Genomic DNA, 56639 nt, shown 5'->3' with positions numbered 1-56639 from the left:
TGACTGCCGCTCGCATGTGAAATCCGTTTGCTGTAGCCCTTGTGACCTGCGGAAACACCCATCTGAGCAAGGGGACAACGACGAAGCCCCGGTCGCTTGGACCGGGGCTTCGGTGATCTTGCGCGGAGGCGGAGGGATTTGAACCCTCGATGGGATTTAAGTCCCAAACCGCATTAGCAGTGCGGCGCCATAGACCGGACTAGGCGACGCCTCCCGCACAGCCGCCCGCGCGAGCGCGAGTGGTGCGTGCAGATGATGACACAGTCGAAGGTCGTGCCACCAATCGGTTCCCACGGTACTAGGCGGGCGGGGCGCAGGGCAAAGTGCTTCCGCGCAACGTACGGCACCGTCCGGCGTTAGTCAGGGCATGTCATACGTCACCCGGCTCGGCCGGCTCGCCCGGTTGAGCCCTCTCCCCCTGTTCCTCGCCGCCCTGGCCCCCACCCCCGCGTCGGCCTACACCGACGGCGGAGACCATCTCACCGTCACCGTCCGGGACGCGGGAAACGGCGCCGACGGGACCTTCGAGGTCGACTGTCACCCCACCCGCGGCACCCACCCCGACCCCGCCGGCGCCTGCGCCGTCCTGGAGCGGAACACACGGTGGGGGAAGGACACCTTCGCTCCCGTCCCCGAGGGCAGCTTCTGCACCATGCTCTACGGCGGTCCCGCCACCGCCCACGTCACGGGAACCTGGGCGGGGCGTCCCGTGGACACCCGGTTCGACCGGAGCGACGGGTGCGACATCGCGCGCTGGGACCGGTTCGTGCCGCTCCTCCCCAGCATGGACACCTAGCCACCGAGAGGCGGTCACACGTTCTACTTCACTTCGTCGTGCGACCTCCCTCTCATCCAGCACCCTCCGCACAACGGCTGCGCTTAGACTCCCTCGCGTGACACGTCGCGGGCCCCTTGGCAAGATGGCCCGAGCGGTCGGCAAGGTGCGGTAACAGGGAGGAAGCGTCTCGTGAGCAGCAGGCCATCCCGAGGCGCTGCTCGCCTCGCAGCCATACTCGATGCGCTTCCCGATGCGTTGGTGCTGGTCAACGCCAATGGGACCGTCGTCAACGCCAACACCATCGCGCTGGAGGCGTTCGAGGCGCCGGGCACCGCGCTGGTCGGGCGCGGGCTGCTCGATCTGCTGCCGCACTTCGACTCACGGCTCATCCCGGGCTCCATGCGGCGGCCCGACCACATGGACCCGCGCGGGCGCACCAAGCCGACCCGGATGGTCGCCCGGCGGACCGACGGCACCGAGTTCCCGGTCGAGGTCACCAGCGCCAATCTGGAGAACGGCCAGCAGGCCTACGACGGTTACGGCTACAGCGGCGACGAGCTGCTCATGCTCGTCGTACGCGATCTCACCGGGACCGTGGACACCGAGGCCGAGCTGGCACGGTCGCAGCGGCAGACCGAGATGATCCTGCGGGCCGCCTCGGAGGGCGTCGTAGGGACCGACACCGACGGACGGATCGTCCTCGTCAACCCGGCCGCCGCCCAGATACTGGGTTACCGGGCCAGTGACCTCGGTGGCCGCGAGCTCCACGACCTCATCCTGCACTCCCGCGCCGACGGCACCCCCTTCCCGTACGAGGAGTCCCCGCTCGCCGACACCCTGCGCTCCGGGCGCAAGCACCGGGTGCGCGGGCAGGTGCTGTGGTCGAAGAAGGACGAGAAGGTCCCGGTGGACCTGACGACCGCGCCGGTGCGCGACGGCGACCAGCTCGTCGGTGCCGTGCTCACCTTCACCGACCGGCGGCCCTACGACTCGCTCGCCGACGAGAAGACCGCCGCCGAGAAGGCCCACGCGGCGGAGCTGGAACGGCTCGAGGAGGAGCACGCCTCCGAACTCACCGCGCTGCGGCAGAAGCACATCACCGAACTGGAGGAGCTCCAGGAGCAGCACGACGAGGAAATCGCCTCCGGTGAGGAGCGGTACGCCGCACTCGGAGAGCGCGAGAAGGACCGCTACGAGGCGCTCGCCGGGCGCCACGACCAGCTCCTCACCCTGCTCGGCCGCTCCCTGCGGGGCCCCCTCGACGAACTGCGCCGCGAACTGTCCGCGCTCGCCGCCGACGACGCCGGCCAGCTGTGGCCCGAGGCCAACCAGGTCCTGCACCACCTCTCGGCCGGCTACTCCCGCATCACCAACCTCATCGACAACGTCCTCGGCTACCAGCGACTCGACGCCGGCACCGACGACATCGTCCGTACGAACGTCATGCTCGACGCGGTCGTCGCCGCCGGTGTGGACGGCGCGGTCGAACTCATCGGGCCGGGGCGCGTCCAGTTCGCCGTGCACGCGCCGCCCATCGAGGCCGAAGTGGACGCCCAGCGCCTCGCGACCGCGCTCGCGCATCTCATCGCGGACGTGGCCGGGGTCGACGCGACCGGGAACTCTCCCGTGTCCGCGGGCGGTTACATGGACAACACGGTCGTGGTGGCGGCCGCACAGCGCGGCGAGGGCGTACGGATCGAGGTGCGCGGGCCGTACGCCGGGGGAGACCCGGTGCACGAGCCGATCGTGCGCGGGATCGTGCGCGCCCACGGCGGTGTGCTGCAGACGCACGAGGTGCCGGGCATGAGCGGCAGTGCGTACGTCCTCGAAGTGCCCATCGGCGGCGGGGCGGGGGCCGTCGCTGCTCCCGGTCCGGCCGCGCTGGAGGCCGCCCCCGTGGAGACCGCTCCCGTGGAGACCGCCCCTGCCGAGAGCGGCGGGCGGCGGCGGGCCCGGCGCTCCTCCACCGACTCCTTCCTGGACGCCGACGTCCCGGCCGGCACCGACGAATCCGTGGCGCCCACCGGGCGGCGCAGGCGGCGGGCGGCGGCCGAGCAGGAACAGCCCGTGTCCGTACCGGCGCAGGCCTCCGGCGACGACGGGGACGGCTCCGGCGGTACGGGGCGGCGCCGTGCTCGGCCCGCCGAAGGCGCCGAGGCCGCCGAAGCCGGTGTGTCCGAGGGTGCCGTGATGATGGCCGCCGAGCATGGCGCCGGGTCCGCCGCCGCGGGTACCGGTCTCGGCGGGACCGTGCCGCCGCAGGGCGTGCCCGTGCCGACCGGGCGCCGGGCCCTGCACGACGGCGGCGAACAGCACGCGCTGCCGGCGGCATTGCCCGCGGGCGGCTCCGCCGAACCGGGCCAGTCGCAGGGGCAGCTCCAGGTCGCCGGGCCGGGTTCGTCCGGCACGGGCGTGCCGCAGCAGGACGGGCGCCGACGGCGCGCCCTCGCCGCCGCGTCGGAGCGCGCGGCCGCGCAGGAGGCGGCCCCCCGCGCGGTGTTCGCGCTCCCGCCCGCAGAGGCGGACCGACCGTCCGACGACGCGGCCGCGGCGGGACTGACCCCGGTGCCGGGGCAGATCCCTGGGCAGATTCCGGGCCAGGCTCAGGTCCCGGGGCAAGCTCAGGTCCACGGCCAGGGTCAGGTGCCGAATCAGGGCGCAGGGCCGGCTCAGGTCGCAGCCCCGGCTCACGTCCCGGGCCAAGGCCTCGGGCAGCTCCCGGGCCAGATGCAGGTACCCGGCCAGATCCAGGTGCCAGAGCAGGCACAGGCCCCGAGCCAAGGTCAGGTGCCGAACCAGGTCGCGGGCCCGGCTCAGGTCGCAGGCCCGGCTCAGATCCCTAGCCAAGGCCTCGGGCAGCTCCCGGGCCAGATGCAGGTCCCTGGGCAAGGCCAGGTACCCGGCCAGGTCCAGGCACCGGGTCAGGCACAGGTCCCCGGCCAAGGTCAGGCCCCGGGCTCGCCGCAACTCCCGGGTGAGGTACAGGTACCCGGTCAGATCCAGACACCGGGGCAGGCACAGGTCCCGGGTCAGGTTCAGCCGAACGGCCAGGCCCCGGCCCCCGTTCCGACGGCCGCTCCCACCCCCGCCCCCGTTCCGGCCAACGGCCTCGCCCAAATCCCCGGCGACGGTCACGGTCACGGTCACGACGGTCGGCACGACGCCGTGCCGCACGACCAGGCAGACGACCACACCCCTCCGCAGCCGCACCCCACCAACGCGCCGACAGGTCGCCGCCGACGGGCCGTGGCCCAGCCCGCCGAGGCGCCCGGACAGGGTGTCCAAGCGATCGCCCCCGGCGCGGTGCCGTCCGCCCAGTTCCCGGGTGTCCCCGTGCAGAACGCGACCGGACAGGTCGGCCTGGTGCCGCAGACCGCACCCGCCCCGGCCTCGCCCCTCCAGGCGGCCCCGGTCCAGCCCGGCCTCGCCCCCAACCAGCCCCTCCCCGCCGAGACGCCCCAGCCGCAGGCACCGGCACCGGCGCAGGACCAGTCGCAGGCCACGCCCGCTCCCCAGCCGTGGCCCACCAGCCACGACGCCTCCGGCGCCGCCACACCCGTACCGGCGAACGGCGCCGCCACCGCCGTACCCCCGAACCAGCCCGCCCCCCAGCTCGCGCAGGCCCCCGAAGCCGGTCAGCCCACTCCGCCGCCCGGCACGCCCCTGCAGGCCCGGGTCGCGCAGCCGCTGCCCGCCGAAGCCGCGGCCGCGCCCGTCGACCCGAACTCCACCCAGGGCCGGGCGATCAGCGTGCGCACCCTCGGTCAGGGGGTCCCGTTCACCCGGCAGGCGGCCCAGGTGCAGCAGCCGGGGACGGCCACGCCTCCCCCGCAGCAGTCCGGTGGTTCCGGGCGGCGGCGCAAGCTCGGCACCCGGCCCGACCCCGCTGCCACCGCGGCCCCGGAGCCGGGGGCACGTCCGCATCCGGCGGCCGAGCAGGCCGTAGCGGCACCGGCGCAGACACCGCAGCCGTCGCTGGCCGGGCAGTCGCGGCTCGCGCACGCCACGGAGGCGGCCGGACGGTCGTACGCCATAGGGGCGCCCGACGAGAACGCCGCCGAGGGGCCCGAGCCGCTGGACGGTCCCGGCGGGGCCGTCGAGATCCCGCACACCCCGCGGCCGCAGCCGATGGACGACGAACTGCCCCCGGAGCCGTTGGACAACCCGCGGCGGCTGCTGGTGTGGCCCGCGCCGGACGTGACGACCCAGCAGGCGCTCAGCGACCGTGGGTACCGGCCGGTGATCGTGCAGTCGCGCGAGGAGGTCGACGCGCAGATCGCGGCGTTCCCCGCCGCCCTGTTCGTGGACCCTCTGACCGGGCCGATCACGCGGACCGCGCTCCAGTCGCTGCGGCAGGCGGCGGTGGCGTCCGAGGTGCCGATCATGGTGACCGCCGGGCTCGGGCAGGCCTCGCGGGAGGCGGCGTACGGCGCCGATCCCGCCGTACTGCTGAAGGCACTGGCGCCGCGGGACAGCGAGCAGCACCCGCCGCGCGTGCTGCTGATCGAGGAGCACGCGGAGATCGCGCTGGCGCTGACCGCGACGCTGGAGCGGCGGGGGATGCAGGTGGCGCGGGCCGCGAGTGACACGGATGCCGTGACGCTCGCGGGGCAGCTCAGGCCGAACCTCGTGGTGATGGACCTCATGCAGGTGCACCGGCGGCGGGCCGGGATCGTGGACTGGCTGCGGGCGAACGGGCAGCTGAATCGCACCCCGTTGGTCGTGTACACCGCGGCCGTGGATCAGGCCGATCTGCCTCGGCTGGCCTCCGGTGAGACGGTCCTGTTCCTCGCCGAGCGGTCGACCAGCGCCGAGGTGCAGTCGCGGATCGTGGACCTGCTGGCGCGGATCGGCACCAACTAGGACCGGCCGCGGTCGTCGACCCGGCCGCGGTGCGGGTACAACCACTTTCCGTCGCACGCCGACCGCCATCGGACGGTCACGTGGCCGACGGCCTCCGCGTGCGGCGGTTCGCCCGGCTCGGCGCACGGCTTCGCGATCTCGGCCGCCGTCGGCAGCCCCTCCGCGAGCGACACCGCGTCGGTCGCGTTGCCGACGGCCGCCCCACCATCGCGGGCAGCGGTTCCGCCGGCTCGGCGCCGGGCTTCGCGATCTCGGCCGCCGTCGGGAGCTCCTCCACGAGCGACACCGCGTCGGACGCGTTGCCGACGGCCGCCCCTCCACCGCGGGCGGCGGTTCCGCCGGCTCGGCGCACGGCTTCGCGATCTCGGCCGCCGTCGGGAGCTCCTCCACGAGCGACACCGCGTCGGACGCGTTGCCGACGGCCGCCCCACCATCGCGGGCAGCGGTTCCGCCGGCTCGGCGCCGGGCTTCGCGATCTCGGCCGTCGTCGGCAGCTCCTCCGCGAGCGACCCCTCGTGGATCCACAGGTTGACCTGGTCGGCCGCGCCCGGGTCGGCCGAGTAGACCGGCTTGACGTCGTCCCGTCCCGCTCCGCGCGTCCCGGCCGACCGGCCGTCATCCCCTCCGACCCGCCGCCCTCGCGGCATGGCCCGCGGGACCCGCGTACGGCCTGAGGACATGGCCGGGCAGTCGTTCCGGTGCCGCGCACACCCACCGCCCGGCCCCCTACTTCGTGACCAGCCTCCGCGCCGCCTCCCGCACCGAGGCCCGCAGCCGCTCGTGGTCGCTCTCCTCGGCGCCCACCACGATCCGCCTCATCTGGGGGACGACCACGGCCCAGTTGGCGAGGGCGATCAGCAGAAACAGCAGGTCGCGGGCCGGGATCGCGTCGCTGAGGATGCCCCGGTCCTGGGCGTCCTGGAGGGCGGCGATCTTGTGCCGGTAGTGCTCCTGGCGCCCGGTCTCGTCGGGCAGCTCGCCGGCGCCGTACTCCATTCCCTCCCAGAAGAGGAGGCGCAGCACCTCGGGGTGGGCGGCGTGGTAGTCCATCAGTCGGTCGATCCAGCCCTCGATGTCGTCCGGGTCGACGGGGACGGAGACCGCCAGGTCGAGCATGACCTTCTCCAGGACCTTCGTGAACAGCTCCGCCTTGTTGCCGAAGTAGGCGTAGATCAGCTGCTTGTTGGCCTTGGCCTCGGTCGCGATGCGGTCGATGCGGGCGCCCGCGATGCCGTAGCGGGCGAACTCGGCGACCGCCGCCTCGAAGATCCTGGCCCGGGTGGCCTCGGGGTCCCTTGCTGCTGCCATGGGGCCAGAGTAGAGGGGGCGGGTCAAGTAACCAACTATTTGGTTGACAGGGAATCGACAGGCACCCCAGACTGTTGGACTGTTCCAACCAACCAGTTAGTTGTTAGACCTGGCTCGAAGGAGTCCCCCGGTCATGCCGACAGCAACCGTCACCCGAGGACGGTCCACGCAGGCCCCCGCCCGGCGCGCGGGCTCGCTCCTCCTCGTCCTCATCGCCGTCTGCACCGCCGTCACGGCCGCCAACATCTACCTCGCGGCCCCGCTGCTTCCCCTCATCGCCCGCGACTACGGCTCCACGCCCTCCGCGGTGGCCTGGATCGCCTCGGTCGCGCAGTTCGGCTACGCCTTCGGGCTGCTCGTCTTCGCCCCGCTCGGCGACAGCGTGAACCGACGGCGTCTGGTCGCCGTCCTCTCACTCGTCACCACCGCGGCCCTGACCGCCGCCGCGCTCGCCACCGGCACCACCGCCCTCGCGGCCGCCGTCCTCATCGCCTCCGCGGCGACCGTCGTCCCCCAGCTGCTGGTCCCGCTGGTCGCCCAGCGGGCCCCCGCCGACCGCCGGGCCCGCCATGTCGCGGCCGTCATCGCGGGCCTGTTCACCGGCATCGTCGCGGCCCGTGTGCTCGGCGGCCTGATAGGTCAGGCCTACGGCTGGCGGGTGGTCTTCGTGGGCGCGGCCGCCCTGACGGCCGTCCTCGGCCTCGCGACGGCCTACGTCCTGCCGGTCGAACGAGTCCGCCGCTCCGGTCCGCTCTTCTCGGGTCTCACCGCCCTGCCTTCCGTCGTCCGCCGTTCGCCCGACCTGTGGCGCGCGTGCGTGCGGCAGGCGGGGATGTACGGCGCCTGGAGCGCGCTGTGGACCTCGCTGGCCCTTCTGCTGACCGGCCCGTCCTACGGCCTGTCGACCGCGACCGCCGGGCTCTTCGGCCTCTTCGGGCTGGCGGCCAGCGTCGTCGCACCCCTGGCCGGGGGGTTCGTGGACCGCTTCGGCGCCGCCAAGGTCGTACGGTCGGCGTATCTGCTCGCCGCTGTGTCCGTGCCGTTGTTCTGGCTCGGCGGGCACGTCATGTGGGCCCTGTTCGTCGCGGGGATCGCCGTCCACGCGGCCCTGGTCGCCTCCCACGTGGCCAACCAGACCGTCGCCCTGACGACGACCTCGACCCCGGCCACCGCCAACACGGCGTATGTCGTGGCCGGTTTCGCCGGCGGTGCGACGGCGTCCGCGCTCGCCGGGTCGGCCTTCGGATGGTGGGGCTGGGGCGGGGTGTGCGCCGTGGCGGGAGTGTGGCTGGGGTTGGGATGGCTCGCCACTTCGGTACGGCGGTGACGGTTGCTGAGCCACCTGTCGGGTGACGGCAACCAGCTGTGTACGGGGAGCAGGACCCCTGGTCCGGCTGCGGCGTCCTGCTCCCCGTACCCCTCGCTGTCTCAGAGCTGGGTGACGTCCAGCTCCCCCTGCGCGTACTGCTTGCGGAGCACCTTCTTGTCGAACTTTCCGACGCTCGTCTTCGGGACCGCCTCGATGATCGACCAGCGCTCCGGGAGCTGCCACTTGGCGATCTTGCAGACGTCGCTCGCGAGGAAGGCGCGCAGGGACTCGAAGTCGGCGGTGGAGCCCTCCTTGAGGACGACCGTGGCCAGCGGGCGCTCGCCCCACTTGTCGTCGGGGACGGCGACGACGGCGGCCTCGGTGACGTCCGGGTGGGACATCAGGGCGTTCTCCAGCTCGACCGAGGAGATCCACTCGCCGCCGGACTTGATGACGTCCTTGGCGCGGTCGGTGAGGGTGAGGAAGCCGTCGGCCGAGATGGTGCCGACGTCACCGGTCTTCAGCCAGCCGTCCTCGCTGAACTTGTCGGCGGGGCGCAGCGGTTCGGCGTCCGGGCCGTTGTAGTAGGCGCCCGCGATCCAGGGGCCGCGGACCTCCAGCTCGCCCGCGGACTCGCCGTCCCAGGGGAGGCGCTCGCCGCCGGGGCCGCTGAGGCGGGCCTCGACGCCGGCCGGGAAGCGGCCCTGGGTGAGGCGGTAGGCGAACTCCTCGGGCGTGCCTGCCACATGGGCCGGCGGGCGCGCGATGGTGCCGAGCGGGGAGGTCTCCGTCATGCCCCAGGCGTGGCAGACCCGCATGCCCAGCTTGTCGAAGGCCTCCATCAGGGAGGGCGGACAGGCCGAGCCGCCGATGGTGACCTGGGTGAGGGAGGAGACGTCACGGGGCTTGGCGGTGAGCTCGCCGAGCAGACCCTGCCAGATGGTGGGGACCGCGGCCGCGTGGGTCGGCCGCTCGCGCTCGATCATCTCGGCGAGGGGCGCGGGCTGCAGGAAGCGGTCCGGCATCAGCATGTTGACGCCGGTCATGAAGGTGGCGTGCGGCAGGCCCCAGGCGTTGACATGGAACTGGGGGACGACCACGAGTGAGGTGTCCTGGTCGGTCAGGCCCATCGACTGGGCCATGTTGACCTGCATGGAGTGCAGATAGATCGAACGGTGGCTGTAGACCACGCCCTTGGGGTCCCCCGTGGTGCCGGAGGTGTAGCACATGGCGGCGGCCTGGCGCTCGTCCAACTCTGGCCAGTCGTAGGTGGTGGGCTTGCCGGCGATCAGCTCTTCGTACTCGTGCACGCGCGCGTGGGAGCCTTCGAGGGCCGTGCGGTCGCCGGGGCCGGAGACCACCACGTGCTCGACCGTCTTGAGGTGCGGGAGCAGCGGGGCGAGCAGGGGGAGCAGCGAGCCGTTGGCGATGACGACCCGGTCGGCCGCGTGGCCCACGATGAAGGTCAGCTGGTCGGCCGGGAGGCGGAGGTTGAGGGTGTGCAGGACCGCGCCCATGGAGGGGATCGCGAAGTAGGCCTCGACATGCTCGGCGTTGTTCCACATCAGGGTCGCCACCCGCTCGTCCGCGGCGACTCCGAGGTCCTCGCGCAGAGCGTGCGCGAGCTGGGCGGCGCGGGCGCCGACCTCGGCGAAGGAGCGGCGGTGCGGCTCCGGTTCGCCGGTCCAGGTGGTCACCTGTGAGGTGCCGTGGATCGACGACCCGTGGGTCAGGATCCTGGAGATCAGCAGCGGTACGTCCTGCATGGTGCTCAGCACGGCGTCCTCCCGGGGCGACATTGCCTACGCGGTAGTAAGGGTTGCGCCGATTCTGCGCACATACCGCGCGGTATGTCACTAGAGCCGGGCGATCGATCACATCACGATGCCCTCACAACGGCCGGCCGTCACCGACGGTTCCCTACCGGGCGAGCACCAGCTCGGGGTCCTCGCGGAGCTTGCCCAGCGCCCTGGACACCGCCGATTTCACGGTCCCGACCGAGACCCCGAGCACCTCGGCCGTCTGCACCTCGCTGAGGTCCTCGTAATACCTGAGGACGACCATCGCCCGCTGCCGCGCGGGCAGCTTCATGATCGCCCGCCACATCGCGTCGTGCAGCGCCTGCTGCTCGGCGGGGTCGTCGTCGCCGGGCACGGGATCGGGCTCGGGAATCTCGTCGGTCGCGAACTCGTCGACCTTGCGCTTGCGCCACTGCGAGGTGCGCGTGTTCAGCAGGGCGCGGCGGACATAGCCGTCGAGGGCACGGTGGTCCTCGATGCGCTCCCAGGCGACGTAGGTCTTGGTCAGGGCGGTCTGCAGCAGGTCCTCCGCGTCGCTCGGGTTCGCGGTCAGCGACCGGGCGGTACGCAGCAGCACCGGCTGGCGTGCCTTCACGTACGAGGCGAACGAGGGGTACGCGAGGGTCTGCGTCGCCGGTACGGCGGCCTTCGAAGCGCTGGTGCAGACGGGTGTGGTCATGGCTCCACGCTAGATTCGCGACCACCCCCCGCTCATCGGCCACAGGTCCCGAAGAAGACTCCCCCTCAGGTTGTAGAGGTGGGGCTGACTGCACCTCCTGAAGGTGGACGAGGAGGGCGCATCTACTGCGGGATTACCCCTGGGGGCTACTCGTCCACGGCGAGCACCAGCCCGGACGTGGGTACCCCTGTCCCGGCCGTCACGAGCACGCGCTCCGCCTCCGGCACCTGGTTCACGGCCGTCCCCCGCAGTTGGCGTACGGCTTCCGCGATGCCGTTCATGCCATGGAGGTAGGCCTCGCCCAGTTGGCCGCCGTGGGTGTTGAGGGGGAGTCCGGCCCGGCGTACGAAGTCCGCGGCCTCGCCCCGGGCGCAGAAGCCGAACTCCTCCAGCTGCATCAGGACGAACGGGGTGAAATGGTCGTACAGGATTGCCACGTCGATGTCCTGGGGGGTCAGGCCGGAGGTGCGCCACAGCTGGCGGGCGACGACGTTCATCTCGGGGAGGCCGGTGAGATCGTCGCGGTAGAAGCTGGTCATCTGTTCCTGGGCGCGGCCCGCGCCCTGGGCGGCGGCCGTGACGACGGCGGGCCGGTGGGGGAGGGCACGCGCGCGTGCGAGGGATGTGACGACGATCGCCTGGCCGCCGTCGGTCTCCTGGCAGCAGTCCAGGAGCCTGAGCGGCTCGACGACCCAGCGGGAGGCCGCGTGGTCGGCGAGGGTGATCGGGCGACCGTGGAACCAGGCGGCCGGATTCGTGGCCGCGTACGCGCGGTCCGTCACCGCCACATGACCGAAGGCCTCCGGACCGAGGCCGTAGGTGTGCAGATAGCGCTGGGCGGCCATCGCCACCCAGGAGGCCGGGGTGAGCAGGCCGAAGGGGAGGGACCAGCCGAGGGCGACTCCCTCGGCGGAGGGTTCGCGGTGCTGGACGCCGGAGCCGAAGCGGCGGCCGGAGCGTTCGTTGAAGGCGCGGTAGCAGACCACGACCTCGGCCACGCCCGCGGCGATCGCGAGCGCCGCCTGCTGGACGGTCGCACAGGCCGCGCCGCCGCCGTAGTGGACGCGGGAGAAGAAGGACAGCTCACCGATCCCGCAGGCCTGGGCGACGGTGATCTCCGGGCTGGTGTCCATCGTGAACGTCACCATGCCGTCCACGTCGGCCGCCGTGAGCCCCGCGTCGTCGAGCGCCGCGCGGACCGCCTCGGCGGCCAGGCGCAGTTCGCTGCGGCCGGAGTCCTTGGAGAACTCGGTGGCCCCGATGCCGACGATCGCGGCCCGGCCCCCGAGCGCGTCACGCGCGCGTGCGCTCATTCGGCGTCCCTCATCGAGAAGGTGACCGTCCCGGTCACATGCTTGCCGATGCCGTTGGTCCCCACGATCCGGACGGTCGCCGTGGTGTCTTCGACGGTCTCCACGATTCCGGTCAACACCATCGTGTCCCCCGGATAGTTGGGCGCCCCCAGCCTGATGGCCACCTTCCTGAGCACGGTCCGTGGTCCGAAGTGGTCGGTGATGTAGCGGCCCACCAGGCCGTTCGTCGTGAGGATGTTCATGAAGATGTCCGGGGAGCCCTTCTGCCGGGCCAGTTCCGGGTCGTGGTGCACGTCCTGGTAGTCCCGGGAGGCGATAGCGCCCGCGACGATCAGCGTGCGGGTGATCGGGATCTCGAGGGGTGGCAGCTCGTCGCCCGTTCTCATACGGCGGCCTCCTCGGGGTCGGCGCGGAAGACGGGAAGGGTGAGATCACCGTCGTACGTCCGGAAGACGAGCCGCACCGGCATCCCGATCCGCACCTTGTCGTACGGCGTCCCGACCACGTTGCTGATCATCCGTACGCCCTCCGCGAGTTCGACGAGCACGACGGCGTAGGGAGGGTCGAAGGCCGGGAAGGGCGGGTGGTGCATGACGACGTACGAGTGGACGGTCCCCTCGCCGCTCGCCTCGACCGTGTCCCAGTCGGGGCCGCCGCAGTGGGCGCAGCCCGGGAGCCAGGGGAAGCGGAGGGTCGCGCAGGCGGTGCAGCGCTGGATGAGGAGTCGGTGCTGTTCGACGCCTTCCCAGAACCCCGCGTTGTCACGGTTGACGACGGGGCGGGGGCGCCGGGGCCGGGGGGAGGTCTTCTTCGGTTGTGCGGGCGCGTACTTGAGGATGCGGAAGCGGTGGGTGCCGACTAGGGTCTCGCCCACGCGGACGTCGGTGCGGGTCGTGACGAAGTGGCCGGCGCCGAGCTTGGTGCTCTTGCGGTCCGAGACCGACTCGATGACGGTGTCGAAGGTGATCCGGTCGCCGGGGCGCAGGGGCTGGAGATACTCCTGCTCGCAGTCGGTGGCGACGACCGAGGTGCAGCCCGACTCGTCGAGGAGGGTGAGGAGTTCGTCGTACGCCGATGACCTGCCCGTGTGCCCGGTCAGACCGCCCATCGTCCAGGCCTGGAGCATGGTGGGCGGGGCGACGGCGTCGGGGCCGGCGTAGGCCGGGTTGGCATCGCCGAGAGCCTCGCACCAGTGCCGGATCATGGGGAGGTTGACGGGGTCCTTGCCGGCTCCGGCGACGGCGGCGGGGTGCCCTTCGTAGGCCTTGAGCCGGGTCAGCAGGTTGTCTGCAGGGGGGTGGGGGTTGGGCCGGGGCGTCAGGTCGTGGGCGCGGGGCTGGGCTGCGGAGGCGTCCGGGTGGCGGGGCACTGGCAGGCGCGCCGGGTCGTCCGGACCGTAGCCCTCCGACTGCGCTGCGGAGGCGTCCGGGTGGCGGGGCCGCGACCAGGGCGTCAGGTTGTCCGCGTCACGGGCCTGCGGCCGAACTGCCAGGCCGTCCCCGTCACCGGCCCGCGGCCGACCTGCAGAGGTGTCTGGATGGCGCGTCTCCGGCTCGGGCGTCAGGTGGTCCGTGTTGCCGGTCTGCGGCCGGACTCCGGTGGTTTCCGCATGGCGCGTCTCTGGCGGCCGAGGCCTCAGACCGTCCGCGTCACGGGCCGATGGCCGAGCTGCGGAGGCGTCCGGGCCACGCGTCTCCGACCGGGCCCTCAGGCCGTCCGCACCACGGGCCGACGGCCGAGCTGCCGGGCCGTCCGTGTCGCCGGACTGCGGCCGTGCCGCCACGGCATTCGGGTCCCGGGGGCCCGGCGTTGCCGTCGAGTCGTTCGCACCGTAAGGCTTCGGCCGGGCCGCCGAGTCGTCCGGATCGCAGGCCTCCGGCCGAGGCGGCGGGGTGTCCGGATCGTCGCCCATGACGGCAACCTCCTTGTCCGCAAGATTTCCTGACTGTCCGTCAGATGCAGCGCGGTGTCAAGGCCGTCGCCGCGCACGCGAACACGCCTGCGCGGCGGCGCCGAAGCACCGCCGCGCGGACGTGTCCCACCCCATGAAGCCCCCCATGAATCCCACCCCGCCGAGGGCCGGTCAGCCCTCGCGCATCACCACCACAGCGGGCTGAAGTTGACGGATGTGTTGTTGTTCCCCTGGTTTACCGCCGTGAACGCGGAGCCCTTGACCTGCGCCGTGTTGCTCTGTGCCGAGGCACCGGAGCCGACGGCGTTCTGCTGCGTGGTGGACGAGTTGCCGTTGTTGTCGCGCCCGACACCGCTGCCCACGATGCTCGCGACACCCGCGTTCGATCCGTTGTCCGCGAAGCCGCCGTTGTCCGCCGCCGCGACGCCGGTGAAGAGTGCGGCGGCGAGCGGGAGGGCGGAGACGGCGGCGATGACGCGGGCGGTACGGATGCTTGCCATGGTGTTTCCTCCAGAACCCGGCCTGTTGCCGGTAGTACGTCAAGTGAGGCTGTTTCCAGGGCAGTTGGCCGACCACCCCGGTGCTGTGCACGACGTCGCGAGATCAGAATTGCCCACCGAATCCCCGGCGAACCAGAGCGGAAGCGGTTATTCCCCCTGAAGCGTGAGGACAAGTCGATAAACCCCTTTCGCGACTTCAGGCGACAGATCTGGACGATAGGGATGGTCAATCGCCAAGCGGGACAACAGGGGAAGCGTTACGGCACTTTTCCAGCCAATCCCTCGACCTCGGCGCGTCGCACCCGCCACCCCTTCCCTTTTTCGAACGTACGTACGAACATGGAGACATGGCCACCACAGACCGGCAGGCCACGACGCTGGCCCTCGCACACGCCCTGTCCGCCGCCGAGCGCGGGCTGGCCGTCATCCCCCTGTCCCGCACCAAGCTCCCGGCCCTGCGCTCCCCCCACCGCGACGACGGCTCCTTGACCGCGCCCTGCCACGGCGAGTGCGGCGCGTTCGGCCACGGGGTCTACGACGCCTCGACCGACCCCGTCCGCATCCGCGAACTCTTCGCGGCGGCCCCCTGGGCGACCGGCTACGGCATCGCGTGCGGTCTCCCGCCCCACCATCTGATCGGCCTGGACCTGGACACCAAGTCGGGCACGGACTCCTCGGCGGCCCTGCGCGAACTGGCGCTGCGCCACCTCTTCACGATCCCCGACACGGTCGTCGTCCTGACCCCGAGCGGCGGCCGCCACCTCTGGCTGACCGGCCCGCCCGACGCCGCCGTCCCCAACTCGGCCGGCCGCCTCGCCCCCGGCATCGACATCCGGGGCGCCGGCGGCTACCTCGTCGGCCCCGGCTCCCGCACCGACCACGGCGTCTACGGCACGGCCCCCGGCACCGCCCACCTCGCCCCCGCGGCCTGCCCACCGGCCCTGCTCCGCCTGCTCCTGCCACCACCGCGCCCCACCCACCCCGCGACCCACCCCTCGGCCGGCGACCAGGGCCAGGGGCTGGTCCAGTTCGTCCTCGCCGCCCACGAGGGCCAGCGCAACACCCGCCTCTTCTGGGCCGCCTGCCGCGCCTACGAGAACGGCATCGGCCCCGCGCTGGTCGCGCCCCTGGTGGACGCGGCCCTCAACACGGGACTCACGGAACGGGAGGCACGGGCGACGATCGCGTCGGCGGCGCGGATGACGGCGCATCGGCCATAGAACGGAACAGCATCACCAGCACCATGGGAGCGCCACAGAGTGCCGATCATGACCCTGTCCCGGCTCGTCCTGACCTCCGGCCGCAGGGTCGACCTCGGGGAGCTGCGCCTGACGTCGACGTACGGCGGGATGCTGGACGGCTACCCGTGCAGACCGGTCAACGAGCTGAGGATCAAAGGCCTGCTGCGGTCGGCCGAACAGGACTACCCGACCGCCCCTGTGCACCTGGTACCGCCCCCGCACGAGTACCCGGACCACTACCCGGGCGCCTTCGGCCCGGTAGAGATGCTGCCGGCGGTGGCCTGCGTCGGCGTCTTCCGCTCCACGGCGCTGACACCCTCCCGCGATCCCATCCTCTACGGCTCCCACCTCACGATCATCTGGTTCCAGCCCCACGCCCGCGTGCCGTCGGGGTGCGACGCGCAGGAGGAGCTCCGGGAGATCGCCTGGGAGGAACTGGCGCGGGACTACGAGCTATAGACCGCAACGGGGAAAGGGTGCCCCTCGCCGAGGGACACCCTTCCTCCAGCACCGTTCTCCCCATGCCCCCTGCGCCCCTCGCTCGCTGCCGCGCCCTCCCGCGACGAGCCGTCTCTGCCCACGCTTCCTCGAAGGGAGCCTCAGCCCATTGCCACGGTGGCAACCACGGCGGCGATGGCCGACAGGAGCCCGCCGAGCCCCAGGAAAGCGTTGAACTTCTCCTTAGCCGTTGGGAACACGGCGCGACTGAAGTCACCGGCCTTGCTCCGTGTGACGATCAACTTGATCTTCTGCCACCGATGCTGCCGCCTGCGGCACCCCATCAGCACGCCGTAGGCGTTCTCGCGGCAGTACGTCTTCTTGTCACGGTTCACCGCCCCGCACCAGACCGGCACTTGGAAGCCCGCGTAGGCCGAGACAGCGACCGACAGGGCCGCGATAATCGGCAGCGCCCACTGCTGGCTCCATCCGACGATGAGAGCCGCAGTCACCATGTATCCCCAGTACAAACGCACCACTTTGCCCATGGCAACGCACAGTAGCGATCGAAGCTTGGGGTCAACAGAAAGTAACAAGTCACTTTCTGTAGCTGGTTTATCCCCCTGATCAGTCCGCGATCAGAGGAACTTCGCGTGCGATAGCGCTCGCGTTCGAGTGGCCCAGGCGGTGAGCTGCGGTCATCGTGCGGGGTCCCGTCGGTCAGCCCGGCCGCCGACACTGCCGGATCGAAGTACGCCTTGCGCCACTGGTTGTAGAGCAGCGCAGCCCCATCGTCCGGCAGGGTCTCCACGTGCTTTCCGAGTCGCTTCGCGAGGGTCGGTGCCGCTCGAAGTAGCCGGTCTGATGGGACTTCGGGGGCGCCGTTCGCGGCCGCAGGTACGTAGTGGCGTGCGCGGGGTGCTCCGGGGAGAGTGGTGGGTGAGGAAGTGGGCGGCTGATTAGTCGCGCTTGGGCCAGATCGGGCCCTGGTCGGTCCAGATGACGCCCTTGTTGCGGCACAGGCAGAAGGGGTGGCCTATCGGGTCGGTGTAGACCTGCCAGCCGTAGCCGTTGGGGCCGATGAAGTCCTGCCTCAGCGTCGCGCCGAGGTCGAGGACGCGGCGCTGCTCGGACTCGATCTCGTCCACTTCGAAGTCGAGGTGGAACTGCTTGGGGTGCTCGCTGTCGGGCCACTGCGGAGCGCGGTAGTCGTCCACCCGGATGAATGCCAGCTCGATCTCGCCGAACTGGATGCCAGCCCAGTCCTCGGAGCTACCTTCCTTGATCGGACGGCCCGTCACCTGGGAGTAGAAAGCCGCCAGCTTCATCGTGTCCGGGCAGTCGATAATGAAATCGGTGAGTCGCAGCATCTCGCGATCTTGGCACAAGCTCACCCCCGACCCCGGTGCTCGCAGGGATCTGATCCTGTGAATGACCCGCCTGTTGAGCCGGGGCCCGCTAATCATCGGGGTAGGTCCACTCCTCAATGACCCAGGCATCACCGGCTGTTGAGCGCCAGGCGACGTATCCAGGCGGCATGGTGGCCAGCCCGGCAAGCGATGGGTCCGAGTCCACAACGTGCTGGAGGTGGAGCATTGAGGAGGCCCCGCCGTTGGGATCGTGTACGCCGTCGCTCACGAGCCAGTCATCCTCGTCATCATGGATCACAGTCAGGGCCGGGAACTCCCCTGCCGAGACGGTTCTTTGGATGATGGCCAGTAGGCCTTGAGGGAAGACCTCACCGTCATACGGCCAGCTCAGCTCAGGCTGCATAGATCCCATGCGGGCGATTCTGTGTACAGCAGCGAAGTACAGCAACCGCCGCCGCTCGGCGGTGGTCGCCACGACCTCAACTTCGCTCGGTATGACCGTGGCCGACCGTTCTGCGTAGATCTACGGATCAGATGCTGCACTCAGCACGGGCAACGCGTAACTGGCGCAAGTCCCGAGCGACGCTGCTGCAGAGCTCATATGGGCACGGGGACGCGTTGGCCGATGCAATCGGCTCGCTCCGGTTGCTCGGAGTGCCTGGGAGGCTCACCGCCGTGGATCCGTACGGGGATGCTTCGCTGCCTTGGACGACCTCACAAGGTTGCTGGAGCAGTGCGCCGCCACTCCAGGCAGCTATCTGTGGTTCCAGGGCGATTGAAGCACCAGCAGGCACCGTGCATGGTGAAGGCCCCTGACCGGTCTACCCGGTCAGGGGCCGTTCACCTGCGGTGGGTGTGGGATTTGAACCCACGGTGACTCGCGCCACGACGGTTTTCAAGACCGTTCCCTTAGGCCGCTCGGGCAACCCACCCCGCGCCGCCGGTGACCGTGGCGCGGGGACCAGAGTAACGGGTCAGGACGGGCGCGTGCCGGTCAGCTGTCCCCTGTGCGGGCGCCCAGGGTGAGATCCACCGTGTTGGTCTTGCCGCCGCGCTCGTAGGTGATCTTGACCTTGTCGCCGGGCTTGTGGGTCCAGATCTCGCCGATCAGGGTGGGGCCGGAGTCGATCACGTGGTCGTCCAGCTTGGTGATGACGTCGCCGGGCTTGAGGCCGGCCTTGGCGGCGGGGCCGCCCGCCTCGACCGGGTCGGAGCCGCCGGCGCCCTCGGTGGTGATCTTCGCGCCGCCCGTGGAGTCCTCCAGGGAGACGGACGCGCCGATCTTGGCGTAGACCGGCTTGCCGGTCTTGATCAGCTGCTGGGCGACGTACTTGGCCTGGTTGATCGGGATGGCGAAGCCGAGGCCGATCGAGCCGGACTGGCTGGTGCCGCCGAGGCCGCCGCCGCTGGTGGACTGGATCGCGGAGTTGATGCCGATCACGTTGCCCTGCGCGTCGAGGAGGGGGCCTCCCGAGTTGCCCGGGTTGATGGACGCGTCCGTCTGCAACGCGCTCATGTACGAGGCGTTGCTGCCGCTGCCGTCGCTCGACGCCACCGGGCGGTCCTTCGCACTGATGATGCCCGTCGTCACGGTGTTCGACAGGCCGAAGGGGGCGCCGATCGCGATCGTGGAGTCGCCGACCGCCACCTGGTCGGAGTTGCCCAGGGTGAGCGGCTTGAGGTCATTCGGCGCGTTCTTGAGCTTGATGACGGCCACGTCGTAGCCCTGCGCGTGGCCGACCACCTCGGCGTCGTACTTCTTGCCGTTCGGGAATGTGGCGGTCAGTTTGCCGCCGTCGACCGCGTCGGCCACCACGTGGTTGTTGGTGACGATGTGGCCCTGGGTGTCGAAGACGAATCCGGTGCCGGTGCCGCCCTCGCCGCTGGTGGACTCCGCCTCGATGGTGACCGTGCTGGGCAGGGCCTTCTGCGCCACGCCCGCGACGGTGCCGGCGTCACGCTTGACGCTGCCGCCGCTGTCGGAGGCGGAGAGGGTCGTCGAGGAGCCGTTGTCGTTGTCCTTGGCCAGGGTGTAGCCGAGACCGCCGCCCACGCCACCGGCGACGAGCGCCGCCACCAGGACCGCGGCGACGAGACCACCACGGCCGTTCTTCGGCTTCGGTGCGGGCTGCTGGTAACCCGAACCCCAGGCTCCGCCCGCCCCGCCCGCGCCGCCGTCGGCGTACAACGGGGTGCCCGGCGCCTGCGGCGGCGGCCAGGCGCCCTCGGGGCCCGGACCGGGGTACTGCGGCGCGCCGCTCGCGCCCTGCTGAGCATCACCCTCCGCCGAGGCGTACGCCCGCGCCGGTCCCGCATGCACGAGTTCCGGCCCCTGCGCGCCGCCGGAGACGTGCGGCGGCACCGGTGGGATCGGGGTGGTGGGGGCGCCCGCCTCGGAGGCCTGGGGCGTCGAAGCCGCGGGAGCGTCCACCGGCACGGGGGGTGCAGACGGGGCCGGGGGTACCGCGGTGCCCTCGTTCTCGGTGCTCACAGCTTCTCTCCTCGGTCACGGCTGTCGGTTGTCGGTCGCACTCGGTCACGCTCGGCCAGTGCCGTTCGGTGTCCGGCGTGCGTCAGCTGTGCATGTCCTTTTGTATGCCGTCAGCTTTTCCCACGGGCCGTCAGGGCACCATAAGCGGTCCCTGTGGGTTCGTGGCTGCTCTTTATATAGGCCATGTAAGACAAATGAGGCGCAATCCATATGCCTCCGTTCGCACGCGTACCCCATAGCGGTGGCACCATGACGCAGTGACCCACGCACGGCAGCAGCTGACTCAAGTCGTCGCCCACCGCGGAGCCTCGGAAGACGCTCCCGAGCACACTCTCGCCGCGTACCGGAAGGCGATCGAGGACGGTGCGGACGCCCTCGAATGCGATGTACGTCTCACGGCCGACGGTCATCTCGTGTGCGTCCACGACCGACGGGTCAACCGTACGTCCAACGGCCGCGGAGCGGTCTCGGCCCTTGAGCTCGCCGATCTCGCCACCCTGGACTTCGGCTCCCGCAAGACGCGGGAGTTCTGGCGCACCCGCGACGAGGAGCCGGACTGGGTGTACCGGCCCGAGGACCGGGAGGACACCTCCGTCCTCACCCTGGAGCGGCTGCTCGAACTCGTCGCCGACGCGGGGCGACGGGTGGAGATGGCCATCGAGACCAAGCACCCGACGCGCTGGGCCGGCCAGGTCGAGGAGCGGCTGCTGGTGCTCCTGAAGCGGTTCGGCCTGGACGCCCCCGCCTCGGCCGCCGAGTCGCCGATCAGGGTCATGAGCTTCTCGGCCCGGTCGCTGCATCGCGTGCGTGCCGCCTCGCCGACCCTTCCGACGGTCTACCTGCTGCAGTTCGTCTCACCGCGGCTGCGGGACGGCCGGCTGCCCGCGGGAGTGCGGATCGCGGGTCCCTCGATCCGCATCGTGCGCAACCACCCCGGCTACATCGAGCGCCTGAAGCGGGCAGGGCACCAGGTGCACGTGTGGACCGTGAACGAGCCCGAGGACGTGGACCTCTGCGTCGAGCTGGGCGTCGACGCCATCATCACCAACCGCCCGCGCGCGGTGCTCGACCGACTGGGCCGCTGACGTCCCCTCCGTCACAGGGTGTGCCCCGGCGCGTTCGGTGCGTGTTCGAACGTTACGAATGCGTCGGCGGAACGTGATTGGCCGGTTTCCGGTACAGGCCAATGGGGCATCCACACCGTGGCGTGGGGCGAAGGAGGTCTCGGGGGTGGCGTTGGTGGTGGCACAGGAGGTGCCCACGTCGTCGAGCATGGCCATACCCCATGGCCCTGCGGGCGTGGGGGAAGCGAGACACCGTATGCGCGTGCAACTGCGCAGGGGTGGCGTGGCGGAATCGGTCATCGACGACGCCGTACTGATTCTTTCCGAACTGTTGAGCAACGCTTGCAAACACGGCCGGCCGCTGGGCGACGCCCTGGCCGGGGACGGTGACGTCCGCGCCGCGTGGCGGGTGGACCCGGGCGGCAGACTCACGGTCGAGGTGACGGACGGCGGCGGGCCCACCCGCCCGGCTCCGGCCACGCCCTCGGTCACCGCGCACGGCGGCCGCGGGCTGAACATCATCACCGCGCTGGCCGACGACTGGGGCGTCAGGGACGACGCCCGAGGTGAGATCACGGTCTGGGTGATCGTCCACTCGGACGTTCACGATCCGGACGCCGGCCGCCGCCGGGACGACTTCGCCACACGTGTCGTGGCCCCGTCGGTCGCGATACCCGACCTGGACTTCTCGGACGCGTTCGACAATCTCGACTGAGGCGACCCGGGACCGAGCGTCCGTGAAGGACACTCCGTGGTTGTCCACAGGCTCCCGTCGGCCAAGTCGCAAGCGGCTAGGCTCGCGCCCGTACGAGACGAGCCGTAACCGGGAGACAGCCACGATGGCCAAGAAGCGACCCCAGACGAAGGCCAAGCGCCCGCAGCTCACGGATGGGGAGGTCCCGGTCGTCGGCGCCCGCGAACCCTGCCCGTGCGGAAGTGGCCGCCGCTACAAGGCCTGCCACGGCCGGGCCGCCGCACAGGCCGCGACCGAGCTGGTGCACCGCCCGTTCGAGGACCTCGCGGGCGAGGGCGACTGGGTGGCCCTGCGCGAGCTGGTCCCCGCCGCCACGGTCGAGCTGACCCTCAAGAGCGGCCTCCCCGAAGGCGTCCCGTCGGTCACGCTGGCCACGGTCCTGCCGATGGCCTGGCCCGCCCTGCGCCGCGACGACGGCTCGGTGCTGCTCGGCCTGCAGAACGACACCGCGTCGGGCGACATCAGCCGCGACCTCGCCGACACCCTCCAGCGCGCGCTCACCGCCGCTCCGGGCACCCCGGTGGAAGGCCGGCGCGCTCCCGCCGACGGCCCGCGGCTGCAGGATCTGCTCGATCCCGAAGGCGCGTTCGAGCCAGTTGTGCACGAGGGCTTCGAGTTCTGGGTGCCGGACGCGGAGAACGCCACCCCCGAGGTGACCGCCTCGCTGGAGCGGGCCAACGCCGCGGCCATCCCGACCGTCCGGCTGTCCGGTGTCGACGCCGCCTACTGGTGCGAAACGCCGGACAAGAACCACCTGCGCTGGGTCATGCCGCACCCCGAGGAGCAACTTCTGGACGCGCTCGCGCGACTGCACGCGGCCGGTAGGTCGAGCCTCGGCGAGGGCACCCGGCTCGTCGGTTCCTTCCGCGCCCACGGCCTCACCGTGCCGGTCTGGGACCTGCCGAGCGGGGTCACCGCGGACGATGTCGAGAAGCCGGCCGCCGAGTTCGCCGAGCGGCTCGCAGGTGCTCTGGCCACGGACGCACCGCTGACCGCCGACGAGCGCCGCGCCCGTGGCGGCCTCACCAACCGGCAGGTCACGCTGAGTTGACGGAGCCGGTGCGGCTGACCCGTCGGTCAGTCGCACCGCATCTTCACAGGACGACCGGCTCTGCTCACAACTCCCCCCAGGAGAAGGTGAATCGGTGTCCGAATAAGCCAGGAAGCGTCACGGTCGAATTTGCGAACGGGCGATCTCTTGTTACGGTTCCAATAGCCCGGTTGCTGGTGCATCCCCCGTCGCCAGCAACCGGGTCTTTCCGTGTCCGGGCAGCTTTACGGAACGCCGCCGCGCGTCAACTGCCCGTAGTTTCACCGGAGTTGCTCCCGGCCCGCAGCAGCAGTGGTCCGCTGCCCCGCCGGGCGGCGAACTCCGCGACGGCCGTGTAGTCGGCCGGCGTCCCCTGGACGCGCTCCCGGGGTGTCTCACAGCTGTCCGGCTCGTCCCCGGCGCCGACCGGGCAGTACATCTGCACGGTGCGCCCGCCGGGTCCCATGAAGCTGAGCACGGCGTCCAGCACCGCGCCGGTCGCATTGCGGTAGTAGGTGCGCGCCCAGATCTCCTCGCCCTGCGTGAGCACACAGGTCTGCGCCTCGATGCCGTCGCGGGAGATCAGTTCGGGGCCGCAGCGCGCGGCGGTGGCCAGCCCCAGGCCGAGCAGCAGCGGTGAGCGGCCGGCGTCGGCGAGCGGCGCCTTGTAGTCATCGGCGGCGGAAGGCCGTACAGCGGAAGGCCGTGCAGCTGAACGCCGTACAGCGGAAGGCTCCGCGGACGTACGTACGGCGGAAGGCACTGTGGACGGGCGCACTAGATCGCGTACAACCTTCCGGCCTCCGTCGCCCACCTGTCCCGCGGAGGCCACGGCCAGCGGCAGCGCGACCGCGCACACCACGACGCCCGACAGGGCAAGCAGACGAAAGTTCATGAGGCGGACGATAACGACCCGGCGCGGGCACCCGGTTCCGCCCGCGCCCGACACCCCTACAACTCGGGTGCGCTCACACCCGTACGGGTGAGGGCCTCGACCACGGCGTCCACCACGGCCTCGACGTCGGGTACCCACGGAGAGGCCGAGCCGGGAAGCGGAGCCCGCTCCCAGGTGATGTCGCCGTGGCCGGTCTCGGACGGGGGCAGGGCGAGGTAGCCGCCCTCGCCGTGGAAGCGGAGGGAGCCGGGGACATGGTCCTGGGCGTACAGCAGTTCGCCCAGCTGCTCCATGGAGTACGGCTTGACGAGGATCGCCCAGCGGGTCGGCGAGGCGATCACCGGGCCGAGGCGCATGCCCTGGGCGTCGAGCGCGGCCAGGGCGCGGGCGGCCGGGAGGGCCGGCAGGCTGACCGCGCACGGGGCCTTGCCGCCGGTGGCCAGGATGATCGGCGCGGCCGGGCGGTTGGTCCACCACCAGCGCACCATGCGGTCATCGGTGGTGGCCGCGAGCAGGCCCGGGTCGAAGGGGTGGGCGCCGGGGACCGTGCACTCCGGGTCGGGGCATCCGCAGCGGGCCCGGCCCTCCGGGTCCGGTGCCACGCCCGGGAGTACGGGCCACTGCCATTCCTTCGCGAAGGTCAGGGCCGCGCCGAGCAATTCAGGCCTTCCGTCGCTGCGCTGGGACAGGAGCCTGCGTCGCCTTCCGAGGATCTCGCGCATGAGCGCTCGTTCCTTTCCGTTGCACCGCTGGCAACACCGTGGACCACATCACACCATGTGTCGATCACTTCACTGTGCGTACCTGTTGGCGCATCACACCCTTGCCCGAGACAAGGGGAACCCCATACTGCGTCTATCAAAAGCCTGGGCGTGGCGGGGGGTGGCGAAGTCTGGCGTTTGCCGTCCCGCGTATTTCTCTCCGCCTCCGCCACGGGAGGATGGGGCTCGGTCGTCGGTGGCTAAGACGCCCGGGTCGGTCACCAGGTTCCGGGTGGCTGTCCACCACCCCTGGCCCTTACCGAGTACGTACCCATCACGACCGCTGTGACGCTCTGTGGAGCAAGGCCAGTCGACCTCAATACACCGTAACCCGAGGCAGTTTTTAGCCAACTTTACCCTTCGACCCACTCCCCACCAGTCACTCACGGACACCAGGAATCCCGGCAGGACAATGCTGGACATCCCCTTACGAGTGCGTGTAGATGTGGAGACACTGCTAGCGGCGCAGAATGACATGGGGGTTTGCGATGCTTTTGAGCAATACGCACCGGTCGGAAAGCCGGACGCCATGAACGCCCCTCACCCTCCGAAAGTGGCTGGAATCGATTCAACGGTTCCCGCACCCGCACACACTGTCGCGCCCGCGCCAGCCGCCCCGGCCACCTCTTCGGTCTCCCCGCCGAACGCACCCGGCGCCCTGCTCCAGGACCGGCTCGCCGGCTGGGTCTCCGACCTCACGACCCTCCACGAACTCACCGAACGCCTCGTCCGCACGGACGCCCTGTCCGACGCCCTCCAGGAACTCCTGCGCGCCGGAGCCGCCCTCGTGGGAGCCCGGCGCGGACTGGTCGTCCTCGAACCGGAGGACGGCCTCGGCCCGGACACCACCATCGGCCTCGGCCTCGCCCGCGCCGACCTCGGGCACATCGAGACCGTCCCGCGCAGCTCCATGTCGTACGGGAAGATCCTCGACGGACTGCCGGGCGGCGACGGTGAGATCGCCCAGCCCGACCTGCTCGCCGAGGACGGCCTCGACCCGCGCCACCGCGAGGTGGCCGCCCGCCTCGGTTACGCGGCCAGTTACGCGCTTCCCCTGTCCACCGCCGGCGCCGGCCGCCTCGGTGCCGCCGTGTGGCTCTACGACGAGCCCGCCGAACCGTCCGAGCGCCGGCGCCACCTCGTCGGTCTGTACACCCGCCATGCCACCGAGCACCTGGCCCGGCTCCTCGAAGTCGAGCGCACGCGCGCGTGCATGGCGACGATGGCGGAGGAGCTGCTGCCGTCCCGGCTCCCCCGCGTCGCCGGTGTGCGGCTCGCCGCCCGGCACCGCACCGGTCCGCGCGGCGGCGGCGACTGGTACGACGCGCTGCCGCTGCCGGACGCGGCGCTGGGCCTCGCCGTCGGTTCGGTGACCGGCAGCGGCGCGAGCGCCATCGCCGCGATGGGACGCCTCAGAGCCTCCCTGCGGGCGTACGCCGTCATGGAGGGCGAGGACCCGGTCGCGGTCCTGTCCGACCTGGAGCTGCTGCTCAGGCTGACCGAGCCGGCCCGCTCCGCCACCGCCCTGTTCGCCTACTGCGAGCCCGCGCTGCGCAAGATCACGCTGGCCGGTGCCGGACACTGCCCGCCGCTGCTGATCGGCGAGCGGCGCACCGACTTCGTGGAGACCACCGTGTCCGCGCCGCTCGGCATGCTCGCCTGCTGGGAGGCGCCGAGCGTGGAGCTGAGCGCCGAACCTGGAGAGACGGTTCTGCTGTACACCGACGGGCTGCTGCACCGCACCGGAGACGCCACCGACCGTGCCTTCGCGCGCCTGCACGCGGCGGCGGCCGGGGTGCCGAAGGCGCTGCGCGGCGACCCCGGCGCGGTCGCCGACCACGTGCTGCGGACCGTGCTGCCGGACGGGCTGGACGATGCGGACTCGCAGGAGGACGTCGTACTACTCGCCGCTCACTTCGAGTAGCAGGTGGTAACAGGTCTTCCGGCCCTGGGCCCCCTTCCGTACGACCGTACGATGGAGGGGGTCCAGTGCCGTATCTAGGAGGATGACCGTGGCCGAAGAACTCACCCCGGCTGCATCAACAGCTGCTGACGCAGCGGGCCCGGAGACTGAGTCCGAAGAGCCGATCAAGAAGCGGAAGAACGGCCTGTACCCGGGCGTCTCCGACGAGCTGGCCGAGAGCATGAAGTCCGGCTGGGCCGACACGGAGCTGCACGACCTGGAGCCGATCGCGCAGGCCGCCGAGACCGCGGCCCGCCGTGCGGCGCTCTCCGCGCGGTTCCCCGGTGAGCGGCTGGTGATCCCCTCCGGCAACCTGAAGACGCGTTCGAACGACACGGAGTATCCGTTCCGGGCATCCGTCGAGTACGCCTACCTCACCGGCAACCAGACCGAGGACGGCGTGCTCGTCCTGGAGCCGGCCGCCTCCGGTGGTCACACCGCCACGCTGTACCTCCTGCCGCGCTCCGACCGCGAGAACGGGGAGTTCTGGCTCTCCGGGCAGGGCGAGCTGTGGGTCGGGCGGCGGCACTCCCTCACCGAGTCCGAGAAGCTGTACGGCATCCCCGTCTCCGATGTGCGCGAGCTCGCGGACGCACTGCGCGAGGCGACCGGCCCGGTGCGGGTCGTACGCGGGTACGACGCCGGCATCGAGGCCGCGCTGACCGACAAGGTCACCGCCGAGCGGGACGAGGAGCTGCGGGTCTTCCTGTCCGAGGCGCGGCTCGTCAAGGACGCGTTCGAGATCGGCGAGCTGCAGAAGGCGGTCGACTCCACGGTCCGCGGCTTCGAGGACGTGGTGAAGGTCCTCGACAAGGCCGAGGCCACCTCCGAGCGGTACATCGAGGGCACGTTCTTCCTCCGCGCGCGGGTCGAGGGCAACGACGTCGGCTACGGCACGATCGCCGCGGCCGGACCGCACGCGTGCACGCTGCACTGGGTGCGCAACGACGGTGCCGTGCGGTCGGGTGAGCTGCTGCTGCTCGACGCCGGTGTCGAGACGCACACGTACTACACCGCCGACGTGACGCGGACCCTGCCGATCAACGGCCGCTTCAGCGAGATCCAGAAGAAGATCTACGACGCCGTGTACGACGCGCAGGAGGCCGGGATCGCGGCCGTGCAGCCGGGCTCCAAGTACCGGGACTTCCATGACGCGGCCCAGCGGGTGCTGGCCGCGCGGCTCGTGGAGTGGGGGCTGGTCGAGGGGCCTGTGGAGCGGGTGCTGGAGCTGGGACTCCAGCGGCGGTGGACGCTGCACGGGACCGGCCACATGCTGGGCATGGACGTCCACGACTGCGCCGCCGCGCGGGTGGAGTCGTATGTCGACGGGGTGCTCGAGGCGGGCATGGTGCTGACCGTCGAGCCCGGTCTGTACTTCCAGGCCGATGATCTGACCGTGCCCGAGGAGTACCGGGGCATCGGGGTGCGGATCGAGGACGACATCCTGGTGACGGAGGACGGGAACCGGAATCTGTCGTCGGGGCTGCCCCGGCAGTCCGACGAGGTCGAGGCGTGGATGGCCCGGCTCAAGGGTTGAGTCCCGGCTGCGGGTGGATCGTGGCCGGTCGCGCCCCGGGGTGGGTTCCGTGGACCTCCATCTAGAAGCCGGCTCTGTCGAAGGGCGTCGCGTCGGGCTCGAACGGGCCCTGCGTGACGCCGTTCGGGAAGGGCGGCTTGCCCCTGGGGCCCGGCTGCCCGCGACCCGGCGGCTCGCTGAGGAGCTGGGGGTCTCCCGGGGGACCGTGAAGGCGGCCTACGACCAGTTGATCGCCGAGGGGTATCTGACCGCTCGGCAGGGATCAGGGACGGTCGTCGCTCCGCTGCCTGCCGCTGAGGCCGAACCGCCGGAAGGCGGTACACGCGCGCGTGCGCCGCTGTTCGACCTGCGGCCCGGGAGTCCGGACGTCGGCGCCTTTCCCGCCGCCGCCTGGCTCAAGGCCGTCCGGCGGGCCGTCGCCACCGCGCCCGTCTCCGCGTACGACTACGGCGATCCCCTGGGGCGCATGGAACTGCGGACCGCCCTGGCGGAGTATCTCGGGCGGGCCCGCGGGGTCGTCGCCTCTCCCGAGCGGATCGTCGTCACCTCCGGGGCCGTGCAGGGGCTCGCGCTGCTCACCCGGGTTCTGGAGGGCGGGGTCTTCGCCATGGAGGACCCCGGACTGCCGTTCCACCGGGATGTCGTACGGCGTGGCGGGGGACGGGTGGTGCCGGTGCGGGTCGACGGACTGGGGGTTTGCCCGGAGGACTTGGAGGCGGCCGACGCCGTCGTCGTCACTCCCGCCCACCAGTACCCGACCGGCGTGACGCTGCACCCCTCGCGGCGGCGGGCGCTCACCGACTGGGCACGCGCGCGTGGGGCGTTGGTCGTCGAGGACGACTACGACGGGGAGTTCCGTTACGACCGGCAGCCCGTCGGGGCTCTGCAGGGCATGGCGCCGGGTCAGGTCGTCTACCTGGGGACGGCGTCCAAGACGCTCGGGCCCGCGCTCAGGCTCGGGTGGATGGTGCTGCCGCCACAACTCGTCGGGCCCGTCGCCGACGCCAAGCTGCACAGCGACCACAGCACCGAGACCCTCGGGCAGTTGGCGCTCGCCGAGCTGATCGGGAGTCATGCCTACGACCGTCACGTGCGCGCGTGCCGGATCGGATACCGGCGGCGCAGGGACCGGCTGGTGGAGCGGCTGGGGGCACGGTGGCCGGTCCAGGGGATCGCGGCCGGGCTGCACGCGCTGGTCGAGGTCGGGGACGAGGCGGCGGTGCTGGCGCGGGCCGCGGCCGAGGGGCTCGCGGTGGGGTCTCTGCGGGAGCACTGGCACGCGGCGGGACCGCGCGAGGGGCTCGTCGTGGGGTACGGGACGCCTCGGGAGGGCGCCTATCCGCAGGCATTGGAGACGCTCGTCCGGGTTCTGGAATTGGGCCACCGCCCAGGGCCCTCATTGGGCCTGCCGATCGGTCCACCGCGCTTCTAGTGTCGTTGCCATGACGAACTCACTCGTCCCGCCCGCGGGGCCGCAACGCGTCCTGGCGCTCGCCCAGTTGAGCAACTCCGTCGGGGACGGCGCCTACTACGTGACGTCGGCGCTCTACTTCACGCACGTCGTCGGGCTCGACCCCGCGCGCGTGGGGCTCGGGCTGACCGTCGGGTGGGCGGTCGGGTCGGTGGTGGGGGTACCGCTCGGGCGGCTCGCGGACCGGCGTGGAGCGCGCGGCACGGCCGTACTGCTGGCGCTGGCCACGGGGCTGGCGGTGGCGTCCTTCCTGGTGGTGCGGGACTTCGCGCCGTTCGTCCTGGCGGCCTGCGCCTACGCCTCCGCGCAGTCGGGGCTCGCCGCGGCCCGGCAGGCACTGCTCGCGGGGCTGGTGTCCGCCGGGGAGCGGACCGGGTTGCTGGCCCACCTCCAGGCCACGCTCAACGCCGGGCTCGCGGTCGGTGCGGGGCTCGGCGGGCTGGCGTTGCACGCCGGGACGCGTTCTGCGTACCTCGGGGTGTTCGCGGTGGACGCGCTGAGCTTCGTGGTGTGTGCAGGCCTGTTGCTGCGGCTGCCGTCGGTGGCGCCTCGCGTGCCGGTGGAGAAACTTCACGGCTCAGGGGTGCTGCGCAACCGGCCGTACACCGTGATCACCCTGCTGAACACCGTCCTGCTGCTGCGGATGCCCTTGCTGAGCCTGGGGATTCCGCTGTGGATCGCCGAGCGGACCGCGGCTCCGACCTGGCTCGTCTCCGCGCTGTTCGTGCTCAACACCGGGGCCGTGATGGTGTTCCAGGTGCGGATGGCCCGCGGGGTGACCGGGCTCGCGTCGGCCACGCGCGCGGTGCGGCGGTCGGGGTGGGTCATGCTGGCGGCCTGCGCGGTGTTCGCGCTGTCGGCGGGGGCCTCGCCGTGGGTGGCCGTGGGGGCCCTGGTCGTCGGGGCCGTGCTGCAAGTGGTCGCCGAGATGGGGCAGTCGGCGGGATCCTGGCAGCTCTCCTTCGACCTGGCTCCGGCCGAGCGGGTCGGCGAGTACCAGGGGTTCTTCGGAACCGGGGTGACGGTGGCCCGGACGCTCGGCCCACTGGTGCTGACCACGCTGCTCGTGGAGTGGGGCACGCCGGGGTGGCTGCTGCTCGGCGGGGTGACGCTGATGGCGTCGTACGCGATGGGACCGGCGACCAGGAGGGCCGCCGGCCGTGTCCCGGAGCCGGGTGTGGGGCGGGCTGTGCTCGTGGACTAGCCGATGTCAGGCCGCCCTTGGACAGGCCGCCACCGGGAGGGTGTCCACGAACAGGGCCCCCGCGAGCAGCCCCGCGCTGCCTCGGGGGCTCCACGCACGCGCGTGGAGGTCGGTGTCGAGGGCGAGCAGGGCCTCGCGGCCCGCGGCCGTCGTCGTACCGCCCGCCTCCAGGACCCCGCGGGCGCCCGCCTGGACGTGGCGGAGGCCCGACGGGCCTGCGGTGTAGAGGAGTTCGGTGTCCTGGAGGGTGGACATCACGGTGAGCAGGGCGTCCAGGCGGGCCTCGGCCTCGTCGGCGCCCGCCTTGCGGGAGGTGGCCAGCGCGTCCAACGCCCGCCGTACGTGCGGGAATCCGGCCCGCGCCTCGCCCCGGGCGCCCGCCGCGCCGTACTTCGCGGACACCGAGGAGCCCCGGGAGGGCCGGCGCGGGGCCCGCTTGTCACTGTGCGCGGCGATCTTCTTGGCGGCCGTGGCCACGTCCTTGGACCGCGCCCCCGGATCGAGGGCGGCCGCGGCGACCAGCAGACCGAGAGTCCACAGGGCACCGCGGTGACCGCCGCCGGCCAGGCCCACCGAGTGCTCGGTGCACCGGCCGATCGCGCCCAGCTCCGCACGCAGCTGGGGACTGGGCTCGCCGGTGCGGCGGGCGGCGGCGGCCATCGCCGCGAGGCCGGGCGCGAGCGCCTTGGCCGACCAGCGCAGGGAACAGTGGTCCGGGCTGGTGGCGCGGGCGCCGAGGTCACGCGGGTCGGGCAGGCCCGGCTTGGGAGCCAGGGCCAGCTGACCGGTCAGCGCGTCCACGGCGGCCAGGGCCAGCGCCTCGTCCTCGCGGCTGCTCATGGCCGTACCTTATGAGGACGCGGAGGCCGAGGGACTGGCACCTTCGGACGGAGCGCCACTCGGCGGTTCACCCGACGGTGCCCCGCTCGGAGGCGTCCCGCCACCGCCGCTGCCCGCGCCCGTGTTCGAGGCGTCCGGGTCGACGGCGAGGCTCAGGGAGCCCTTGTAGCCCTTGGACGGGTCGGCCTTGTGCACGGCCTTGAGGGTGAGCAGACCGCTGGAGGCGCCGCCGCCGTCGTAGACCATGTCGTCGTCGAGGACCGTGTAGCTGCCGGAGTGCCGGGAGTAGGGCTCCAGAGCGAAGATCTCCTCGGCGATCGTGTCGTCGAAGAACAGCTGGCCGGTGTAATTGACCGTGCCGCCCTCGTAGGTGCCGTCCTCCTTCTCGCCGCCGGTGTGCACCTTCACATGGATGTGGCAGGTGCGCGGGGTGTACCAGCCCGGGAAGATCGTCTCGAACTTCACGACCCCGTTGGCGTTCGCGATCTGATAGCCGCGCAGGTAGGTGCTGTCGTTCGCGGTCGAACCGTCCTCGCTCTCCGCGGGCGCGGAGCCGCCGGGGTTGGCGGTGGTGTAGCCGGAGTAGTAGCCCCAGGCGTCGCAGTGCCAGATCTCCACGGCCGCGCCCCTGACCGGGGTGCAGCCGTCGGTGGCGTCCACGACGGTCAGCCGCAGCGTCAGCGGGACACCGCTCTTGCCCTCGGTGATGTCCTTTCTGACCAGGGCGCCGTCGAGGTAGTAAGGACCTTCGGTGACGCTCGACATGAGCGTCATGCACGCGCCCGTGCTCGTCGCCGAGGCGGTGGCCGTCGCCTCGGCGGTGTCGGTGGTGTCGGCGAAGGCCGACTGGTACCCGGTGACGGCGAGCCCGCCCGCCGCGACCGTTCCGCCGGTCACCGCGATGGCGCGGCGCCGGGTGATGCTGGAGCTCCTGTGGTTTCCCGTCATGACCAGGAACGTAGGAAACCTGTCCGTCAGGAGCTTGAGCGGACGCTGTGCGCAACCTGAGGATGCTGAAAAAGCCGGGGCCTCCGGTTCACACCGCCATCAGCGGCGCGTCCTCTCTCCACTTGAGGATCTTGTCGAAGCTCACCACGGCACCGCGGCCCGGTTTGTTGCCGATCTGGACGTGGTCGGCGAGTTCGCGGATGAGACAGAGGCCGCGGCCGTTCTCCGCCTCCATGGGGGTGGGGCGGGGCCGCACGGGCGGGAAGCCCGGGCCGGAGTCGGTGACTTCGATACGACACTTCTCGCCGTCGAGGTAGGCGGTGACCCGGTACGCCGCCGAGGAGTCCGGCAGCCCGCTCTCCCCGCCGTGCTCCACGGCGTTGGCGCAGGCCTCGCTGAGGGCGAGGGAGAGATCGTAGGAGACGTCCGGGTCGACGCCCGCGGTCTCCATGGTGCCGAGCAGCAGGCGCCGGGCGAGCGGAACGCTCGCAGCCTCGCGCCGCAGATGGAGTGACCACCAGATGCTCATGCTCCAGCCTCCTGGCCGCGGCTCGACATACCGTTACGTATTGCCGCGCGTGCCCCGGTGTAAGCACATCGTTGACGTGATGCCGCCCATACGGGGGATGCGCCGGGTGCAATGGCCGGTGTATGTGGGGCAGCCCGGGTCAGAAGTGACCTTCCGGTCGTACACCCCGTACGTCATCTTGTGGACCTGCCGTATGGCGCTCATAAGCCCAGTGCGATGATGAGCCCGCCATGACTGCCCCCCACGCGCGCTCCGGAGGGGATCTCCGGGTTCTGCGGGCCGCGGTGTTCGCCGCGGTCTGCGTCGTGCTGGCCGCGGCCGGTCACTCGATAGCCTCCTGCGCCACGGTGCCGCTGTGGACGCTCGCTGCGGGGTTCTTCGGGGCTGTGCTCGTCGTGGCACCTCTTGCCGGGCGCGAGCGCTCACTGGCGGGGATCGCGACGCTCCTCGCGGTCGGACAGACCGTGCTGCATGTGCTGTTCGGGCTCGGGCAGCACGGCACGACGGCGATGTCGTCGATGTCGTCGTCCATGTCGTCGATGTCGTCCGCGCAGTCGGCGTCCGACGCCACGCTGGTCCAGCAGGCCGCACGACTGCTGTGCGGGACCACCGCCGCGGCGATCAGCCCGGCGCAGGCCCAGAGGATCCTCACCGACGCCCGGCTCTATCCCGGAACGGGCACCACCGCGGTGCACCATTCCGCGGACGCCATGACCGGCTCCTCCGTCTGGCCCTCCCTGCCGATGGTCCTCGGGCACGTCCTCGCGGCCGTCGCCGCCGGGTGGCTGCTGCGGCACGGGGACCTGGCACTGCTGCGGCTCGCCGAACTGTCCACGTGCTCGGCGCATTCGGTCGCGGAAGGGGCGCTCGTACGTTCGCTGCGGGGGGCCCTCGCGCTGGTGCGCGCCCTGCGTGCGGGGCTGCCGGGGGCACCCGAGGCCGGACCGCGCGCCCCGCTGGCGGCGTCGCTCGCGCCGTCGCGACCGCGTACCGCGGCACTCCAGCACACGGTGATCAGGCGAGGCCCCCCGGCCGCCGCCGGACTCGTTCTCGCCGCCTGACGCGACGCGACCACCACTGCACACCCCTGAGGACCTTCCCGAGGGACGTGTGAAAGGGGCCGCCGTCGTGCGGCACGCGCGTGTGCGCACGCGTATCCCTCTTCACCGGAATCCCTTTCGAAGCGGAGTGCTGTTCATGAAGGCTTCTCGTCTCGCCGCCACCGGTGCCGTCGCCGCCGGCGCCGTCATCGTCTTGTCCTCACCCGCCTTCGCGCACGTCAGCGTGCAGGCCGAGGGCACCGCCGCCAAGGGCGGTTACGCGGTCGTGGACTTCAAGGTCCCCAACGAGCGCGACAACGCCTCCACCACCAAGCTCGAGGTCAACTTCCCGACCGACCACCCGCTGGCCTCGGTCATGCCGGAGCCGATGGCCGGCTGGAAGATCGAGGTCACCAAGTCCAAGCTCGCCAAGCCGCTCGAACTGCACGGCGAGCAGATCACCGAGGCCGTCTCCAAGGTCACCTGGACCGCCGCCAACAAGGACAGCGGCATCCAGCCCGGCTACTTCGAGAAGTTCCCGGTCTCCATCGGCGCCCTGCCCGAGAACGCCGACGAACTGGTCTTCAAGGCGATCCAGACGTACTCCAACAAGGAGGTCGTGCGCTGGATCGAGGTCCAGGAGGACGGCGCGGAGGAGCCCGAGACGCCGGCTCCCGTCCTCGCCCTGTCCGCGGCCTCCGAGGACGGGCACCACGGCTCGACGGCCGCCGAGGAGACGGACGCCAAGACCGAGAACGCCGCCGCGACCACCGAGGCCGCCGCCGGGGACAGCAGTGACACCACCGCCCGCGTCCTCGGCGTGGTGGGCATCGTCGTCGGCGCCCTGGGCGTGGCCTACGGCGTGCTCGCCGGCCGTCGGCGCAGCGACGCCTGACCCTGTTTCGCGGAACGCGCGCCGGGGTCGTACGACCCCGGCGCGCACCGAAATTCTTACATCTGGGACATTTTGATATGCGCAAGAAGACGTTCGCCGCGGCCGCGCTGATCGCCGCTGCCACCCTGACCCTTTCCGCCTGCGGCAGCGGTGACGACAGCGGCTCGCCCGTCTCCGTGGTCTCGGAGGAGGCCGGCTCCGACAAGGCCGCCACCGTCCTCGACCAGCCGTTCGAGAAGCCTGACCTGGTCCTCACCGACACCAAGGGCGAGAAGTACGACCTCCGCAAGGAGACCGCCGGCAAGCCGACGCTGATCTACTTCGGCTACACCCACTGCCCCGACATCTGCCCGCTCACGATGAACAACATCGCCGTCGCGAAGAAGCAGCTGCCCAAGTCCGAGCAGGACAAGCTGACCGTCGTGTTCGTCACCACCGACCCGGCCCGCGACACCCCGGCCGAGCTCGGCAAGTGGCTCAAGGGCGTCGACAGCTCGTTCGTGGGCCTGACCGGCGACTTCGCCACGATCCAGGCGAGCGCCCGCACCCTCGGCATCTCCATCGAGCCGTCCCACAAGGACAAGAAGACCGGCAAGACCGTCTCGGTGCACGGCACCCAGGTCGTCGCCTTCTCCCCGAAGACCGACGAGGGGTACGTCCTCTACGGCGAGGACGCCACCGTCGACGACTACACCAAGGACCTGCCCAAGCTCATCAAGGGGCAGAACCCGTGAAGCGTTCCTCCACCGGGCTCGCCGTACTGACGGGGGCGGTCCTGCTGCTGGCCGGCTGTTCGGATGCCGAGGGCTCCTCGGGAGGCCTCACCGTCTCCGGCGCCTACATCCCGCAGCCCGTCTCCGCCGACATGGCCGCCGGGTTCATGACCATCTCCAACTCCGGCTCGTCGAAAGCCGAGCTGACCTCGGTCACCAGCGACGACGGCGAGGTCACCATGCACGAGACGACCGGCGGCATGATGGAGGAGGTCTCCCGCCTCTCCGTCCCGGCCCACGGTCAACTCGTGTTCAAAAGCGGCGCCAACCATCTGATGTTCGACAAGCTGAAGCAGGCTCCGAAGCAGGGGCAGACGGTCACCGTCGAACTGCACTTCGCCAAGTCCGACCCCGTCGTCGTGAAGATGCCGGTGAAGTCGGCGACGTACGTCCCGAAGACCGGACACTGAGGGAGGGATCACCTTGACGCAGACCATCGCCCCCCGCGTCCGGACCCTGGTACTGCTGCTCCTGGCCGCGTGCGGCCTGCTGCTGACCACGGCCGGTCCTGCCTCCGCGCACGCCGCGCTCACCGGCAGCGACCCCCAGCAGGGGGTGGTGGTCGACAAGGCGCCCGACCAGGTCGCGCTGACATTCTCCGAGAAGGTCGCCCTGTCGAACGACTCGCTGCGGGTCCTCGACCCCAAGGGCAAGGCCGTCCAGCAGGGCAAGCCGTTCGAGGTCGGCGGCACGACGTACGGCGTGAAGGTCCACAGCGGCCTTCCGGACGGCACGTACACCGTCACCTACCAGGTCGTCTCCGCGGACAGCCATCCCGTCGCCGGCGCCTACACCTTCTCCGTCGGCGCCCCCTCGACCACCTCCGTCTCCGTCTCCGGGGAGACGGCGGGCGGCGGGGTCGTCGGCTGGCTGTACGGCTTCGGGCGGTACATGTCGTACGCCGGTTTCATCGTGCTGGTCGGCGGCGCCGCGTTCGTGCTCGGCTGCTGGCAGCGCGGCGCCGGAGTGAAGCCCATGCAGCGGCTCGTCGTCGGCGGCTGGCTCACGCTCACCTCGGCAACCCTGCTGCTGCTCCTGCTGCGCGGCTCCTACACGGGCTCCGGAAAGGTCGGGGACGTCTTCGACCTGGACCTGCTCGGAAACGTGCTCCAGACCAAGGCGGGCGCGGCCCTCGTGTCCCGGCTGCTGCTGCTCGCCGCGGCGGCGCTGTTCATCTCGGTGCTCTTCGGGGCCTATGACAAGCGCGAGGACGAGGAGAAGCGGGACCTCACCTTCGGGCTCGCGATCGGCGGGACCGTCGTCGCGGCCGGACTCGCGGCAAGTTGGGCGATGGCCGAGCACGCCTCGGTCGGGCTCCAGGCGGGCATCGCGATGCCCGTCGACGTCGTCCACCTGCTGGCCGTCGCCACCTGGCTCGGCGGGCTGACCGCGCTGCTCGTCGCGCTGTACCGCTCCGACGCGCCGATCGAGTCGGCCGCCGTACGACGGTTCTCACAGGTGGCCTTCGGCAGCATGGTCGCGCTCGTCGCTACCGGCATCTACCAGTCCTGGAGGCAGCTCGGCTCCTGGTCGGCGTTCACCGGGACCCGGTACGGGCAGCTGCTGCTGGTCAAGATCGGGCTGGTGGCGCTGCTGGTCGGCATCGCCTTCATCTCGCGGCGGTGGACCGCGCAGCTGGCCGACACCGTCGTACGGCAGAACAAGCGGGCACCTCAGAAGGAGCGGGTCGCTGCGAGTGCGTCCGGCTCCGGCAAGTCCAAGGGCGCCGGCTCCAAGCGGGCCGCTCAACTCGCCCGGCAGCAGGCCGCGATGGACACCGCGCGGCAGAAGCGGACGCGGGACGCCGATCCGCACCGGTTCGGGCTGCGCCGCTCGGTGCTCGCCGAGGCCGGTGTCGCGGTCGTGCTGCTGGCGGTCACGACCGTGCTGACGCAGACCGAGCCCGGCCGTACGGAGGAGGACGCCAAGGCGGCCAAGACGGCTTCCTCTTCTTCGTCCTCCTCGGACGCGTCGGGCACCTCCGGGGCGCTGACCCTGGACATGTCGTTCGACACCGGCGGCACGGACGGCAAGGGCGTCGTGACCGTCGACTTCGACCCCGCGCGCGTGGGCGGCAACGAGATGCACGTCTACGTCCAGCGGCCCAACGGCCGCGCCTTCGACATCCCCGAGGTGAAGGTGGCCCTCACCCTGGAGGCCAAGAAGATCGGGCCGCTGACCGTCACCCCGGACCGCATCGCCACGGGCCACTGGTCGGCGAGCAACGTGCAGATCCCCATGGCGGGCGACTGGAAGGTCGCCGTGACCGTACGGACCTCCGACATCGACCAGACGACCGTCTCCAAGAACGCGCAGATCGGCTGAACCGCACCATGGCTGAACAGTCCATTCCCGTCGCCGGCACCCAAGAGGGCGGCTCCGTCGAGGGTGCCACCCCCGTCGAGGGGCGCCTCCCGGCCGGAAGCGGCATCTCGCGGCGCGCCCTGCTCGGCACCGCCGGCGCCACCGGACTCGTCCTGGGCGCGGCCGGAGGCGCCGTGGGGTACACCTCCGCGCCCGCCGCGGCGACTCCGCTGACCTCGGTGGGCAGCGACGAGGTGATGTTTCACGGGAAACATCAGCCCGGCATCACCGAAGGTCTCCAGGCCCGCGGCCATCTCGTCGCCTTCGACCTGGCGGCGGGCGCGGGCCGCAAGGAGGCCGCCGCGCTGCTGCGCCGCTGGTCACAGACGGCTCAACGGCTGATGGCGGGGGAGCCTTCCGGGTCCGACGACACGGATGTCGCCCGGGACGCCGGGCCCTCCTCACTGACTCTGACCTTCGGCTTCGGGCACAGCTTCTTCGCCCGGACCGGGCTGGAGAAGCAGCGGCCGGTCGCCCTCGACCCCCTGCCCGACTTCTCCTCCGACCAGCTCGACAAGGCCCGCAGCAACGGCGATCTGTGGGTGCAGATCGGCGCCGACGACGCCCTGGTCGCCTTCCACGCCCTGCGCGCGATCCAGAAGGACACGGGCAGCGCGGCGAAGGTCCGCTGGCAGATGAACGGCTTCAACCGCACTCCGGGGGCCACAGCCCACCCCATGACGGCCCGCAACCTCATGGGCCAGCTGGACGGCACGCGCAACCCGAAGCCGGGCGAGCCCGACTTCGACCAGCGCATCTTCGTCCCGGAATCCGGCACGCCCGCGTGGATGGCGAACGGCTCCTACGCCGTCGTACGACGGATCCGGATGCTGTTGGACGACTGGGAGAAGCTGTCCCTGGGGTCCCAGGAGGCCGTCATCGGGCGCCGGAAGGCGAACGGCGCGGCGCTGTCCGGGGGCACCGAGACGACGGCGATGGACCTGGAGAAGACGGACGCGAAGGGGGATCTAGCGGTGCCGATCAACGCACACGCCCGGATCACCCGGCCCGACCAGAACGGGGGCGCGGCCATCCTGCGCCGCCCGTTCTCGTACCACGACGGCATCGACGCGGACGGGGGGCCGGACGCCGGGCTCCTGTTCGTCTGCTGGCAGGCCGACCCCTTGCGCGGCTTCGTCCCGCTCCAGCGCAAGCTCGACCGCGGCGACGCGCTCTCCCAGTACATCCGGCACGAGTCGAGCGGTCTGTTCGCGGTGCCGGGCGGGGCGGCGGAGGGGGAGTACGTGGGGCAGCGGCTGCTGGAGGGGTGAGGGTCCGGGCGGGGCGGGGTCACGCGAACGTCCGGGGGCGGCCCTTGGTCACGCCGTTTCACTCAGCGGAGGGGCAGTGGTGAGACATCCGCGCCCTGTTCCGCAAGGGCCATTAGGGTGAGGTCATGCCAGCGAGCTATGCCTATCTCGGCCCTGAGGGCACCTTCACCGAAGTCGCGCTGCGGACGCTGCCCGAGGCGGCGACCCGGGAGCTGATCCCCTACGTGTCGGTGCAGTCCGCGCTGGACGCGGTGCGCGTGGGTGAGGCCGAGGCCGCGTTCGTGCCGATCGAGAACTCCGTCGAGGGCGGCATCACCACCACCCTCGACGAACTGGTCGCGGGCGCGCCGCTGATGATCTACCGCGAGGTGCTGCTGTCGATCACCTTCGCGCTGCTGGTCAGGCCGGGCACGGAGCTCACCGACATCAAGACGGTCTCGGCGCACCCGGCCGCCCAGCCGCAGGTGCGCAACTGGCTGAAGACGCACCTTCCGGACGCCCACTGGGAGTCGGCCGCCTCGAACGCGGACGCGGCCCGGCTGGTCCAGGAGGGTCAGTACGACGCGGCCTTCGCCGGCGAGTTCGCGGCCGCCCGGTACGGCCTCCAGGCGCTGGAGACCGGGATCCACGACGCCGAGAACGCACAGACGCGGTTCGTGCTGGTCGGCCGCCCGGCCCGGCCCGCCGCACCGACCGGAGCCGACAAGACCTCCGTCGTGCTGTGGCAGCGGGACGACCACCCGGGCGGGCTGCGTGACCTGCTGGGCGAATTCGCCACCCGCGGTATCAACCTGATGCTGCTGCAGTCCCGGCCCACGGGCGCGGGGATCGGCAACTACTGCTTCTGCATCGACGCCGAGGGCCACATCACCGACCGCCGGGTGGCGGAGGCGCTGATGGGGCTGAAGCGGATCTGCCGCGAGGTGCGTTTCCTCGGCTCGTACCCGCGTGCGGGCAAGGAACTGGCGGACCTGCGGGCGCCGCTGGCCGGCACCTCGGACGAGGAGTTCATGGCGGCCTCGGACTGGGTGGCCCGGTGCCAGGACGGGCGCTTCTGACCTGTCTTACCTGCAGATTTTAGTTATCCACAGAAGTTATCCACAGGCGCGCTTCTCGACCTGGGGACAAGTCGACACCAAAGCGCGACCCTGTCGACAAATCGGCCTACAGACCCCTCCGGCGTTCACGGGTGCGCACATCACCCTTCGTCCATTCTTTTCCCTTGGGTAACCCTTTGGAGTGACCGCTTTACACTCGAAAGTAGGGGTAGATGTGGGTTTGCGTTGGGAATCCTCGGCGTGATCCCCAAGTTTCGGAGTGATCAATTCCGAAATCCACAGATCCTCCGCACAGCCTGTGGATAACTTTTTGAGGGGTGGGGATTCCTGTGGACAACCGTGCGCCAAGTACCGCTCTCCACAAGGGAGTCGAGTCAACCCGACTCCTCGCACATGCTTCGTCCCGGGGATCCGGGGTGCTTTTCATTGACACACGCCGCAATTCACCCATAACAGAACGTAAGCCACGATTCGGTGCGGCCGGGAATAGTGAGTCGTGGGCCGTATCCCCGCACCGGTAGCCTTGACCGCGTGATTGACCTTCGCCTGCTCCGTGAGGACCCCGACCGAGTGCGCGCGTCCCAGCGCGCCCGTGGAGAGGACGTCGCCCTCGTCGACGCCCTCCTGTCTGCCGACGAGCGGCGCAGGTCGTCCGGCGTCCGCTTCGACGAGCTGCGTTCCGAGCAGAAGTCGCTCGGCAAGCTCATCCCCAAGGCCACTCCGGAGGAGCGCGCCGAGCTCCTGAAGAAGGCGGAGCAGCTCAAGGCGGACGTCAAGGAAGCCGAGGCCGCTCAGAACGACGCCGCCGAGGAGACCAAGCGCCTCGCGTCGCAGCTCGGCAACCTCGTCCACCCCGACGTCCCGGTGGGCGGCGAGGAGGACTTCGTCGTCCTGGAGACGCACGGCACCATCCGCGACTTCGGCGCCGAGGGCTTCGAGCCCAAGGACCACCTGGAGCTCGGCGAGGCGCTGGGCGCCATCGACGTCGAGCGCGGCGCCAAGGTGTCCGGCTCCCGCTTCTACTACCTGACGGGCGTCGGCGCCCTGCTGGAGCTCGCCCTCGTCAACGCGGCGATCGCGCAGGCCACCGAGGCGGGCTTCACTCCGATGCTCACCCCCGCGCTGGTCCGCCCCCGCGCCATGGAGGGCACCGGCTTCCTCGGCCAGGCCGCGGAGAACGTCTACCACCTGGAGAAGGACGACTACTACCTGGTCGGCACCTCCGAGGTCCCGCTCGCCGCGTACCACATGGACGAGATCCTCGACGCCGACAAGCTGCCGCTGCGCTATGCCGGCTTCTCGCCGTGCTTCCGCCGCGAGGCCGGCACCTACGGCAAGGACACCCGGGGCATCTTCCGCGTGCACCAGTTCGACAAGGTCGAGATGTTCTCGTACGTCGCCCCCGAGGACGCGGAGAACGAGCACAAGCGGCTCCTGGACTGGGAGAAGCAGTGGCTGACCGGCCTGGAGCTGCCGTTCCAGGTCATCGACGTGGCCTCGGGCGACCTCGGCGCCTCGGCGTCCCGCAAGTACGACTGCGAGGCGTGGATCCCGACCCAGGGCAAGTACCGCGAGCTGACCTCGGCCTCCAACTGCGACGGTTTCCAGGCGCGCCGTCTGTCCGTCCGCATGCGTGACGGCAAGAAGGTCCAGCCGCTGGCGACGCTCAACGGCACGCTGTGCGCCGTACCGCGCACCATCGTGGCGATCCTGGAGAACCACCAGCTGGCCGACGGATCGGTGCGGGTGCCCGAGGTGCTGCGTCCGTACCTGGGCGGCCGGGAGCTGCTGGAACCGGTCGCCAAGTGAGCAGTGGCTTTCCGTACCGGCTGATCGCGACCGACCTCGACGGAACGCTCCTGCGTTCCGACGAGTCGGTCTCGCAGCGCACCCGTGACGCGCTCGCCGCGGCCACCGCGGCGGGCGCCGTCCACATCGTCGTGACGGGACGCGGGGCCCGCTGGACCAGGCACGTCCTCGACGACCTCGGCTACGACGGCCTCGCGGTCTGCGCCCAGGGCGCGCAGGTGTACCACGCCGGCGAGCACCGCCTGCTGACGTCGGTGACCTTGGACCGCCAGTTGGCCGGCGTGGCCCTCGCGAAGATCGAGGCGGAGGTCGGCCCGCTGTACCTGGCGGCGAGCCGCGACGGCCTCGACGGCGACGTGATGGTCGGGCCGGGGTACGCGGTGACGGGCGCCCTGCCGTCGACGCCGTTCACGGACGCTTCGGATCTGTGGGCCGCCCCGCTGAACAAGATCTACATCCAGCATCCGGAGCTGTCGGACGACGAGTTGGCGCGGGCCGCCGTTCGGGCCGCGGGCGGTTTCGTCTCGGTCGCGATGGCGGGCCAGGGCATCGTCGAACTGCTCCCGCTGGGCCTGTCGAAGGCCACCGGCCTGTCGTTGGCCGCTCGCCGCCTGGGGGTGAAGGCCGCGGACACGATCGCCTTCGGTGACATGCCCAACGACCTCCCGATGTTCGCCTGGGCGTCGTACGGCGTGGCGATGGCGGACGCGCACGAGGAGCTGAAGGCGGTGGCCGACGAGGTGACGTCCTCCAACGAGGAGGACGGGATCGCGGTGGTGCTGGAGCGGTTGCTCGGCTGACGGCCACGCGCTGTCCGGCTGGGCCGGGGGCTTGGCGAATGCCGGGGCTTGTCGAGGGCCGGGGCTTGGCGAATGCCGGGGCTTGTCGAGGGCCGGGGCTTGTCGCTGGCTCGGGGGCGCGTGCAACGGCCGCACGGCCGCTTCGCCGCCGGCCGAGCTGCTCGACGATCCCGCTGCAACCGGCCCGCCCACCGCCGCAGTTTTCGCCGACGGCGGTCGCCTGCGCCGGCAGGTTCGGAACGCGCCGGCCCTTCTTGACGTACTCCGGCCGAGAAGCCCGGCCAAGTCCCAGTGACAACGTCTCGCGGAGGATGCACGGATCGAACGTGCGCGGGCTTTCCAGGCCCGACCACGGCTTAGCAAGCCGGTGCCTTACCACTCGGCCAATCCTCCGGGTGGGCGGCCTCACGCGAGAGCGACTTCGCGTGCTCGAAGCGGCCGCCCCGGGCAGTTCCTGCGGGTGGACTCGACGGTGGCGTAACTACACCGGAGTCCTCCGCGGGCTGCCCCGACGGGAGCTGGACGTACTGTCGTGCATGGACATCGTCCGGCTCCTCCCCAGAACGTGGCGCCGGACGGTCGTCCGGCGGTGTGGACATCAACCACTCTGCCTGTCCGACGAGTTGGGCGCCACCGATTAAATGCGGCCGTGTGTTCGAAGCTACCGGCGCCGCCAGCGCCGTCGCCGCTTGCTGAAGAACCACCCCGCGGGCGGCTCGTCGGAGCGCCAGGGCTGCGGTTCGGGCTCCTCGTCACGCCAGCGCGCCGCCAGCATGCGGGCGCGGGCAGACGGCTCGGTCGTCCCTGCGGACTGTATGAAGTCCTCGTCCAGAACTAGGTCGTCCCAGTCGTCTGCCATGCCCGTTCCCTTCGACTCACAGCCGAACGTTCCCCTTTGTCCAGTCTGCCCGGACAACGATGAAGTCCCTGTCAATAAGCGGGACATCAGTGGTACGTCAGACATCAGTGGTACGTCAGGGGGCCTACTCCTCGCCCGCCAGCGTCAGCGACCGCAGCTTCTGTCCCGCGTACCAGGTGGCGAGGACGGTCACCACGACCAGCAGCACCGTGGCCGTCGGCAGTCCGACGTCCGAGGTGACCAGGTCCCCGCCCGCGACCTTGTGGGCGACGGCCAGCGACCACTGCTGGACGCTCAGGGTCCTCGCCCCGGCGACCAGGGAGCCGAACAGTGCCTCCCAGACCAGCGCGTAGACGAGCCCGAAGACCACCGCGTGCCGGGACACCGTGCCGAGCAGCAGGAAGAGCGCCGCGTAGGCGATCGAGGAGACCAGCGCGGCCACCGTGTAGGCGACGGCGATCTGCTGGCCGTTGCCGTTGAGGATGAATCCGGCAATCAGCGTCGGCAGGGCCGAGAACACCATCGTCACGGCGATCGCCACGATCAGCTTGGTGAAGATGATCGTCGGCCGCTTGAGCGGCTTGGACAGCAGATACACCACCGAGCCGTCGTCGATCTCCGGGCCGATCGCACCGGTTCCCGCGATGACACCGATGATCGGCACCATGGTGGCGAGCGCGAGCCCGCCCAGCAGGTCGGAGGCGGTCTGGTCGTCGGCGCCGACGAGGGCGCGCACGATCACGGAGATCACGATCAGCAGCAAGGGCAGGGCGCCCAGGATGAGGGCCCGGCGGCGGCCGAGCAGGGCCCGGTAGGTGAGTCGGGCGACTGTGGGGTCGTACATCTTCGGCCTCCTACGCCGCGACAAGATACGAGAAGACGGACTCGAGGGACTCGTCGGACGGCGAGACCGTGAGCAGCCGGATGCCGTGGTCGCGCGCGACCTTGGGCAACAGCGCGGTGAAACGGCCGAAGTCGACAGCCTGGATGCGCAACGCGCCCTCCGCCAGGTCGACTTCGATGCCGGACGTCGACGGGTCGGCGATCAGAGCGGCCGCGAGGGCACGGTCGTCGCTGGAACGCACCAGATAGCGGTGCGGACGGTCCGTCATCAGACGGCGGATCCTGCGGAAGTCACCACTGGCCGCGTGCCGGCCCGCGACGACCACCTCGATGTGCCAGGCGAGCTGCTCGACCTCTTCGAGGATGTGCGAGGAGAACAGGACGGTACGGCCCTCGTCGCCCATGCGCCGCAGCAGGTCCATGAGCTGCATGCGCTGGCGCGGGTCCATGCCGTTGAACGGTTCGTCGAGCAGGAGCAGCGAGGGGTCGTGGACCAGGGCGGACGCCATCTTCACGCGCTGGCGCATGCCCTTGGAGTACGTCGAGATCTTGCGGTCCTGCGCGTACTCCATCTCGACCGTGGCCAGCGCCTTCTGGGCCGCCTTGGCACCCAGGCCGTGCAACTCGGCGTTGGCGACGACGAATTCGCGGCCGGTGAGGAAGTCGTACATCGCCTCGCGCTCGGGGACGACGCCGATGTGCTGGTAGATCGCCTCGTTGCGCCACACCTGCTGTCCGTCGAGCGTGACGGAGCCGGTGGAGGGGGCGAGGAAGCCGCCCATCATGTTGATGAGGGTGGACTTTCCGGCGCCGTTGGGGCCGAGGAGGCCGGTGACGCCGGGGCCGATCGTCATGGTGATGTCGTTGACGGCGACCACGTTGCCGAACCAGCGGGAGACATGGTCGATCTGGAGCGTGGTCACAGTCCCACCTTCTTGTAGCGGCGCATCAGGAGGCCATAACTGGCGGCGATCAGGCCGAGGACGGCCAGGACGTAGACCACGCCCTCGCCGCTCGACGGACCGACCGCTCCCGGGAACGCCGAGCTCGCGCCGAGGAACGCGGACTGCAGTCCGTCGATGAGCGTGACCGGCGAGAACAGGCCGATCCACGGGATGGCACTGGAGCTGCCCTGGGCGTCGGCGATCGCCTGGACGGTGGAGACCGCGCCGTAGGAGATGGTCAGCACGGCGATCACCGCCGCGATGCCGAAGCCGCGGCGAGGGGTGACCGACGCGATGACCAGGCCGATACCGGCGAAGAGCAGCGAGAGCAGCGCCACGGAGACAAGTCCCTGCCCGAAGCCCTTGGTCTGGTCGGCGAAGTCCAGCTTGGCCAGCAGCGCGCCCACGTAGAGCACGATCAGCGGGGCGGCGGTCAGGATGAACATCGCCGAGGCCAGCGCCGCGTACTTCGCTCGCACGTAGTCCGCGGTCTCGATGGGCCGCGAGAAGTACAGCGGTACGGTCTTGAAGCGCAGGTCGCGCGAGACGGACTGAGGGGCCTGCGAGGCGACATACAGGCTGATGACGGCCTGCATGATGATCGCGTAGCGCGTGTAGTCGACGGGCAGGTCGTTCGCCTTCGTGGCGACCGCGACGGCCACCATGATGGCCGCGGGCACGCACATCACGACGAACAGCAGCATCGGCAGCACCTTGGACTTCACCGAGCGGCCGAGGCCGTAGGCGCCGCGCAGGGACTGCGAGTAGAGCGAGCGGGTGGCGTAGGAACGGCCGAGGCGAGGGCCGTCGTAGTTGCGGTAGCCGATGTTGTGGATGCGGGTCTGGTCGCCCGAGGGGACGGTGACCGGGTTGTCAACTGCCATGGCCTACGGCCTCCTTCCGCTGCTCGTCCTCATTCGTGAAGACTTCCGAGATGTGGTGCCTGCGCTGCTCCATGCGCACCAGGCCGAGACCGAGGTCGGCGACGACGTCCCGGACGAGGTCGTAGGTCTCCTCGCCCTCTGCGGTCAGCAGCAGGATGTGACCGGCGCCCGGCAGACCGCTCTGGGAGTCGAGGACCTCCACCCCGCGCGCGAGGAGCGCCTCCCGCACCGCGCGGGTGCCGTCCGGGTGCTCGTCGGTGTCGGTGACCTCGACGCCGAGGGTCGTCGTGGTCTGGGTGAAGTCGGTGGTGGAGCTGGAGCGCAAAAGCTTGCCGCCGTCGATGACGACGACGTGGTCGCAGGTGCGCTCGAGTTCGCCCAGGAGGTGCGAGGTCACCAGGACCGAGATGCCGAAGTCGGTGTAGATACGGCGGATCAGGCCCAGCATGTCGTCGCGGCCGACCGGGTCGAGGCCGTTGGTCGGCTCGTCGAGGAAGACCAGCTGCGGGTCGTGCACCAGGGCCTGCGCGAGCTTCACGCGCTGCTTTCATGCCCGTGGAGTAGCCGCCGATGGGGCGGTAGCGCTCCTCGTACAGGCCGACATGGCGCAGGGTGTCCGCGGTGCGCTCGCGCGCGGCGGTGGGCGGCAGACCGGACATACGGGCCATGTGCACGACGAACTCGGTGGCCGAGACGTCCGGCGGCAGGCAGTCGTGTTCCGGCATGTAGCCGACACGCTCGCGGATGGCGGCGCCCTTGGTCGCGACGTCGAGCCCGAGCACTTCGGCACGGCCCTCGGAGGCGGGGGACAGACCCAGCAGGATCTTGATCATGGTGGACTTGCCGGCTCCGTTGGCTCCGACGAGTCCGGTCACACCGGGTCCGACGTCCAAGGAGAGCCGGTCAAGAGCGGTCACCCTGGGGAACCGCTTGCTCAGGCTTTCGGTCGCGATCACAGTCACGTCGTCGAGATTAGTGACGCGGACCACTCAGGTCGTCACCCCGCAGAGCTGCATCGACATCAGACTCCAGACGTACGGGCACCTAGGGGTCACCCTGAAGTAGAACAACGCGGCCTGCGTTTTCCACATCGGTGGGTTTTTCCACAGCCTGACCCAGCCCCATTGACGCAGCCTCTGACAACTGTCACATTCGCCAGTGTCACGTTACGGGCACGTACCGCAGTCGACGGGGACGAGGCGGCATGACGACGGCAGTGAACAGCGGACTCTCCACCCGATTGCGGGGATTCAGGCAGGTCCAGCGGCTCGCGTACGAGTGCGCGGAGGCGGTCGCGGCCCGTCTGGAGCCCGGCGTGAGCGAGCGGCAGGCCGCCCGGATGCAGCGCGAGTGGCTGCGCGAGCGAGGCGTACGGGACTGGTTCCACCTGCCGTTCGCCTGGTTCGGGGACCGCACGGCGTTCGCGGGCTTCCGCATTCCGCTGCAGTTCTTCCCGACCGACCGCCGCCTGACGCCCGGGATGCCGTTCATCCTGGACATGGCCCCCGTGTACGAGGGCTTCACCGCCGATGTCGGCTACTCCGGCTCGCTGGGGATCAACCCCGTCCAGGACAGACTGATGGCCGACCTCGAGGCGCACCGCGAGCTGATCCTGCGCGAGGTCCGTGAGCGGCGGCCGCTGCGCGAGATCTACGAGGACGTGGACCGCCTGATGGTCCGCCAGGGCTACGCCAACCGGCACCGCGCGTACCCCTTCGGCGTGATCGCCCACAAGGTAGACCAGGTCAAGCAGCGCCGCTGGTCACCACACGTCTTCGGGTTCGGCACCCAGTCCCTGAAGGGCCTGGCCGCCGACGCGCTGCACGGCCACCGCGAGGGCTGGTCGCCCCTGTGGTCGCCGTACCGCTCCTCCGACCACCCGCCGCGGCCGGGCCTGTGGGCGGTCGAACCCCACCTCGGGTTCCGGGGCACCGGCGCGAAGTTCGAGGAGATCCTGGTCGTCACCGACTCCGAGGACCCCGAGCAGAGCGCCTTCTGGCTGGACGACGATCTGCCGCACGTGCGGCGCTGGGCGGAGGCGAAGTGAGCTTGCTGAAGGGTGCGCGGGAGCGCCGGGTGCGGACCGGTGGCGTCGAACTGTGCGTGGCCGAACTGGGCGACCCGGAGCAGCCGACCGTGGTCCTGGTACACGGCTACCCGGACAGCAAGGAGATCTGGGCCGAGGTCGCGACCCGTCTCGCCGACCGCTTCCACGTCGTCCTCTACGACGTCCGGGGCCACGGCCGCTCGACGGCACCGAAGCCGCTGCGCGGCGGGTTCACCCTGGAGAAGCTGACGGACGACTTCCTGGCCGTCGCGGACGCCGTCAGCCCGGACCGGCCCGTGCACCTGGTCGGACACGACTGGGGCTCGGTGCAGTCCTGGGAGTTCGTCACCGTCCCGCACACCGAGGGCCGCATCGCGTCCTTCACCTCGATGTCCGGACCGTCCCTCGACCACTTGGGCCACTGGATCGCGGAACGCCTCAGGCGCCCCACCCCGCGCCGGGTCGGCCAGCTCCTCGGCCAGAGCGCCAAGTCCTGGTACATCTACCTGCTGTACACCCCCGCCCTGCCCGAACTGGCCTGGCGCGGCCCGCTCGGCAAGGCCTGGCCGCGCATCCTCGAGCGCGCCGAGAAGGTCCCCGCCGACGGCTACCCGACCTCCTCGCTGCGCACCGACGCGGCCCACGGCGCATGGCTGTACCGGGACAACGTCCGGGCCCGGCTGCGCCGCCCGCGCACCGACGCGTACGCACACGCGCCCGTGCAGCTCATCACGCCCCTGGGGGACGCGTTCCTCTCGGAGAAGCTCTGCGACGGCCTGGAACAGTGGGCACCACAGCTGACCCGGCGCACCCTTCCCGCCAAGCACTGGGTCCCGCGCTCACGCCCGGACCAGCTGTCCGCGTGGATCACGGAGTTCGTGACGGCCGTCGAAGGCGGCCGGACCGCTGTGGGGGCGACCGGGAAGTACGCCGACCGGTTCGGCGGACAGCTCGTGCTGGTCACCGGCGCGGGCAGCGGCATCGGCCGCGCCACGGCGTTCGCCTTCGCGGAGGCCGGCGCGCGCGTGGTCGCCGTGGACCGGGACGCCGAGGCCGCCGCCCGCACCGCGGAACTGTCCCGGCTGGTCGGCGCGCCCGAGGCCTGGGCGGAGACCGTCGACGTCTCCGACGAACAGGCCATGGAGAAACTCGCCGACAAGGTCGCCGCCGAGTACGGCGTGGTGGACGTCCTGGTCAACAACGCCGGGATCGGCCTCGGCGGCTCCTTCTTCGACACCACCACCGAAGACTGGAAGAAGGTCCTCGACGTCAACCTGTGGGGCGTCATCCACGGCTGCCGACTCTTCGGCAAGCAGATGGTGGAACGCGGACAGGGCGGCCACATCGTCAACACCGCCTCGGCGGCCGCCTACCAGCCCTCCAAGTCGCTGTCCGCCTACGGCACCTCCAAGGCGGCCGTCCTCATGCTCAGCGAGAGCCTGCGCGCCGAACTCGCGGGCCGGGGCATCGGCGTGAGCGCGATCTGCCCCGGCTTCGTCAACACCAACATCACCTCCACCGCGCGCTTCGCGGGCGTCGACGCCGACGAGGAGAAACGCCGCCAGAAACGCACGGCCCGCCTCTACGGGCTGCGGAACTACCCGCCCGAGAAGGTCGCCGACGCGATCCTGCGAGCGGTCGTGCGCAACCAGGCCGTCGTACCGGTCACGCCCGAGGCCCGCGGCGCGCGGGCCATGGCCCGGTGGGCGCCGAAGGCACTCCGCGCGATCGCACGGCTGGAGCCGCCGTTGTGAGCCACGAGATCGCCCCGCGCCGCGTCTCCTTCGACTGGTCCCGCACGCCCCTGCACTGGATCCCCGGCGAGCCCACCGCGACCCACGTCATCAACGTGCTGCACCTGCTGCTGCCGGCGGGGGAGCGCTGGTTCGTGAAGGTCCTCAAGGAAGGCCTGCCGCTGGTCAGCGACCCCCAACTCCACGCCGCCGTCAAAGGGTTCATGGGCCAGGAGGCCACGCACAGCGTCCAGCACACGCATGTACTGGACCACCTTGCCGCGCAGCGGCTCGACACCGCCGACTTCACCAAGTACGTCGACTTCCTCTTCGAGCGGTTGCTCGGCGAGCGCCCGCCCCTCAACGCGCCCATACCCGCGCGTGAGTGGCTGCGCTTCCGGCTGTCCGTCGTCGCCGCCATCGAACAGTTCACGGCCGTGCTCGGCGACTGGGTGCTGACCGCCGACGGGCTCGACCGGGCCGGCGCCGACGAGATCATGCTCGACCTGCTGCGCTGGCACGGCGCCGAAGAAGTCGAGCACCGCGCGGTCGCCTTCGACATGTACCAGCACTGCGGCGGCACCAGGACGCCCCGCTACGCCCGCCGGATCGCGGGCATGGCGGTCACCGCCCCGGTGATGCTCCACCTGTGGCTGTGGGGGACGGCCTACCTGATCCGCCACGACCCACAGCTCACGGGCCGCCTGCGCTACTCCCTGAAGGAGCACGAGAAGGCCGTACGAAAAGGACTGCTGCCCGCCTGGCGAGAGCTCGGCGCGGCCATCCCGCGGTACCTCCGGCGGTCCTACCACCCTTCGCAGGAGGGGTCGTTGAGCCGTGCGGTGGAGTACCTGAAGCGGTCACCGGCGGCGAGGGCCGCCGCGTGAGCGACACCCCCGCCCACCGGATCGAGGACCTCGCCCACCTCAGCGGCGCCACCGTCCGCACCATCCGCGCCTACCAGGACCGCGGACTGCTCCCCCGCCCCGAGCGCCGCGGCCGGGCCAACATCTACACCGACGCCCACCTCGTCCGGCTGCGCCAGATCGCCGATCTCCTCGACCGCGGCTACGGCCTGGCCTCCATCAAGGAGCTCCTGGAGGCCTACGACTCCGGCCGTGGCCTCGGCGGCATCCTCGGTCTTGTCGCCGAGGTCGACGGTCCGTGGACCGACGAGGAGGCCGTCCGGATCTCCCGCGCCGAACTGGACGCCCGCTTCGGCGGCACCCCCGACGAGGCCGCGGTCGCCGAGGCGGTGGAGCTCGGCGTACTGGAGCCGGTACCCGGCGACGACGGAACCTTCCTCGTGCCGAGTCCCCAAGAGCTCGCGGTGGCCGCCGAGTTGTACGCGGCCGGGGTCCCGCTCTCCGCGATCTCCGGCCACCTGCGGGAGTTGAGGGGACAGGTCGAGCACATCGCCGCCCGTTTCCTGGAGTTCACCACCGAACACGTCTTCGCGCGCTACCTGGAAGGACCGCACCGGCCGACCGACACGGAAGCCGCCGAAGCCGCCTCACTCGTACGACGGCTGCGGCCGCTCGCACAGCAGACCGTGGACGCCGAACTCGCGCGTGCGATGCGGACCTTGGCGGTACGACACCTGCGGCAGCACCTCGGTTCAGGGGAGACGCCGGATGGGCCTCGGACGTCACGTTCCGTGTCCGTGCCCGAGGAGACGATGCGGGCGGTGGAAGGGCTGGTTGGGGAGGAGCGGGCGGCGGAGTTCTTTGTCCTGGCGGCTGAACGGGAGGTGCGGGCAAGGGCGTTGGATGCGCTCACGTCAAATGGGCGGCCCCCAGTCGATCTTGACGAAGGGGACTGACATGACAGGGAGTTGTCCACAGAAACGCCAAGTAGCCTGTGGATAACTACAGTTGGTTGTGGATCAAACATCCGGGCCAAAATCATTCGCGTGATTCACGTCTCTCCCGGCACCCTGGCAGGATGAACGAGAACAAGCCACGCGAGAGTGACGAGAGACGCACCGTGAAGGTCTCGAAGTACCTCTCCAAGCATCTGCGCCACCAGCCCGAGCGCATCGGGCTCACGCTCGACGAGGCCGGCTGGGTCGAGATCGACGCACTGATCGCGGCGGCCACCGAGCACGGCTTCCGCTTCACCCGGGACGAGCTGGACCACGTGGTCGCCGCCAACGACAAACAGCGCTTCGCGATCGACGGCACCCGCATCCGCGCCAGCCAGGGCCACAGCATCGACGTCGACCTCGGCCTGCCGCCGGCGACTCCGCCGCCGTACCTCTACCACGGCACGGTGGCGCGCTACTTGGACGCGATCCGCGCCGAGGGACTGCGCCCCATGAACCGGCACGACGTACACCTCTCGCCCGACCGCGAGACCGCGACCCGGGTCGGCGCCCGCCGCGGCCGCCCCGTCGTGCTCTCCGTGGACGCGGAAGCCATGCACCGTGACGGCCACGTCTTCCACGTCAGCGCGAACGGCGTGTGGCTGACCCAGGCCGTGCCACCGCGCTACCTGCGGTTTTCCGAGCAGCACTGAGCCTCGGCGGGAGATGATCGACGCCATGGACCACGGCATGGACCACCTCCCCACCACCGAGGCCGCCGTCACCGCACTCCGCGCCCTCGCCGCCACGTACGGGCTCGGGATCGAGGTGACCCACGACATCGGCGCCGACCAGACCTCCCGCCGCAGCGCCGCGGGCGTCGGCGTCACCACCGACCCGGACGGCACCCTGCCCCACGAGGCCTACGTCGAGCTCGGCGGCCGGCCCCAGGTGGACGTGCGGTTGTTCCCGGACGACGACGCCCTGATCACCGTCGACGGAGTCGAGTGCCCCGACATCGCCCGCGACGATGTTCCCGCGTTCCTCCGCGCCCTCTACGAAGGCCACGCCTGGGTGAAGGTGCGCCGCTTTCCGCCCAGCCACTTCCTGATGGTGCCGCTGCCGGGCGACCGCGTGCACAAGGAGTTCATCTCAGTCGGACTCAGCCCCTGGCTCAGCAGCCGCACACAGTGACCGTGAGTCGCTGTTTCACGTGAAACACGGCTCGGCACATACGCTCGGACACATGAGTCTGCGCCTGAGCACCGTGATCCTCCCCTACCGCCGCTGGAACGAGGGGAGCCGCGAGGCATGGCAGCGCGCGGACCAGCTCGGCTTCCACACTGGATACACCTACGACCACCTGTCCTGGCGCACCTTCCGCGACGGCCCCTGGTTCGGTGCCCTGCCCACGCTGACCGGTGCCGCGGGCGTCACCGACCGGCTGCGCCTGGGCACCCTGGTGACCTCGCCGAACTTCCGGCACCCGGTGAACCTCGCCAAGGAACTGATCACCCTCGACGACATCTCCGGCGGCCGCGTCACCCTCGGTATCGGCGCGGGCGGCACCGGCTTCGACGCCACCGCGCTCGGCCAGGATCCGTGGAGCCCGCGCGAGCGTGCCGACCGGCTCGCCGAGTTCGTCCCGCTGCTCGACCGCCTGCTCTGCGAGGACTCGGTGTCCTACGAGGGGGACTTCTACTCGGCGCACGAGGCCCACAACATCCCCGGCTGTGTCCAGCGGCCCAGGCTGCCCTTCGCCGTGGCCGCCACCGGTCCCCGCGGCCTGCGGCTCGCCGCACGCCACGGGCAGGCGTGGGTGACCACCGGCGACCCGAAGCTGTACGAGAACGGCACGCCCGAGCAGTCCCTCCAGGCCCTCCGCGGCCAGGTCGAGAAGCTCACCGACGCCTGCGTGTCACTCGGCCGGGACGTGAACTCGCTCGACAAGATCCTGCTCACCGGCTTCACCCCGGATCGCGGGCGCCCGCTGGAGTCCCTCGACGCCTTCGTCGACTTCGCGGGCCGCCACCGGGAGCTCGGCTTCACGGAGCTCGTAATCCACTGGCCGATCCCCGACTCGGACTTCGCCGCCGACGAGAAGGTCTTCGAGCAGATCGCCATGGAGGCACCGGCACAGCTGGGCTGAGGCGGCAGCACCGGGGCCGGTGGGGTCCGCTCCTGGGTCATCTATGTCTCACCTGTGCGGGCACCCGTCCGGTCGTGCAGGCATATGCGGGAGAATGAGCGGGTGACCTCAGCTACTCGACAGCCCGAGACCCCGGCCGCCGACATACCTCCGCGCCTGATTGCCACCGATCTCGACGGCACTCTGCTGCGCGACGACAAGTCGGTGTCCCCGCGCACGGTCGCGGCTCTCGCCGCCGCCGAGGAGGCGGGCATCGAGGTCTTCTTCGTCACCGGCCGCCCGGCCCGCTGGATGGACGTCGTCAGCGACCACGTCCACGGCCACGGCCTCGCCATCTGCGGCAACGGCGCCGCGGTGGTCGACCTGCACGGCGGCCCCGGCGCCCACCGGTTCGTGAAGGTGCGCGAGCTGGCCCGGGAGAACGCGCTGGACGCCGTACGGCTGCTGAGGGAGGCGGCTCCGGGCACGGTGTACGCAGTGGAGCAGACGTACGGCTTCTACCAGGAGCCGGACTATCCCAAGCTGCACATGGAGATCCCCGACAACCTCGCACCGGCCGAGGCTCTGCTGGCCGAGGACGGTCCCGGTGCCGCCGAACCGGTGCTGAAGATCCTCGCCTACCACCCCTCGGTCGACCCGGACGCCTTCCTGACCCTCTCGCGCCTCGCCATCGGTGACCGCGCCAACGTCACCCGGTCCAGCCCCAGCGCCCTGCTGGAGATCAGCGGACCCGGCGTCTCCAAGGCCAGCACGCTCGCCCTGTGCTGCGCCGAGCGCGGAATCTCGCACGAGCAGGTCGTCGCGTTCGGGGACATGCCCAACGACGTCGAGATGCTGACCTGGGCCGGACAGTCGTACGCGATGGGCAACGCCCACCCGGACGTGATCGCCGCGGCCTCGGGGCGGACCGTCGCCAACAACGACGACGGGGTGGCCGTCGTGATCGAGAGGATGCTGGAACGGCTGTAGGGGGCCGCTGCGGCTCAGCCGAACCACGCAGGCACGTCGGCGAGGCCTCAGCGTGCCGCCACCAGCAACTCCGACTCCGCCTCCCGCTCGGCCATTCCCCGCAACGGCCCCTCCACGCCCGCCAGCTCCGCGTAGGGACCCCTCTGCACAACCTGTCCCTCATCGAGTACGACCACCTCGTCCACCGACTCGAGTCCTGCCAGCCGGTGCGTGATAAGGAGTGTCGTACGGCCCTCGGTGGCGGCCAGCAGATCGGCGGTGAGCGCGTCGGCGGTGGGCAGGTCGAGATGCTCGGCGGGCTCGTCCAGGACTAGGACCGGGAAGTCGGCGAGCAATGCCCGGGCCAGCGCGAGCCGCTGCCGCTGACCGCCGGACAGCCACGCCCCGTGCTCGCCGACCAGGGTGTCGAGCCCGTCGGGCAGGCTCTCGGCCCAGTCGAGCAGACGGGCCCGACTCAGCGCGTCCCGCAGCTCGTCCTCGGTCGCGTCCTTCTTGGCGAGGAGCAGGTTCTCGCGCACCGAGCTGTCGAAGAGATGCGCGTCCTGCGCGCACAACCCCACCAGCCGCCGTACATCGTCGCTGTGCAGCGCGTAGGCGTCCACGCCGCCCAGGGTGTACGTGCCGGCGTCCGCGTCCAGGAAGCGCAGCAGCACATGCGCGAGCGTGGTCTTGCCGGAGCCTGATGCGCCGACAACGGCGATCCTCCGGCCCTCCGCCAGGCTCAGATCGAGGCCCGTGAGCGCGTCCCGGTCCTGGCCCTCGTGCCGAGTGGTCAGCCCCTTGAGGACGACCGGGAACGGCGAAGCGGGCGCCTGCCGAGCGAACTCCGGTTCCCGTACGGGCTCGGGCGCGTCCAGCACCTCATGAACGCGCTCCGCGCTCCTGCGCACCCGCTGCCGGTACTGCACGGCGAGCGGCAGCCCGAGCACGGCCTCGAAGGCTGCCAGCGGGGTGAGCACAACCACAGCCATGGCGACCCCGCCGAGCCGCCCGGAGGCGACCGCCTGGGCGCCGACGAGGGCGGTGACGGTGACGGTCAGGCCGCAGATCAGGGCGGTGAGTCCGTCACCGAGGGCGGTGGCGGTGGCGGCGCGGGAGGCGATCCGGGTGAGAACGCCGTCCGCCCGCCGTGCATCGGCGGTACGGGCGGGCAGAGCACCGGCGACGGTCAACTCCGCGGTCCCGGTGAGGAGATCGGTCACCCGCGTCGCCAGCTCCCCGCGGGCGGGGGCCAGCCGGCGTTCGGCGCGGCGAGCCACGGCTGCGGTGATGAGCGGGACACCGACACCGGCGGCCAGCAGGCCCGCGGCGAGCGCGGCCCCTGCCTCGGGCAGCAACCAGGCCGTGAAGCCCACGGAGGCCGTGGACACCACGAGGGCGGCACCGGCGGGCAACAGCCA

The 56639-nt window shown here is 71.0% G+C and carries 50 protein-coding genes, 3 tRNA genes and 1 pseudogene (1 of these 54 cut by a window edge); 29 read left to right on the top strand and 25 right to left on the bottom strand.

Going from position 1 to position 56639, the window contains the following annotated elements:
* Positions 1-123: 123 nt before the first annotated feature.
* Positions 124-214, bottom strand: a tRNA-Ser gene (locus tag M2157_RS24575).
* A gap of 153 nt (positions 215-367) precedes the next feature.
* Here M2157_RS24575 and M2157_RS24570 point away from each other — a divergent pair.
* Positions 368-796: an SSI family serine proteinase inhibitor gene (locus M2157_RS24570; protein ID WP_280858781.1), complete on the top strand. Its 429-nt coding sequence runs from the start codon at positions 368-370 to the stop codon at positions 794-796.
* 171 nt (positions 797-967) lie between these two features.
* On the top strand, positions 968-5641 hold the full coding sequence (locus tag M2157_RS24565) for a PAS domain-containing protein (RefSeq protein ID WP_280866212.1): 4674 nt from the start codon (positions 968-970) through the stop codon (positions 5639-5641).
* Between the two features lie 726 nt (positions 5642-6367).
* On the opposite strand, the gene M2157_RS24560 is transcribed toward M2157_RS24565, so the two are convergent.
* Positions 6368-6949, bottom strand: a complete 582-nt coding sequence (locus M2157_RS24560; RefSeq protein WP_280866211.1) for a TetR family transcriptional regulator — start codon at positions 6947-6949, stop codon at positions 6368-6370.
* 133 nt (positions 6950-7082) lie between these two features.
* On the opposite strand from M2157_RS24560, the gene M2157_RS24555 reads away from it, so the two are divergent.
* Entirely contained in the window at positions 7083-8276 is a 1194-nt protein-coding gene (locus tag M2157_RS24555) for an MFS transporter (RefSeq protein ID WP_280858784.1), read from the top strand.
* A 101-nt stretch (positions 8277-8377) separates the two neighbouring features.
* Here M2157_RS24555 and M2157_RS24550 read toward each other — a convergent pair whose 3' ends face one another.
* The 6 genes from M2157_RS24550 to M2157_RS24525 all read right to left on the bottom strand — a co-directional run bounded on the left by M2157_RS24550 (position 8378) and on the right by M2157_RS24525 (position 14461).
* On the bottom strand, positions 8378-10057 hold the full coding sequence (locus M2157_RS24550; protein ID WP_280858785.1) for a long-chain fatty acid--CoA ligase: 1680 nt from the start codon (positions 10055-10057) through the stop codon (positions 8378-8380).
* A gap of 121 nt (positions 10058-10178) precedes the next feature.
* The gene (locus tag M2157_RS24545; protein ID WP_057609235.1) at positions 10179-10736 is read right to left on the bottom strand and encodes a SigE family RNA polymerase sigma factor; all 558 of its coding nucleotides are present in this window, start codon (positions 10734-10736) and stop codon (positions 10179-10181) included.
* A gap of 146 nt (positions 10737-10882) precedes the next feature.
* On the bottom strand, positions 10883-12049 hold the full coding sequence (locus M2157_RS24540; RefSeq protein WP_280858786.1) for a lipid-transfer protein: 1167 nt from the start codon (positions 12047-12049) through the stop codon (positions 10883-10885).
* Positions 12046-12435, bottom strand: coding sequence for a MaoC family dehydratase (locus tag M2157_RS24535; RefSeq protein ID WP_280858787.1), 390 nt, complete (start codon positions 12433-12435; stop codon positions 12046-12048). The genes M2157_RS24540 and M2157_RS24535 overlap by 4 nt, the downstream gene beginning before the upstream one ends.
* Positions 12432-13370, bottom strand: a complete 939-nt coding sequence (locus M2157_RS24530) for a bifunctional MaoC family dehydratase N-terminal/OB-fold nucleic acid binding domain-containing protein (RefSeq protein ID WP_280868265.1) — start codon at positions 13368-13370, stop codon at positions 12432-12434. The genes M2157_RS24535 and M2157_RS24530 overlap by 4 nt, the downstream gene beginning before the upstream one ends.
* 776 nt (positions 13371-14146) lie before the next feature.
* Positions 14147-14461, bottom strand: coding sequence for a hypothetical protein (locus M2157_RS24525; RefSeq protein ID WP_280858788.1), 315 nt, complete (start codon positions 14459-14461; stop codon positions 14147-14149).
* Between the two features lie 347 nt (positions 14462-14808).
* Between M2157_RS24525 and M2157_RS24520 the strand changes: the two genes are divergently transcribed.
* Positions 14809-15681, top strand: a complete 873-nt coding sequence (locus M2157_RS24520; RefSeq protein ID WP_280866210.1) for a bifunctional DNA primase/polymerase — start codon at positions 14809-14811, stop codon at positions 15679-15681.
* Between the two features lie 48 nt (positions 15682-15729).
* Positions 15730-16161 (top strand): hypothetical protein, encoded by a 432-nt coding sequence (locus tag M2157_RS24515; RefSeq protein WP_280858790.1) that lies wholly within the window; start codon positions 15730-15732, stop codon positions 16159-16161.
* Positions 16162-16301: 140 nt separating this feature from the next.
* On the opposite strand, the gene M2157_RS24510 is transcribed toward M2157_RS24515, so the two are convergent.
* The 5 genes from M2157_RS24510 to M2157_RS24490 form a co-directional block, all read right to left on the bottom strand.
* Positions 16302-16688 carry a hypothetical protein gene (locus M2157_RS24510; protein WP_280858791.1) on the bottom strand — a complete coding sequence of 129 codons (387 nt, stop codon included), beginning with the start codon at positions 16686-16688 and terminating at the stop codon, positions 16302-16304.
* A gap of 411 nt (positions 16689-17099) precedes the next feature.
* A complete protein-coding gene (locus tag M2157_RS24505) occupies positions 17100-17510 on the bottom strand; it encodes a VOC family protein (RefSeq protein WP_280858792.1) in 411 nt (136 codons plus the stop codon).
* Between the two features lie 88 nt (positions 17511-17598).
* Positions 17599-17985, bottom strand: coding sequence for a hypothetical protein (locus tag M2157_RS24500; RefSeq protein WP_280858793.1), 387 nt, complete (start codon positions 17983-17985; stop codon positions 17599-17601).
* 372 nt (positions 17986-18357) lie between these two features.
* Positions 18358-18442, bottom strand: a tRNA-Ser gene (locus M2157_RS24495).
* A gap of 62 nt (positions 18443-18504) precedes the next feature.
* Positions 18505-20001: a trypsin-like peptidase domain-containing protein gene (locus tag M2157_RS24490; RefSeq protein WP_280858794.1), complete on the bottom strand. Its 1497-nt coding sequence runs from the start codon at positions 19999-20001 to the stop codon at positions 18505-18507.
* Between the two features lie 257 nt (positions 20002-20258).
* Here M2157_RS24490 and M2157_RS24485 point away from each other — a divergent pair, with 257 nt between their 5' ends.
* The 3 genes from M2157_RS24485 (at position 20259) to M2157_RS24475 (ending at position 22870) form a co-directional block, all read left to right on the top strand.
* Positions 20259-21086, top strand: a complete 828-nt coding sequence (locus tag M2157_RS24485) for a glycerophosphodiester phosphodiesterase (protein WP_280858795.1) — start codon at positions 20259-20261, stop codon at positions 21084-21086.
* A 58-nt stretch (positions 21087-21144) separates the two neighbouring features.
* A complete protein-coding gene (locus tag M2157_RS24480) occupies positions 21145-21780 on the top strand; it encodes an ATP-binding protein (protein WP_280858796.1) in 636 nt (211 codons plus the stop codon).
* 124 nt (positions 21781-21904) lie between these two features.
* Entirely contained in the window at positions 21905-22870 is a 966-nt protein-coding gene (locus M2157_RS24475; RefSeq protein WP_280866209.1) for a DUF5926 family protein, read from the top strand.
* A 244-nt stretch (positions 22871-23114) separates the two neighbouring features.
* Here M2157_RS24475 and M2157_RS24470 read toward each other — a convergent pair whose 3' ends face one another.
* Positions 23115-23744: a hypothetical protein gene (locus M2157_RS24470; RefSeq protein WP_280858798.1), complete on the bottom strand. Its 630-nt coding sequence runs from the start codon at positions 23742-23744 to the stop codon at positions 23115-23117.
* 56 nt (positions 23745-23800) lie between these two features.
* Complete coding sequence (locus M2157_RS24465) at positions 23801-24466, bottom strand: bifunctional DNA primase/polymerase (RefSeq protein ID WP_266562533.1); 666 nt, start codon at positions 24464-24466, stop codon at positions 23801-23803.
* Positions 24467-24917: 451 nt separating this feature from the next.
* Between M2157_RS24465 and M2157_RS24460 the strand changes: the two genes are divergently transcribed.
* The 4 genes from M2157_RS24460 (at position 24918) to M2157_RS24445 (ending at position 30680) form a co-directional block, all read left to right on the top strand.
* Positions 24918-26429, top strand: coding sequence for a PP2C family protein-serine/threonine phosphatase (locus tag M2157_RS24460; RefSeq protein ID WP_266516935.1), 1512 nt, complete (start codon positions 24918-24920; stop codon positions 26427-26429).
* Between the two features lie 82 nt (positions 26430-26511).
* Positions 26512-28005 (top strand): aminopeptidase P family protein, encoded by a 1494-nt coding sequence (locus M2157_RS24455; RefSeq protein WP_280866208.1) that lies wholly within the window; start codon positions 26512-26514, stop codon positions 28003-28005.
* A gap of 49 nt (positions 28006-28054) precedes the next feature.
* Entirely contained in the window at positions 28055-29437 is a 1383-nt protein-coding gene (locus M2157_RS24450) for a PLP-dependent aminotransferase family protein (protein ID WP_280858800.1), read from the top strand.
* A gap of 10 nt (positions 29438-29447) precedes the next feature.
* Positions 29448-30680, top strand: coding sequence for an MFS transporter (locus M2157_RS24445; RefSeq protein WP_280866207.1), 1233 nt, complete (start codon positions 29448-29450; stop codon positions 30678-30680).
* 6 nt (positions 30681-30686) lie between these two features.
* On the opposite strand, the gene M2157_RS24440 is transcribed toward M2157_RS24445, so the two are convergent.
* From M2157_RS24440 to M2157_RS24430, 3 genes are all read right to left on the bottom strand, one after another.
* Positions 30687-31520 carry a triphosphoribosyl-dephospho-CoA synthase gene (locus tag M2157_RS24440; RefSeq protein ID WP_280858802.1) on the bottom strand — a complete coding sequence of 278 codons (834 nt, stop codon included), beginning with the start codon at positions 31518-31520 and terminating at the stop codon, positions 30687-30689.
* 9 nt (positions 31521-31529) lie between these two features.
* Positions 31530-32468 (bottom strand): intradiol ring-cleavage dioxygenase, encoded by a 939-nt coding sequence (locus M2157_RS24435; protein ID WP_280866206.1) that lies wholly within the window; start codon positions 32466-32468, stop codon positions 31530-31532.
* 88 nt (positions 32469-32556) lie between these two features.
* On the bottom strand, positions 32557-32997 hold the full coding sequence (locus M2157_RS24430; RefSeq protein ID WP_057609202.1) for an ATP-binding protein: 441 nt from the start codon (positions 32995-32997) through the stop codon (positions 32557-32559).
* A 230-nt stretch (positions 32998-33227) separates the two neighbouring features.
* On the opposite strand from M2157_RS24430, the gene M2157_RS24425 reads away from it, so the two are divergent.
* The 9 genes from M2157_RS24425 (at position 33228) to M2157_RS24385 (ending at position 43007) form a co-directional block, all read left to right on the top strand.
* Positions 33228-34058 carry a hypothetical protein gene (locus M2157_RS24425; protein WP_280858804.1) on the top strand — a complete coding sequence of 277 codons (831 nt, stop codon included), beginning with the start codon at positions 33228-33230 and terminating at the stop codon, positions 34056-34058.
* 136 nt (positions 34059-34194) lie between these two features.
* Positions 34195-34932 carry a YcnI family protein gene (locus M2157_RS24420; RefSeq protein WP_280858805.1) on the top strand — a complete coding sequence of 246 codons (738 nt, stop codon included), beginning with the start codon at positions 34195-34197 and terminating at the stop codon, positions 34930-34932.
* A gap of 77 nt (positions 34933-35009) precedes the next feature.
* A complete protein-coding gene (locus M2157_RS24415) occupies positions 35010-35666 on the top strand; it encodes an SCO family protein (protein WP_280858806.1) in 657 nt (218 codons plus the stop codon).
* A complete protein-coding gene (locus tag M2157_RS24410; protein ID WP_266516907.1) occupies positions 35663-36115 on the top strand; it encodes a copper chaperone PCu(A)C in 453 nt (150 codons plus the stop codon). Before M2157_RS24415 ends, M2157_RS24410 begins: the two co-directional genes overlap by 4 nt.
* Positions 36116-36128: 13 nt before the next feature.
* Positions 36129-38030: a copper resistance protein CopC gene (locus M2157_RS24405; protein WP_280866205.1), complete on the top strand. Its 1902-nt coding sequence runs from the start codon at positions 36129-36131 to the stop codon at positions 38028-38030.
* An 8-nt stretch (positions 38031-38038) separates the two neighbouring features.
* The gene (gene efeB, locus M2157_RS24400; protein WP_280858808.1) at positions 38039-39340 is read left to right on the top strand and encodes an iron uptake transporter deferrochelatase/peroxidase subunit; all 1302 of its coding nucleotides are present in this window, start codon (positions 38039-38041) and stop codon (positions 39338-39340) included.
* Positions 39341-39465: 125 nt separating this feature from the next.
* Positions 39466-40398 carry a prephenate dehydratase gene (gene pheA / locus M2157_RS24395; protein ID WP_280858809.1) on the top strand — a complete coding sequence of 311 codons (933 nt, stop codon included), beginning with the start codon at positions 39466-39468 and terminating at the stop codon, positions 40396-40398.
* 531 nt (positions 40399-40929) lie between these two features.
* Entirely contained in the window at positions 40930-42207 is a 1278-nt protein-coding gene (gene serS / locus M2157_RS24390) for a serine--tRNA ligase (RefSeq protein ID WP_280866204.1), read from the top strand.
* Positions 42204-43007: an HAD family hydrolase gene (locus tag M2157_RS24385; protein WP_280858811.1), complete on the top strand. Its 804-nt coding sequence runs from the start codon at positions 42204-42206 to the stop codon at positions 43005-43007. The genes serS and M2157_RS24385 overlap by 4 nt, the downstream gene beginning before the upstream one ends.
* Before the next feature lie 305 nt (positions 43008-43312).
* On the opposite strand, the gene M2157_RS24380 is transcribed toward M2157_RS24385, so the two are convergent.
* The 6 genes and pseudogenes from M2157_RS24380 to M2157_RS24355 all read right to left on the bottom strand — a co-directional run bounded on the left by M2157_RS24380 (position 43313) and on the right by M2157_RS24355 (position 47493).
* Positions 43313-43400 (bottom strand) — tRNA-Ser (locus tag M2157_RS24380).
* Between the two features lie 268 nt (positions 43401-43668).
* Positions 43669-43866 carry a hypothetical protein gene (locus tag M2157_RS24375; protein WP_069759589.1) on the bottom strand — a complete coding sequence of 66 codons (198 nt, stop codon included), beginning with the start codon at positions 43864-43866 and terminating at the stop codon, positions 43669-43671.
* Positions 43867-43990: 124 nt separating this feature from the next.
* Complete coding sequence (locus M2157_RS24370) at positions 43991-44710, bottom strand: ABC transporter permease (RefSeq protein ID WP_020119557.1); 720 nt, start codon at positions 44708-44710, stop codon at positions 43991-43993.
* Positions 44711-44720: 10 nt separating this feature from the next.
* Positions 44721-45632, bottom strand: a complete 912-nt coding sequence (locus tag M2157_RS24365; RefSeq protein ID WP_280858812.1) for an ABC transporter ATP-binding protein — start codon at positions 45630-45632, stop codon at positions 44721-44723.
* Positions 45629-46537, bottom strand: coding sequence for an ABC transporter permease subunit (locus M2157_RS24360; RefSeq protein ID WP_280858813.1), 909 nt, complete (start codon positions 46535-46537; stop codon positions 45629-45631). The genes M2157_RS24365 and M2157_RS24360 overlap by 4 nt, the downstream gene beginning before the upstream one ends.
* Positions 46527-47493, bottom strand: a pseudogene (locus M2157_RS24355) (ABC transporter ATP-binding protein). Before M2157_RS24355 ends, M2157_RS24360 begins: the two are co-directional and overlap by 11 nt.
* A 248-nt stretch (positions 47494-47741) precedes the next feature.
* Here M2157_RS24355 and M2157_RS24350 point away from each other — a divergent pair.
* From M2157_RS24350 to M2157_RS24315, 8 genes are all read left to right on the top strand, one after another.
* The gene (locus tag M2157_RS24350) at positions 47742-48584 is read left to right on the top strand and encodes a M24 family metallopeptidase (protein ID WP_280866203.1); all 843 of its coding nucleotides are present in this window, start codon (positions 47742-47744) and stop codon (positions 48582-48584) included.
* On the top strand, positions 48581-50338 hold the full coding sequence (locus tag M2157_RS24345; RefSeq protein WP_280866202.1) for an SDR family oxidoreductase: 1758 nt from the start codon (positions 48581-48583) through the stop codon (positions 50336-50338). The genes M2157_RS24350 and M2157_RS24345 overlap by 4 nt, the downstream gene beginning before the upstream one ends.
* Positions 50335-51204, top strand: a complete 870-nt coding sequence (locus M2157_RS24340) for a metal-dependent hydrolase (protein ID WP_280858816.1) — start codon at positions 50335-50337, stop codon at positions 51202-51204. The genes M2157_RS24345 and M2157_RS24340 overlap by 4 nt, the downstream gene beginning before the upstream one ends.
* On the top strand, positions 51201-52139 hold the full coding sequence (locus M2157_RS24335; protein WP_280866201.1) for a MerR family transcriptional regulator: 939 nt from the start codon (positions 51201-51203) through the stop codon (positions 52137-52139). Before M2157_RS24340 ends, M2157_RS24335 begins: the two co-directional genes overlap by 4 nt.
* Positions 52140-52261: 122 nt before the next feature.
* Complete coding sequence (locus M2157_RS24330) at positions 52262-52834, top strand: RNA 2'-phosphotransferase (RefSeq protein WP_280866200.1); 573 nt, start codon at positions 52262-52264, stop codon at positions 52832-52834.
* Positions 52835-52859: 25 nt separating this feature from the next.
* Positions 52860-53315: a hypothetical protein gene (locus tag M2157_RS24325; protein WP_280866199.1), complete on the top strand. Its 456-nt coding sequence runs from the start codon at positions 52860-52862 to the stop codon at positions 53313-53315.
* 52 nt (positions 53316-53367) lie between these two features.
* Positions 53368-54270 (top strand): LLM class flavin-dependent oxidoreductase, encoded by a 903-nt coding sequence (locus M2157_RS24320; protein WP_280866198.1) that lies wholly within the window; start codon positions 53368-53370, stop codon positions 54268-54270.
* Positions 54271-54354: 84 nt separating this feature from the next.
* Positions 54355-55239: an HAD hydrolase family protein gene (locus M2157_RS24315; protein ID WP_280858820.1), complete on the top strand. Its 885-nt coding sequence runs from the start codon at positions 54355-54357 to the stop codon at positions 55237-55239.
* A gap of 47 nt (positions 55240-55286) precedes the next feature.
* Here M2157_RS24315 and cydD read toward each other — a convergent pair whose 3' ends face one another.
* A protein-coding gene (cydD, locus tag M2157_RS24310; RefSeq protein ID WP_280866197.1) for a thiol reductant ABC exporter subunit CydD crosses the window boundary here: on the bottom strand, positions 55287-56639 show its 3' end. Its footprint extends 2136 nt past the window's final position; 1353 of the gene's 3489 nt are visible here — the last part of the coding sequence; its start codon lies beyond the right edge, outside the window; the stop codon is at positions 55287-55289.

This window comes from Streptomyces sp. SAI-127, from assembly GCF_029894425.1.
GTDB lineage: Bacteria > Actinomycetota > Actinomycetes > Streptomycetales > Streptomycetaceae > Streptomyces.
This window is presented reverse-complemented; position numbering and strand designations above follow the sequence as displayed.

Excerpts from the sequence above, each read along its gene's own strand:
- M2157_RS24570 (WP_280858781.1), top strand. The coding sequence starts at position 368 with ATGTCATACGTCACCCGGCTCGGCCGGCTCGCCCGGTTGAGCCCTCTC.
- M2157_RS24560 (WP_280866211.1), bottom strand. The coding sequence starts at position 6,949 with ATGGCAGCAGCAAGGGACCCCGAGGCCACCCGGGCCAGGATCTTCGAG.
- M2157_RS24555 (WP_280858784.1), top strand. The coding sequence starts at position 7,083 with ATGCCGACAGCAACCGTCACCCGAGGACGGTCCACGCAGGCCCCCGCC.
- M2157_RS24550 (WP_280858785.1), bottom strand. The coding sequence starts at position 10,057 with ATGTCGCCCCGGGAGGACGCCGTGCTGAGCACCATGCAGGACGTACCG.
- M2157_RS24545 (WP_057609235.1), bottom strand. The coding sequence starts at position 10,736 with ATGACCACACCCGTCTGCACCAGCGCTTCGAAGGCCGCCGTACCGGCG.
- M2157_RS24540 (WP_280858786.1), bottom strand. The coding sequence starts at position 12,049 with ATGAGCGCACGCGCGCGTGACGCGCTCGGGGGCCGGGCCGCGATCGTC.
- M2157_RS24535 (WP_280858787.1), bottom strand. The coding sequence starts at position 12,435 with ATGAGAACGGGCGACGAGCTGCCACCCCTCGAGATCCCGATCACCCGC.
- M2157_RS24525 (WP_280858788.1), bottom strand. The coding sequence starts at position 14,461 with ATGGCAAGCATCCGTACCGCCCGCGTCATCGCCGCCGTCTCCGCCCTC.
- M2157_RS24520 (WP_280866210.1), top strand. The coding sequence starts at position 14,809 with ATGGCCACCACAGACCGGCAGGCCACGACGCTGGCCCTCGCACACGCC.
- M2157_RS24515 (WP_280858790.1), top strand. The coding sequence starts at position 15,730 with ATGACCCTGTCCCGGCTCGTCCTGACCTCCGGCCGCAGGGTCGACCTC.
- M2157_RS24510 (WP_280858791.1), bottom strand. The coding sequence starts at position 16,688 with ATGGGCAAAGTGGTGCGTTTGTACTGGGGATACATGGTGACTGCGGCT.
- M2157_RS24505 (WP_280858792.1), bottom strand. The coding sequence starts at position 17,510 with ATGCTGCGACTCACCGATTTCATTATCGACTGCCCGGACACGATGAAG.
- M2157_RS24480 (WP_280858796.1), top strand. The coding sequence starts at position 21,145 with ATGCGTCGGCGGAACGTGATTGGCCGGTTTCCGGTACAGGCCAATGGG.
- M2157_RS24475 (WP_280866209.1), top strand. The coding sequence starts at position 21,905 with ATGGCCAAGAAGCGACCCCAGACGAAGGCCAAGCGCCCGCAGCTCACG.
- M2157_RS24470 (WP_280858798.1), bottom strand. The coding sequence starts at position 23,744 with ATGAACTTTCGTCTGCTTGCCCTGTCGGGCGTCGTGGTGTGCGCGGTC.
- M2157_RS24465 (WP_266562533.1), bottom strand. The coding sequence starts at position 24,466 with ATGCGCGAGATCCTCGGAAGGCGACGCAGGCTCCTGTCCCAGCGCAGC.
- M2157_RS24460 (WP_266516935.1), top strand. The coding sequence starts at position 24,918 with ATGCTGGACATCCCCTTACGAGTGCGTGTAGATGTGGAGACACTGCTA.
- M2157_RS24455 (WP_280866208.1), top strand. The coding sequence starts at position 26,512 with ATGACCGTGGCCGAAGAACTCACCCCGGCTGCATCAACAGCTGCTGAC.
- M2157_RS24445 (WP_280866207.1), top strand. The coding sequence starts at position 29,448 with ATGACGAACTCACTCGTCCCGCCCGCGGGGCCGCAACGCGTCCTGGCG.
- M2157_RS24440 (WP_280858802.1), bottom strand. The coding sequence starts at position 31,520 with ATGAGCAGCCGCGAGGACGAGGCGCTGGCCCTGGCCGCCGTGGACGCG.
- M2157_RS24435 (WP_280866206.1), bottom strand. The coding sequence starts at position 32,468 with ATGACGGGAAACCACAGGAGCTCCAGCATCACCCGGCGCCGCGCCATC.
- M2157_RS24430 (WP_057609202.1), bottom strand. The coding sequence starts at position 32,997 with ATGAGCATCTGGTGGTCACTCCATCTGCGGCGCGAGGCTGCGAGCGTT.
- M2157_RS24425 (WP_280858804.1), top strand. The coding sequence starts at position 33,228 with ATGACTGCCCCCCACGCGCGCTCCGGAGGGGATCTCCGGGTTCTGCGG.
- M2157_RS24420 (WP_280858805.1), top strand. The coding sequence starts at position 34,195 with ATGAAGGCTTCTCGTCTCGCCGCCACCGGTGCCGTCGCCGCCGGCGCC.
- M2157_RS24415 (WP_280858806.1), top strand. The coding sequence starts at position 35,010 with ATGCGCAAGAAGACGTTCGCCGCGGCCGCGCTGATCGCCGCTGCCACC.
- efeB (WP_280858808.1), top strand. The coding sequence starts at position 38,039 with ATGGCTGAACAGTCCATTCCCGTCGCCGGCACCCAAGAGGGCGGCTCC.
- pheA (WP_280858809.1), top strand. The coding sequence starts at position 39,466 with ATGCCAGCGAGCTATGCCTATCTCGGCCCTGAGGGCACCTTCACCGAA.
- M2157_RS24375 (WP_069759589.1), bottom strand. The coding sequence starts at position 43,866 with ATGGCAGACGACTGGGACGACCTAGTTCTGGACGAGGACTTCATACAG.
- M2157_RS24370 (WP_020119557.1), bottom strand. The coding sequence starts at position 44,710 with ATGTACGACCCCACAGTCGCCCGACTCACCTACCGGGCCCTGCTCGGC.
- M2157_RS24360 (WP_280858813.1), bottom strand. The coding sequence starts at position 46,537 with ATGGCAGTTGACAACCCGGTCACCGTCCCCTCGGGCGACCAGACCCGC.
- M2157_RS24350 (WP_280866203.1), top strand. The coding sequence starts at position 47,742 with ATGACGACGGCAGTGAACAGCGGACTCTCCACCCGATTGCGGGGATTC.
- M2157_RS24330 (WP_280866200.1), top strand. The coding sequence starts at position 52,262 with ATGAACGAGAACAAGCCACGCGAGAGTGACGAGAGACGCACCGTGAAG.
- M2157_RS24325 (WP_280866199.1), top strand. The coding sequence starts at position 52,860 with ATGGACCACGGCATGGACCACCTCCCCACCACCGAGGCCGCCGTCACC.
- M2157_RS24320 (WP_280866198.1), top strand. The coding sequence starts at position 53,368 with ATGAGTCTGCGCCTGAGCACCGTGATCCTCCCCTACCGCCGCTGGAAC.
- M2157_RS24315 (WP_280858820.1), top strand. The coding sequence starts at position 54,355 with ATGCGGGAGAATGAGCGGGTGACCTCAGCTACTCGACAGCCCGAGACC.